At 63.5% G+C, this 57,039-nt stretch carries 52 protein-coding genes, 1 tRNA gene, 1 pseudogene and 2 riboswitches (2 of these 56 cut by a window edge); of the genes and pseudogenes, 27 read left to right on the forward strand and 27 right to left on the reverse strand.

The window, feature by feature from the left end:
* On the reverse strand, positions 1-568 hold the 5' portion of the coding sequence (locus JQ507_20495) for a DUF4239 domain-containing protein (GenBank protein ID QRI67360.1). It extends 173 nt beyond the left edge of the window; 568 of the gene's 741 nt are visible here — the first part of the coding sequence; it begins with the start codon at positions 566-568; its stop codon lies off the left edge, out of view.
* A 159-nt stretch (positions 569-727) separates the two neighbouring features.
* Between JQ507_20495 and JQ507_20500 the strand changes: the two genes are divergently transcribed.
* Positions 728-1,672 (forward strand): dehydrogenase, encoded by a 945-nt coding sequence (locus JQ507_20500; protein ID QRI67361.1) that lies wholly within the window; start codon positions 728-730, stop codon positions 1,670-1,672.
* 56 nt (positions 1,673-1,728) lie between these two features.
* On the opposite strand, the gene JQ507_20505 is transcribed toward JQ507_20500, so the two are convergent.
* The 4 genes from JQ507_20505 to JQ507_20520 form a co-directional block, all read right to left on the reverse strand.
* Positions 1,729-2,661, reverse strand: coding sequence for a type I pantothenate kinase (locus JQ507_20505; protein QRI67362.1), 933 nt, complete (start codon positions 2,659-2,661; stop codon positions 1,729-1,731).
* Positions 2,662-2,748: 87 nt separating this feature from the next.
* The gene (locus JQ507_20510) at positions 2,749-5,007 is read right to left on the reverse strand and encodes a xanthine dehydrogenase family protein molybdopterin-binding subunit (protein ID QRI67363.1); all 2,259 of its coding nucleotides are present in this window, start codon (positions 5,005-5,007) and stop codon (positions 2,749-2,751) included.
* Positions 5,004-5,486, reverse strand: coding sequence for a (2Fe-2S)-binding protein (locus JQ507_20515; GenBank protein QRI67364.1), 483 nt, complete (start codon positions 5,484-5,486; stop codon positions 5,004-5,006). Before JQ507_20515 ends, JQ507_20510 begins: the two co-directional genes overlap by 4 nt.
* A gap of 4 nt (positions 5,487-5,490) precedes the next feature.
* The gene (locus JQ507_20520; protein ID QRI73437.1) at positions 5,491-6,351 is read right to left on the reverse strand and encodes a xanthine dehydrogenase family protein subunit M; all 861 of its coding nucleotides are present in this window, start codon (positions 6,349-6,351) and stop codon (positions 5,491-5,493) included.
* A 364-nt stretch (positions 6,352-6,715) separates the two neighbouring features.
* Here JQ507_20520 and JQ507_20525 point away from each other — a divergent pair, with 364 nt between their 5' ends.
* Complete coding sequence (locus tag JQ507_20525; GenBank protein ID QRI67365.1) at positions 6,716-8,326, forward strand: ABC transporter substrate-binding protein; 1,611 nt, start codon at positions 6,716-6,718, stop codon at positions 8,324-8,326.
* 489 nt (positions 8,327-8,815) lie between these two features.
* Here the strand turns inward: JQ507_20525 and JQ507_20530 are convergent, their stop codons facing one another.
* Positions 8,816-9,787, reverse strand: coding sequence for an AraC family transcriptional regulator (locus JQ507_20530; protein ID QRI73438.1), 972 nt, complete (start codon positions 9,785-9,787; stop codon positions 8,816-8,818).
* Positions 9,788-10,300: 513 nt separating this feature from the next.
* On the opposite strand from JQ507_20530, the gene JQ507_20535 reads away from it, so the two are divergent.
* Together JQ507_20535 and JQ507_20540 are read left to right on the forward strand one after the other, a co-directional pair.
* Positions 10,301-10,513 carry a hypothetical protein gene (locus JQ507_20535; protein ID QRI67366.1) on the forward strand — a complete coding sequence of 71 codons (213 nt, stop codon included), beginning with the start codon at positions 10,301-10,303 and terminating at the stop codon, positions 10,511-10,513.
* 46 nt (positions 10,514-10,559) lie between these two features.
* Positions 10,560-12,233, forward strand: a complete 1,674-nt coding sequence (locus tag JQ507_20540) for a PAS domain-containing methyl-accepting chemotaxis protein (GenBank protein ID QRI67367.1) — start codon at positions 10,560-10,562, stop codon at positions 12,231-12,233.
* Here the strand turns inward: JQ507_20540 and JQ507_20545 are convergent.
* The 3 genes from JQ507_20545 to JQ507_20555 form a co-directional block, all read right to left on the reverse strand.
* Positions 12,230-12,490, reverse strand: coding sequence for a hypothetical protein (locus JQ507_20545; GenBank protein QRI67368.1), 261 nt, complete (start codon positions 12,488-12,490; stop codon positions 12,230-12,232). The two genes, JQ507_20540 and JQ507_20545, sit on opposite strands and share 4 nt — an antisense overlap.
* Before the next feature lie 405 nt (positions 12,491-12,895).
* Entirely contained in the window at positions 12,896-14,905 is a 2,010-nt protein-coding gene (locus tag JQ507_20550) for a flotillin family protein (protein QRI67369.1), read from the reverse strand.
* 215 nt (positions 14,906-15,120) lie between these two features.
* Positions 15,121-15,969, reverse strand: a complete 849-nt coding sequence (locus JQ507_20555) for an SDR family NAD(P)-dependent oxidoreductase (GenBank protein ID QRI67370.1) — start codon at positions 15,967-15,969, stop codon at positions 15,121-15,123.
* Positions 15,970-16,281: 312 nt separating this feature from the next.
* On the opposite strand from JQ507_20555, the gene JQ507_20560 reads away from it, so the two are divergent.
* Positions 16,282-17,994 carry an adenylate/guanylate cyclase domain-containing protein gene (locus JQ507_20560; GenBank protein QRI67371.1) on the forward strand — a complete coding sequence of 571 codons (1,713 nt, stop codon included), beginning with the start codon at positions 16,282-16,284 and terminating at the stop codon, positions 17,992-17,994.
* A gap of 880 nt (positions 17,995-18,874) precedes the next feature.
* On the opposite strand, the gene rpoH is transcribed toward JQ507_20560, so the two are convergent.
* From rpoH to JQ507_20595, 7 genes and pseudogenes are all read right to left on the reverse strand, one after another.
* Positions 18,875-19,780, reverse strand: coding sequence for an RNA polymerase sigma factor RpoH (gene rpoH / locus JQ507_20565; protein QRI67372.1), 906 nt, complete (start codon positions 19,778-19,780; stop codon positions 18,875-18,877).
* 75 nt (positions 19,781-19,855) lie between these two features.
* Positions 19,856-20,362 (reverse strand): hypothetical protein, encoded by a 507-nt coding sequence (locus JQ507_20570; GenBank protein ID QRI67373.1) that lies wholly within the window; start codon positions 20,360-20,362, stop codon positions 19,856-19,858.
* Between the two features lie 18 nt (positions 20,363-20,380).
* Positions 20,381-20,701: a hypothetical protein gene (locus tag JQ507_20575; protein ID QRI67374.1), complete on the reverse strand. Its 321-nt coding sequence runs from the start codon at positions 20,699-20,701 to the stop codon at positions 20,381-20,383.
* A gap of 70 nt (positions 20,702-20,771) precedes the next feature.
* Positions 20,772-21,224 (reverse strand): Hsp20 family protein, encoded by a 453-nt coding sequence (locus JQ507_20580; GenBank protein ID QRI67375.1) that lies wholly within the window; start codon positions 21,222-21,224, stop codon positions 20,772-20,774.
* A 307-nt stretch (positions 21,225-21,531) separates the two neighbouring features.
* Entirely contained in the window at positions 21,532-22,671 is a 1,140-nt protein-coding gene (locus JQ507_20585; GenBank protein ID QRI67376.1) for an amidohydrolase/deacetylase family metallohydrolase, read from the reverse strand.
* Between the two features lie 59 nt (positions 22,672-22,730).
* Positions 22,731-24,662, reverse strand: coding sequence for a patatin-like phospholipase family protein (locus JQ507_20590; GenBank protein QRI67377.1), 1,932 nt, complete (start codon positions 24,660-24,662; stop codon positions 22,731-22,733).
* 182 nt (positions 24,663-24,844) lie between these two features.
* Positions 24,845-25,288: pseudogene (locus JQ507_20595) on the reverse strand (alcohol dehydrogenase catalytic domain-containing protein).
* 145 nt (positions 25,289-25,433) lie between these two features.
* Here JQ507_20595 and JQ507_20600 point away from each other — a divergent pair.
* From JQ507_20600 to JQ507_20630, 7 genes are all read left to right on the forward strand, one after another.
* Positions 25,434-25,940, forward strand: coding sequence for a hypothetical protein (locus JQ507_20600; protein QRI67378.1), 507 nt, complete (start codon positions 25,434-25,436; stop codon positions 25,938-25,940).
* 176 nt (positions 25,941-26,116) lie between these two features.
* Positions 26,117-26,734, forward strand: coding sequence for a PilZ domain-containing protein (locus JQ507_20605; GenBank protein ID QRI67379.1), 618 nt, complete (start codon positions 26,117-26,119; stop codon positions 26,732-26,734).
* A gap of 333 nt (positions 26,735-27,067) precedes the next feature.
* A complete protein-coding gene (locus tag JQ507_20610; GenBank protein QRI67380.1) occupies positions 27,068-27,682 on the forward strand; it encodes a transglutaminase-like cysteine peptidase in 615 nt (204 codons plus the stop codon).
* A gap of 703 nt (positions 27,683-28,385) precedes the next feature.
* On the forward strand, positions 28,386-29,741 hold the full coding sequence (locus JQ507_20615) for an MBOAT family protein (GenBank protein QRI67381.1): 1,356 nt from the start codon (positions 28,386-28,388) through the stop codon (positions 29,739-29,741).
* A gap of 10 nt (positions 29,742-29,751) precedes the next feature.
* The gene (locus JQ507_20620) at positions 29,752-30,600 is read left to right on the forward strand and encodes a hypothetical protein (GenBank protein QRI67382.1); all 849 of its coding nucleotides are present in this window, start codon (positions 29,752-29,754) and stop codon (positions 30,598-30,600) included.
* A 319-nt stretch (positions 30,601-30,919) separates the two neighbouring features.
* Positions 30,920-31,126, forward strand: coding sequence for a hypothetical protein (locus JQ507_20625; protein QRI67383.1), 207 nt, complete (start codon positions 30,920-30,922; stop codon positions 31,124-31,126).
* Positions 31,127-31,390: 264 nt separating this feature from the next.
* Positions 31,391-31,882: a hypothetical protein gene (locus JQ507_20630; protein QRI67384.1), complete on the forward strand. Its 492-nt coding sequence runs from the start codon at positions 31,391-31,393 to the stop codon at positions 31,880-31,882.
* A 388-nt stretch (positions 31,883-32,270) separates the two neighbouring features.
* Here JQ507_20630 and JQ507_20635 read toward each other — a convergent pair whose 3' ends face one another.
* Together JQ507_20635 and JQ507_20640 are read right to left on the reverse strand one after the other, a co-directional pair.
* Complete coding sequence (locus tag JQ507_20635; protein QRI67385.1) at positions 32,271-32,426, reverse strand: hypothetical protein; 156 nt, start codon at positions 32,424-32,426, stop codon at positions 32,271-32,273.
* A gap of 215 nt (positions 32,427-32,641) precedes the next feature.
* On the reverse strand, positions 32,642-33,130 hold the full coding sequence (locus JQ507_20640) for a hypothetical protein (protein ID QRI67386.1): 489 nt from the start codon (positions 33,128-33,130) through the stop codon (positions 32,642-32,644).
* A 346-nt stretch (positions 33,131-33,476) separates the two neighbouring features.
* On the opposite strand from JQ507_20640, the gene JQ507_20645 reads away from it, so the two are divergent.
* Positions 33,477-33,713 (forward strand): hypothetical protein, encoded by a 237-nt coding sequence (locus JQ507_20645; GenBank protein QRI67387.1) that lies wholly within the window; start codon positions 33,477-33,479, stop codon positions 33,711-33,713.
* Positions 33,714-33,717: 4 nt separating this feature from the next.
* Here the strand turns inward: JQ507_20645 and JQ507_20650 are convergent, their stop codons facing one another.
* Both JQ507_20650 and JQ507_20655 read right to left on the reverse strand, forming a co-directional pair.
* Positions 33,718-34,248, reverse strand: coding sequence for a gamma carbonic anhydrase family protein (locus JQ507_20650; GenBank protein QRI67388.1), 531 nt, complete (start codon positions 34,246-34,248; stop codon positions 33,718-33,720).
* Positions 34,249-34,340: 92 nt separating this feature from the next.
* Positions 34,341-34,670, reverse strand: coding sequence for a hypothetical protein (locus JQ507_20655; protein ID QRI67389.1), 330 nt, complete (start codon positions 34,668-34,670; stop codon positions 34,341-34,343).
* A gap of 221 nt (positions 34,671-34,891) precedes the next feature.
* On the opposite strand from JQ507_20655, the gene JQ507_20660 reads away from it, so the two are divergent.
* On the forward strand, positions 34,892-35,602 hold the full coding sequence (locus tag JQ507_20660) for a hypothetical protein (protein QRI73439.1): 711 nt from the start codon (positions 34,892-34,894) through the stop codon (positions 35,600-35,602).
* Positions 35,603-35,659: 57 nt separating this feature from the next.
* On the opposite strand, the gene JQ507_20665 is transcribed toward JQ507_20660, so the two are convergent.
* From JQ507_20665 to JQ507_20680, 4 genes are all read right to left on the reverse strand, one after another.
* Complete coding sequence (locus tag JQ507_20665) at positions 35,660-35,872, reverse strand: DUF3126 family protein (GenBank protein QRI67390.1); 213 nt, start codon at positions 35,870-35,872, stop codon at positions 35,660-35,662.
* Positions 35,873-36,010: 138 nt separating this feature from the next.
* The gene (cysE, locus tag JQ507_20670; GenBank protein QRI67391.1) at positions 36,011-36,838 is read right to left on the reverse strand and encodes a serine O-acetyltransferase; all 828 of its coding nucleotides are present in this window, start codon (positions 36,836-36,838) and stop codon (positions 36,011-36,013) included.
* 477 nt (positions 36,839-37,315) lie between these two features.
* The gene (locus tag JQ507_20675; protein QRI73440.1) at positions 37,316-38,068 is read right to left on the reverse strand and encodes an alpha/beta fold hydrolase; all 753 of its coding nucleotides are present in this window, start codon (positions 38,066-38,068) and stop codon (positions 37,316-37,318) included.
* 64 nt (positions 38,069-38,132) lie between these two features.
* Positions 38,133-39,266, reverse strand: coding sequence for a hypothetical protein (locus tag JQ507_20680; GenBank protein QRI67392.1), 1,134 nt, complete (start codon positions 39,264-39,266; stop codon positions 38,133-38,135).
* A 234-nt stretch (positions 39,267-39,500) separates the two neighbouring features.
* On the opposite strand from JQ507_20680, the gene JQ507_20685 reads away from it, so the two are divergent.
* On the forward strand, positions 39,501-39,746 hold the full coding sequence (locus JQ507_20685) for a zinc-finger domain-containing protein (GenBank protein QRI67393.1): 246 nt from the start codon (positions 39,501-39,503) through the stop codon (positions 39,744-39,746).
* Positions 39,747-39,753: 7 nt separating this feature from the next.
* Positions 39,754-40,956 (forward strand): FAD-dependent monooxygenase, encoded by a 1,203-nt coding sequence (locus tag JQ507_20690; GenBank protein QRI67394.1) that lies wholly within the window; start codon positions 39,754-39,756, stop codon positions 40,954-40,956.
* A 45-nt stretch (positions 40,957-41,001) separates the two neighbouring features.
* Here JQ507_20690 and JQ507_20695 read toward each other — a convergent pair whose 3' ends face one another.
* Entirely contained in the window at positions 41,002-41,436 is a 435-nt protein-coding gene (locus JQ507_20695) for a twin-arginine translocation pathway signal (protein QRI67395.1), read from the reverse strand.
* 324 nt (positions 41,437-41,760) lie between these two features.
* Here JQ507_20695 and JQ507_20700 point away from each other — a divergent pair.
* Positions 41,761-41,847 (forward strand) — tRNA-Leu (locus tag JQ507_20700).
* A gap of 80 nt (positions 41,848-41,927) precedes the next feature.
* Here the strand turns inward: JQ507_20700 and JQ507_20705 are convergent.
* Entirely contained in the window at positions 41,928-43,859 is a 1,932-nt protein-coding gene (locus JQ507_20705) for a hypothetical protein (protein ID QRI67396.1), read from the reverse strand.
* A gap of 374 nt (positions 43,860-44,233) precedes the next feature.
* Between JQ507_20705 and JQ507_20710 the strand changes: the two genes are divergently transcribed.
* A complete protein-coding gene (locus JQ507_20710) occupies positions 44,234-44,551 on the forward strand; it encodes a hypothetical protein (GenBank protein QRI67397.1) in 318 nt (105 codons plus the stop codon).
* A gap of 135 nt (positions 44,552-44,686) precedes the next feature.
* Here the strand turns inward: JQ507_20710 and JQ507_20715 are convergent, their stop codons facing one another.
* Positions 44,687-46,306, reverse strand: a complete 1,620-nt coding sequence (locus JQ507_20715) for an ABC transporter substrate-binding protein (protein ID QRI67398.1) — start codon at positions 46,304-46,306, stop codon at positions 44,687-44,689.
* A 285-nt stretch (positions 46,307-46,591) separates the two neighbouring features.
* Here JQ507_20715 and JQ507_20720 point away from each other — a divergent pair, with 285 nt between their 5' ends.
* The 9 genes from JQ507_20720 to JQ507_20760 form a co-directional block, all read left to right on the forward strand.
* Positions 46,592-47,722, forward strand: a complete 1,131-nt coding sequence (locus tag JQ507_20720; protein ID QRI67399.1) for a M20/M25/M40 family metallo-hydrolase — start codon at positions 46,592-46,594, stop codon at positions 47,720-47,722.
* Positions 47,723-47,813: 91 nt separating this feature from the next.
* A riboswitch (glycine riboswitch) is annotated at positions 47,814-47,920 on the forward strand.
* 3 nt (positions 47,921-47,923) lie between these two features.
* A riboswitch (glycine riboswitch) is annotated at positions 47,924-48,039 on the forward strand.
* Positions 48,040-48,107: 68 nt separating this feature from the next.
* Positions 48,108-49,415 carry a D-amino acid dehydrogenase gene (locus JQ507_20725; protein QRI67400.1) on the forward strand — a complete coding sequence of 436 codons (1,308 nt, stop codon included), beginning with the start codon at positions 48,108-48,110 and terminating at the stop codon, positions 49,413-49,415.
* A 126-nt stretch (positions 49,416-49,541) separates the two neighbouring features.
* Positions 49,542-49,727, forward strand: coding sequence for a hypothetical protein (locus tag JQ507_20730; GenBank protein ID QRI67401.1), 186 nt, complete (start codon positions 49,542-49,544; stop codon positions 49,725-49,727).
* Positions 49,724-51,022 carry an ArgE/DapE family deacylase gene (locus JQ507_20735; protein ID QRI67402.1) on the forward strand — a complete coding sequence of 433 codons (1,299 nt, stop codon included), beginning with the start codon at positions 49,724-49,726 and terminating at the stop codon, positions 51,020-51,022. Before JQ507_20730 ends, JQ507_20735 begins: the two co-directional genes overlap by 4 nt.
* Before the next feature lie 263 nt (positions 51,023-51,285).
* Entirely contained in the window at positions 51,286-52,227 is a 942-nt protein-coding gene (locus tag JQ507_20740; protein QRI67403.1) for an ABC transporter permease, read from the forward strand.
* Between the two features lie 3 nt (positions 52,228-52,230).
* On the forward strand, positions 52,231-53,118 hold the full coding sequence (locus tag JQ507_20745; protein ID QRI67404.1) for an ABC transporter permease: 888 nt from the start codon (positions 52,231-52,233) through the stop codon (positions 53,116-53,118).
* Between the two features lie 138 nt (positions 53,119-53,256).
* Positions 53,257-54,906 (forward strand): ABC transporter ATP-binding protein, encoded by a 1,650-nt coding sequence (locus tag JQ507_20750; GenBank protein QRI67405.1) that lies wholly within the window; start codon positions 53,257-53,259, stop codon positions 54,904-54,906.
* Between the two features lie 216 nt (positions 54,907-55,122).
* Positions 55,123-56,643 carry a M81 family metallopeptidase gene (locus JQ507_20755; protein QRI67406.1) on the forward strand — a complete coding sequence of 507 codons (1,521 nt, stop codon included), beginning with the start codon at positions 55,123-55,125 and terminating at the stop codon, positions 56,641-56,643.
* A gap of 5 nt (positions 56,644-56,648) precedes the next feature.
* Positions 56,649-57,039, forward strand: the beginning of a protein-coding gene (locus JQ507_20760; GenBank protein QRI67407.1) for an amidohydrolase. The gene runs 782 nt beyond the window's last position; the window shows 391 of its 1,173 coding nt (coding positions 1-391); its start codon is at positions 56,649-56,651; its stop codon lies off the right edge, out of view.

The raw sequence follows: 57,039 nt of genomic DNA on the forward strand, positions 1-57,039 counted from the left end.
TCGCGAACATCAGCGTCAACCAGCCGACCAGGATGCAGATCAGCGGCGACGGAAACGAACCGTCGGACTGCTCGACAAAGGTCCAGCGCTGCTGCACTGCCTGCCGGTAGACCGACCGGGCCTCGTTCCACAGCGCGATCTTCTGCTCGTCGTTGAACTTGAGCTCGCGGAGACTGTTGCCGACCTGGTCGAGCAGATGTTCGGACACCTCGTTCGCGCGCGAGATCGGCGCATCCTTGAGCGCCTGCTCGACATAGGCGAGCAGCCGCTTGCGCGGCTCGTCGGCGCTGGGGCCGAGCGGCCGCATGCTGCGGTCGAGCAGGATGAGATCGGTGGCGAAGACATGCAGATTGCGGTCGACCGCCACATAGGTGTTGGCGGCATTGTTCATCATCAGGCCGAGCAGCAGCGACGGCATGGTGACGAACAGGGTCGCAACCAGGCGTACCGAGGTATTGGTCTCGTCGCTGCGGTGATGGTCCGCGAGCTGGGCATGGATCGCCATGGTCGCGAGCGCCGCACCGGTCAACAGTACGAAGATCAGGATGGCGACGACGACTGCAACCACGGCTTGCGGAGACCTGCGAGAGAATCAGGTGCACAGGATAGCAAGTGCCACGCGGCGGTGCATGTTGACTGCCCTTCCCCACGCGCTATCCAGTGCGGGCCAGATTGAGGGCGTCCGACGCGCCCCGGAGAGCGCAAGCGCGCTGTGGAGGAGACTGACGTGCATATTGTCGACGACAGCGAGGTCAACCGCGTCCTGAGCTTTCCGGTCCTGATCGAGGCGATCGAGGCCGCGCACCGGCGGCCGAAGATTGCGGTGCATGACAGCTATCTCGGCGACGACAAGGGCCAGCAGCTGGTGACCCGCAGCGCGGTCGATGCCGGTCGCTTCATGATGACCAAGCTGTACACCAGCTTCCCGGGCAACCTTGCCCACGGCAAGCTGCCGGCGGTGCAGGCGGTCTGCGTGCTGTTCGACGGCAATGACGGCCGGCCGCTCGCGGTGATGGACGCCGCCGAGATCACCCATTGGAAGACCGCGGCGGACTCTGCGCTCGGCGCCAAGCACCTGGCGCGGCCCGACGTCGAGACGCTGCTGGTGGTCGGCGCCGGCGAGATGGCGCACTGGCTGGTGCGCGGCCACCGCACGGTGCGGCCGTCGCTAAAGCGGGTCCGGATCTGGAATCGGACCATCGCGCGTGCCGAGGAACTCGCCGCGCAGCTCGAAGGCGAAGGGATTGCCGCCGAGGCCGTCACCGACCTCGACGCCGCGACCCGCGAGGCCGACATCATCACCACCTGCACCCGCTCGCGCGCGCCGCTGGTCAAGGGTGCCAATTTGAAGCCCGGCACCCATCTCGACCTGGTCGGCGGCTTCACCCCCGACACCCGCGAATCCGACGACGAGGCGGCGCAGCGCTCGCGCATCTTCGTCGACCGCCGCGAATCCGCCTTCGACGGCGTCGGCGACATCCTGCAGCCGATCGCCAGCGGCGCGATCAAGGAGAGCGACGTGCTCGGCGACCATTACGACCTCGCCGGCGGCAAGGTGAAGGGCCGCTTGTCGGATAGCGACATCACCTTCTTCAAGAACGCCGGCGGCGGGCATCTCGATCTGATGACCTGCGAGACGGTGCTTGCGCAGCTGGGGAAGGAGTTGCGGTAACGACAAGGACCGAGGGCAGGCTAGCGAAGCGTAACTCGCCCGACGCCGTGACGCGGCTACGTCTCCCGCAGCCAGACCTCGCCGATCGAGTGATCGGAGCGCTTGCGCAGCACGACGTCGGCGCGGGTCCGCGTCGGCAGGATGTTCTCCCTGAGATTGGCGCGATGATGCTCGCGCCACAGCCGCTCCGCCACCTCGCGCGCGTCGCTCGGCGGCAGGTCCCGGTAATGGTGAAAATAGGACGCCGGGTTTCGGAACGCGGTTGGCTGCAGCTTGAGGAAGCGCTCGACATACCAGGACTGGATGTCGGCCTCGTCGGCATCGAGATAGATCGAGAAGTCGAAGAAATCCGACACCACCACCGGCGCATTGCCGCGCGCCAGCAGCACGTTGAGGCCCTCGAACACCAGGATGTCCGGCAGCCGGATCAGCTGCCGCTCCGACGGCACGATATCGCCGATCAGATGCGAGTACACCGGCAATTCCAGCTCGCCCTCGCCCGCCTTGGCCGCCGCGAGGAAGCGCAGCATCCGCGGCAGGTCGTAGCTGTCGGGAAAGCCCTTGCGCCGCATCAGGCCGCGCTCTTCCAGGACGGCGTTGGCATGCAGGAAGCCGTCGGTCGTCACCAGCTCGACGCGCGGATGATCGGCCCAGCCGGCCAGCAGCGCGCACAGCACGCGGGCAAAGGTGCTCTTGCCGACGCCGACACTCCCGGCCAGTGCGATGATGTAGGGCGAACGCCGCGCCGGCCGGCCGAGAAATTCCGCCTTCACCTGCATCAGATTGCGCGCCGCCGAGAAATGCAGGTTCAGCAGCCGCGTGAGCGGCAAGTAGACGTCGGAGACTTCGGCCGTCGTGATCGGCCCATTCAAGCCGCGCAACGCCGCAAGATCGGCCTCCGAGAGCGTCAGCGATGTGCTGGCCCGCAATGCGGCCCAGTCGCTGCGGCTGAAGATCATGTAAGCCGAGAGTTCGTCGGGGTTGGTCATCCCGCGATCTTGCCGAGGCAAAGACTGCCGCGTCAATGGCACAGAACCGTGGAGCGGGTTAGCGAACCCTAACCCGCCCGACGCTCCCTACTCCGCGGCCTGCTGCGTCGGCGCATCGAGCGCTGCCGAGACCTTCGGCGGCGACATCGGCAGGCTGTAGAAGCGCTTGCCGAGCGCATTGTGGACGGCGTTGGCGACTGCGGCCATGACGGGGACCAGCGGCACCTCGCCGACGCCCTTGACGCCCTGCGGATGCTTCGGGTTCGGCACCTCGACCAGCGCGCAGTCGAGCATCGGCAGGTCGGAGCAAACCGGCATGCGATAATCGAGGAAGCCCGGATTATCGACCTTGCCGTCCTTGTTGTAGATGTACTCCTCGTTCAGCGCCCAGCCGATGCCCTGCGCGACGCCGCCCTGCAGCTGGCCCTCGACATAGCTCGGATGCACGGCGCGGCCGACATCCTGCACGGCGGTGTAGCGGATCACCCTGACGATGCCGAGATCGACATCGACCTCGACGTCGCAGATATGGGTGCCGAAGCCGCCTTCGGCGCCTTGGGTGTTGAGCTGCACGCTGGCGCCGATCGGTCCGCCCTGCGACGGCGCCTTCTCGGCGAGGTCCGCGAGCGTCAGCGGCTCGAACTGGCCGGCATTCGGACTGACCGGATGCGCGGCGCCGTTCTCCCACTTCACCGCTTCAGGATCGATCTCCCAGATCTTCGCAGCCCGCTCGCGCAAGGTCGCGATCACCTTGTCGGCGGCCTGCGTCACCACCATCGAGGAGGCGAACAGCACGCGGCTACCACCGGTCAGGTTGGAGAAACCGACGGTCTGGGTATCGCCGATGATGACGGAGACGCGCTTGTAGTCGATGCCGAGCAGCTCGGCGCAGATGTTGGCGATGCCGGCGCGCGAGCCGCCGATATCGGGATGCCCCGTCGTGACGACGACGTTGCCGTCCTCGGTGATGTTCACCTGCGCTGAGGATTCACCGCCGGCATTGAACCAGAAGCCGCTAGCGACGCCCCTGCCCTGCAATTTGCCGAGCGGCGCGGCATAATGCGGATGGTTCTTCGCAGCCTCCAGCGTCTCGATATAGCCGATGCGCGGGAACACCGGGCCGTGCGCGGCCTTGGTGCCCTCCTTCGCTGCGTTCTTCAGCCGCAGCGCCAGCGGATCCATCTTGAGCGCCTCGGCGAGCTCGTCGAGCACGCATTCGACCGCATAGGCGCCGATCGGCGCGCCGGGCGCGCGATAGGCCGCGACCTTGGAGCGGTTGGAGCAGACGTCGAAGCCTTCCGACAGCACATGCGGAATGTCGTAGGGCGCGAAGCTGCAGCCGACCGCGCCGCGGATCGGCGAGCCAGGAAAGGCGCCGGCCTGCAGATAGAAGCTGCCATGCGCGGCGACGATGGTGCCGTCCTTCTTCGCACCGATCCTCACCGTGCTCTTCGAGCCCGAGGTCGGCCCGGTGGCGCGCATCACCTCCTCGCGGGTCATCACCATCTTGACCGGGCGTCCGGACTTCTTGGCGAGCAAGGTCGCTAGCGGCTCGAGATAGACGATGGTCTTGCCGCCGAAGCCGCCGCCGATCTCGGCGGGGATGGCGCGGATGTCGCTCTGCGGGATTCCCGTCAGCATCGAGGTCATCGCCCGCACCATGAACTGGCCCTGGCTCGACGACCAGATCGTGGTCTTGCCGTCGGCCGCGACCGAGATCAGGCAGGCATGCGGCTCGATATAGCCCTGGTGCACCGGGCGCGTGGTGAAGGAGCGCTCGATCACGATCTCGGCGTCCTTGAATCCTGTCGCGATGTCGCCCTTCCTGGATTCGATGCGGCCCATGATGTTCGAGGGCTTGCCGTCGAATTTGTTGAACTCGTGCAGGATCGGCGCGTCAGGCTTGAGCGCGTCGTCGATCTCGATCGCCCAGGGCAAAACCTCGTAGTCGACCTCGATCAGCTTGCAGGCTTCCGCCGCGATCGCCTCCGTGGTCGCGGCGACAGCGGCGACGGGGTGGCCGGGGAACAGCGCCTTGTCGCGCGCCATCACGTTGCGGCACATCCAGCGCATGTCCTGGATGCCGAGCATCACGGCGCCCTTCTCGATCGTGAAGTCGACGATGTCGCGCGAGGTGACCACCGCTTTCACGCCGGGCAGCGCCTCGGCCTTGGCGGTGTTGATCGCCTTGATGCGGGCATGCGGATGCGGGCTGCGCAGCACCTTGCCCCAGATCATACCGGGCATCGTGGTGTCGGCGGCAAACGCCGCGCGGCCGGTGACCTTGTCGACGCCATCCGGCCGGATGGTGCGCTGGCCGATCCATTTGTTGTTGACGACGTTCATCGCGCAGTCTCCCGCATTTCAGCCGCGGTCTCCATCACCGCGCGGACGATCTTGTCGTAACCGGTGCACCGGCAGAGATTGCCGGCGAGCCAGAAGCGGACTTCCTCTTCGGTCGGATTGGAATTCCTGGCGAGCAGCGCCTCGGAGGCGACCAGCATGCCCGAGGTGCAGATGCCGCACTGGAGCGCTGCGTGCTCCAGGAACTTCTGCTGCAACGGGTGCAGCCTGTCGCCCTTGGCCATGCCCTCGATGGTCCCGATCTCGTGGCCTTCGGCTTCGGCCGCGAGCATCAGGCAGGAGCAGACGAGGCGGCCATCGAGCGTGATCGAGCAGGCGCCGCAATCGCCGGACGAGCAGCCTTCCTTGGAGCCGGTGAGCCCCAATTGCCCGCGCAGTGCGTCGAGCATGGTCTCATAGGGCTCGCACAGGAATTCGACCGGCTCACCGTTGACCGAGGTGGTGACGTGCAGTTTCGCCATGGTGCTAATGTCCTCCCGCGCGCTGGGCGGCGATCGCGGCGGTGCGCTTGAGCAGCACGCCGGCGGTTTTGATCCGGTAAGCGATGGTGCCGCGCTTGTCGTCGATCGGACGGCAGGCGGCGCGGCACGCGGCAGCAGCAGCTTCGAGCGCCGCATCGTCGAGCTTCGAGCCAACAAGCGCTTGCGCTGCGGGTGCGACCAAGAGCGCCGTCGGCGCCACCGCGCCGAGGCCGACACGGGCCGCGGTGCAGGCGCCGTCCTTTAACGTCAGGCTGACGCCGATGCCGACCACCGCGATGTCCATCTCGGTGCGCGGAATCATCCGCAGGTACGCATCACCCGAGCCCTTGGGCCGTGGCGGCAGCGCAAAACTGACGAGAATCTCGCCGGGCTTGAGGTTGGTGCGGCCCGGTCCGGCCGGCACGTCCTCGACCTTGATCTCGCGGCGGCCGTTCGGGCCCTGCACGGTGACGATGGCACCCGCCGCGATCATCGCCGGTACGCTGTCGCCGGCCGGCGAGCCGTTGCAGAGATTGCCGCCGGCGGAGGCCCGGCCCTGCACCTGCTTGGAGCCGATCAGGTTGACGGCCTCGAGCACGCCCGGCCACACCTTGCCGAAACGCGGATGCTCGGCGAGCGCCATGCCGGAGACGGCGGCGCCGACGCGGAAACCGCCATCGGCGGTCTCGGTGATTTCGGTCATCTCGCCGATCTTCTTGATGTCGACGATCAATCCCGGCCGCACCAGGCCGGAGCGCATTTGCACCAATAAGTCGGTACCCCCAGCCATAATGCGGGCGGCACTCCCGGCGGCAGCAAATGCGCCAATCGCTTCATCAAGCGTGCGCGGTGCTACGTATCGGATATCGGTCATGACGGTTCTTCTGGTCTCCCTCGGCTGCTTGTCAGCGCTGCTTGTTCCCGTTGGGGGATATGGCCTTATTGCTGGCCGGCAGACCGCAAGCCTACACGCCTGATCGGCGTCCGAACAGCCGTCGAGGTGCGGCAGGAAGCACAGGCTCCCATGCAGGATGTGCCCTTGCGCGGTGCCGAAGGGCCCGTCGACGGTTGCAGTCGTCGAACATTCGCGCGTCACCAATCCATGCGAAGGCGCGCCGAAGTGCGGTAATCGGCGGCGCGGCCCTTGCTTGCTTTCAACCACGAATTCGTGAAGCATGCCGGTCGCTGCGGCAGGGATGCCCGCGCAACGACAGATCGGGAGATGGTGGATGGCGGATGTTTCGCGCAGAACACTCCTCAAGCTCGCGGCCAGCCTGCCGCCTGCGATGGCGACCCCGGCCATCCTGTCATCGCGCGCCGTCGCCGCGGCCAGGGGCAAGACCATCACTGCGGTGATGCATTCGGACCTGCGCATCATCGATCCCGGCTTCACCTCCGCCTACATCACCCGCGACCACGGCTACATGGTCTACGACACGCTGCTCGGCATCGATTCCAGCTTCAAGGTCCGGCCGCAGATGGCAGACTGGACGATCTCCGACGACAGACTGACCTACACCTTCACGCTGCGCGACGGCCTGAAATGGCATGACGGCGCGCCCGTCACGGCCGAGGACTGCATCGCCTCGCTGAAGCGCTGGACCGCCGTCGACGGCATGGCGCAGAAGCTCGCCGAATTCACCGCTTCGCTCGAGGCGAACGGCCCGAAGGCCATCGTGCTCAAGCTCAAGGAGCCCTATGGCCTGGTGCTGGAGTCGCTGGCAAAGCCCTCCTCCTATGTCGCGTTCATGATGCCGAAGCGGCTCGCCGAGACACCGCCCGGCAAGCAGATCCCCGAGCAGGTCGGCTGCGGGCCGTTCAAGTTCGTGGCCGGCGAATTCCAGCCGGGCGTCAAGGCGGTCTATGAGCGCAACGCCGACTACGTGCCGCGCAAGGAAAAGCCGGATTGGCTGGCGGGCGGCAAGGTCGCCAAGGTCGATCGCATCGAATGGATCACGATGCCCGACGCGCAGACCGCGATCAACGCGCTGCAATCCGGCGACATCGATTTCCTGGAACAGCCCTCGATCGACCTGCTGCCGGTGCTCGAGGCCAATTCCGATCTGACCGTGGCCGTGCTGAACAAGTTCGGCTTCCAGATCGAGGGCCGGATGAACTTCCTGCATCCGCCGTTCGACAATCCCAAGATCCGCCGCGCCGCCTTCCTGGCGATGAACCAGAAGGACGTGCTCGACGCCACCGTCGGCAACGCGAAGTTTTACGAGATCTGCGGCTCCTATTTCGCCTGTGACACGCCGCTCGCCAGCGACGTCGGCGCGGAGACGCTGATCAAGGGCAACGGCATGGCCGAGGCCAAGAAGGCGCTCGCCGGCTCGGGCTATGACGGCACGCCGGTCGTGATCATGATCCCCGGCGACGTGCAGACGCTGAAGGGGCCGCCGACGGTCGCGGCGCAACTGTTGCGCGCGGCCGGCTTCACCGTCGACGCGCAGGTGACGGACTGGCAGACCGTGGTGAGCCGCCGCGCCAGCCAGAAGCCGCCCAAGGAAGGCGGCTGGAACCTGTTCTTCACCTTCACCGGCGCCACCGAAGTGATGAACCCGATCGTCAACAACCAGATCGCCGCGACCGGCAAGAAAGCCTGGTTCGGCTGGCCCGAAGACGCCAAACTCGAGCAGATGCGCGATGCCTATGCGCGCGCAACCTCGCCCGAGGAGCAGAAGAAGTTCGCGGTCGAGATCCAGAAGGAAGCCTACGAGCAGGTGATCTACCTCCCGCTCGGCCAGTTCCGCTTGCCGAGCGCCTGGCGCAAATCGCTGACCGGCGTGCTCGAAGGCCCGGCGCCGCCGGTGTTCTGGAACGTCGACAAGACCGAGTAATCGCGCGCGACCAAAAAACGCGAAAACAACCCCATGCAAAGGAGCCGGCGGCTCGACAAGGCCGCTTGACATGTCGGGCAACTCAGGGATAAATTTCTAATATTCCGAAATCGTGTAAATCTCGGCCGCGCCGGCAATCGCATCCGCGCTGCTCTTGCAGGCGAAGGACTCGCGAGATGAATGCCCGTGGACTCTCGAAGTCTAGCTTTCGGGTGAGCTGATGTCAGGTGGACCGCCACGGGCGGTTTGTGACCAACGCGGACGAAGCGTAGTTCACAGTTCCCTGCTTGTTCTCACCCGATCATGGGTCTGTCCGCACTTGACCCCGTGTGTCCTGGTTTGAATCTCGCAGTGTCCTAAATCACTTAGCGACACCGTTTAGGCTGTTATACTGACCGCAGTGCTCATGACGATTTTTATGGGGTGGCAAACTCGTTCCCTACGGGGTTCTCCGTAAGGAAAAGCCCGGATTCTCCGCGGCGGACGGTATCACAATCGTCCCCTAGCCTGTCTCAAGGTTTCGGAGGGCAGTTCTCCAATGAGCCGAGCGTATTCGAAGGAAAAGCGGCCAAGGTTCTGGAATCCGCACCTTAACGCCACGCCGGTTACAGTCGTCAGTTCATCCGGCTGCCTCAAACATTCCGCGGCGCGCTGGAGTCGTATGCGCTTGGCGAATTGCGCCGGCGAGCCATGACCTGCAAGCGCAAATTCTCTAAACATTGTCCGTGCACTGACGTTGGCAACGCTGGCAAGTTTCACGGCGTCGATAGGCTTGTCCCAATTCGTCTCAATGAATGTTTCGACGATATTGACCACCGAGCGATTCGCGCGAGGAGGCGTGCCCTGCAGCCGATCCGTGAAGTTGTGCCGGTGCGCCAGCAAGAACCTTAAGATCAGGCTTCGCTCCAACTCGGCCAGAAGCATGGGCGAACATTCTGGACCAAATGTTTCCAGATCCTGGGCCAGCTGAAAAACACCCTGGCGAACGAACGACATCTGCCTCGAATCAGGGGCGTCGCCGGAGAATGTCAATTTCCGGTCGCTGGCATCTCCTAGCAGGCTCTTCAACGAGCGTTCGAGAGCTTTCGCATCTACCCTGACCACCAACTGCCGGTAGCCAGCTTCAAAATCGAGCCGAAGCCTGGACTCAGCCGATACAAATGGACTCCAAGCTCCGATCGGCTCGCTCCTGTTCGCAGTGCTGAATTTCGCGTCCCCCTGAATTGAAAAAAACTGCCGGACAAAATCCGCCTCCGGAAAGGACAGGGAAACAGCGCTGTTATAAGAGCAGAACGCCAACCCGATCGACGTCAGCTGTGCAAAATTAGCGCGGATACCAAAGCCGTCGTTCCGTGCTTCGAAACCGGTTGCGCCGTAAGCAGAATAAAGCTTGTCGCGTGCAAACTCGCTGTCGCGCGAGTGCACCACGGGGTAACGCTCGAGATATGCGAGGCCGCGCAAGTCGAATCCTGCTCCGCCCCGAATATTACGTCGTCGGACGAGTTTTTCCAGCAATCTCAAATTGCACAGCGGAAGATGGATCGCTGGCCATCCTGTGCCACGTGCTGGCCGGAAACTGCCAATTCCGGCTGATCCGCTGACATGCGACAGACTCACCCGCGAACTGCGCTTGCTGAACGCGATGGGCGCAGTCGGATTGGCAGGAAATGTACAAATCCCGGTTTAACCGAATGCATCTAACGTTTGGAATGCATTCGTCACCAGCGCCGTACGTTGGAAAACCTGCGCGCCCACACTGCGCGACAATCCGTGTCGACGGCCGCGAGTGGCACGATGACCGACTTTTGACGGTGTTGAGTTGATCGGTCTCGCTCAAATTGAGCGCGATCGGCGCAACGCCATAACTGAGGTGAGAAATAGGCCTTGGCTCAAGTGGTTCAATTCCCCCGAATTCGCCAATCGCTGCAGCCCGGACGCAGGCCCCGGCCGCAGATGACGGATGCTCTCGGGAGCATGTCGGTTGCGCTGTCCGTTGTCCGCGATGCGCCAATGGAAACGAAGGAAGATGTTCGCAAGGCAATACTCCTTCTCGATCTCGTAAATACGCAGGCCCGGCTGCTCGCTCGTGATCTCGGCGACACTGCCGCCCGCGAACTGATTCTGGCCAACGCCGCACTCGTTGCAGAATGGCTTGAGGTCGCCCGCAGCGCGACATCGAAAACGTGAAGCGCCTTCCCATCAATGACGAAACTCACGGAATCGGAGACAAACCATGTTTAGCCGTAACCTAGGCGCTGACCGCCTTGCTCTCCTCGCGGCCAAAACAATCGGCGCCAGCATCATGGTGGCGGACCAGAACCTCAACATCGTCTACATGAACGACGCCGTCGTTGAGCTTCTGCGCGAAGCGGAATCTGATCTTAAGAAGGAGCTGCCGCAGTTCAGCGTCGACACGCTGATCGGAAGCAATATCGATATCTTTCACAAGAACCCGAGCCATCAGCGACGCATGCTGGAGGGTCTCAGCGCCAAGCATCGCGCGACCATCAAAGTAGGTCAGAGGACGTTCGACCTGTTGGCATCGCCGCTGTTGCAGGCTGACGGACGCCGGGTCGGCTTCGTCGTTGAATGGGCCGACGCGACGGTACGCCTGCAAAACCTGAATTATGCGGCCCAAGCCTCGGCTGCCGGCCGAGCGCAGGCGGTGATCGAATTCAATCTCGACGGCACCATCGTGACCGCTAACGAAAACTTCCTAAATGCCTTGAGCTATTCTCTGGGCGAAATTCGGGGCAAACACCACAGCATGTTCATGCCGATTGAGGAGCGGGATAGCGCAGCCTACCGCGAATTCTGGGCCTCGCTCAATCGTGGTGAATACCAGGCCGCCGAATACAAGCGGATCGGAAAGGGAGGCAAGGAGGTATGGATCCTTGCGTCCTACAATCCGGTTCTTGATGAAAAGGGCAAGCCCTTTAAGGTTGTCAAGTTCGCGACCGATGTCACGAACCAAAAACTGCGGAATGCCGACCTGTCCGGCCAGATCGACGCGATCAGGAAGTCTCAGGCCGTCATCGAGTTTAAATTGGACGGAACCATCGTTGAAGCCAACGACAATTTCCTGCAGGCCCTCGGTTACTCCCTTGGCGAGATCAAGGGGCAACACCACAGCATGTTTGTGGAGCACGTGGAGCGCACCAGCGCCGAGTATCGCGAATTCTGGACGTCGCTCAATCGGGGCCAGTTCCAAGCCGGAGAGTACAAGCGCATCGGCAAGGGAGGCAAAGAAGTTTGGATTCAAGCTTCTTACAATCCAATCTTTGATCTCAACGGCAAGCCGTTCAAGGTCGTTAAATACGCCAGCGATGTTACGAGCCAGGTCCTGACGCGCATAGGAAACGAACGCGTCCGTAACATGATGGAGTCGGTTGCAGCAGGATCAGAAGAGCTCAATGCTTCAGTGCGGGAAATCTCCGAAGCGATGACCAAATCGCGGGAGACCGCTTTGGGGGCCGTCGAGCAGGTCGCCACGGCAGATGCACAAGCACAGCGTCTTTCCAACGCCGCGCAGGCGATGAGCGGCATCGTCGAGATGATCAACAACATTACTGGCCAGATCAATCTCCTTGCACTGAATGCGACTATCGAGTCTGCCCGTGCAGGTGAGGCTGGCCGTGGCTTTGCGGTGGTGGCGTCCGAGGTCAAGAGTCTCGCCAATCAAGCCAAGCAAGCGACCGACAAGATCGCTCAAGAGATCGGCAGCCTCAATGGCATTTCGGCGGATGTGGTGAACGCGCTGAATTCGATCAAGCAAGCAATCAACAGCGTCAGCGAGTACGTTACCTCGACGGCGGCTGCTGTCGAGGAGCAATCTACGGTGACCAACGAGATGTCTAGCAGCATGCAGCGCGCCGCCGCCGAGGCAGCAGCGATTGCGCGTGGCTAGACAGGCTGCTGCACGTCGAACGAAGATGCCGGGCCGTTGCCGCTGGAAATAGCCAATTCTGCTTCCACGCAATGGTCCTCCGGCTCTGGCTTCCCACATTCGTCGAGTCGGAACTGGATCGGCCGAGTCTGCATCTCGAAGCTAATCTCGTCCCAACCTTCTGCTTCGTTGATCCAAAACGAGGCGTCTTCATTTTCAAATACTGCGCGCTGGCGGCAAAAGCTGGCCATTGCTTGGCAATAAGCAAGCATATCCATTACGCATGCTCCCACCTGTCAATCACTCTGGGCGAATTGCGCGACCTACCTATCTTGGCGCGACTGTCGTGACAACGGCTTCTGTCGAACTTGGCACGAACCGAACAACATTGGCACCAACCGGACTAGATGTTAGCTTTCAGGAGGTGTCCATCGAGCAGTATCTCGCGCTGCCCGAACGGGTGGATGCTGCTAAGTTCGCTATCCGGGAATACGGCGAGCACCTCGTGCCGAGGCTCGGATGCCGCATTTTGAGATCAAGCAACCGCAGAACCGGTCCACCTCTCCCCGTAGTGGAGAGGTGGATTTGCGCAGCAAATTTGGTGAGGGGTCGCAGCTCCAGCGAGGGACCGTAACCCCACCGGCGCTTCGCGTCGACCTCTCCCTTGGGAGAGGTGCCTCGCCTTACTGCCCGTTGGTCCGGCGTGCGGCCTTCGGCGCTTCGTCCTTCAGCTTCTCCAATGCGCCGGGCATCATCTGGCCGAACATCGAGCTCAGCATCGCGGTCGGGATCAGGCCGGCGCTGCTGCCTTCCTGCCCCTGCCCGCCCGACATCAGGAATTGCGGCACCAGGGGCTGGTTGATCCGCGTCAGCGCCTCGGCGAATTTTGCAAAATTCTGCTCGGCAAGCCGGTATTCCGGCCCGCCATAGGCATCGACCGCGAGCTTGGTCGCCTGCGCGTTGGCGGTGCCGACCGCCAGCACGCGGTCGGCCTCGCCCTGGCCTTCGAGCCGCGACTGCTCGCCGACCGCGGCCGCGGTCACCTTGCGCGTCTCGGCATCCTTTTGCGCGCGGGCCAGCGCCGCCGCACCCTCGTTCTCGTTGACCTTGACCTGGATCAGCGATTGCGTCAGCGCCGACTGCGCCGCCGCCGTCGCCTTGGCTTCGTTCAACGCGCGTTCCTGCACCGCGGCCTTCTCCTGCTCCTGATAGGTCTCGATCTGCTCGCGCGCGATCTGGCGCGAACGCAGCTGGATCAGGATGTTCTCGATGGTGTGGTCGCCGGGAGCTGCGCGCGGCGTGCCGATCAACACCTCCTGAAGGTCGAGCGAATAGCTCTCGAACCTCGCCTTCATGTCGTGCGCCGCCTCCTCCTGGATCGCGGCGCGGTTCTGCAACAGCTCGATCAAGGTCATCTTCTGCGCGATGTTCTTGAAGAACGCAGAGACCATCGGGTCGAGCGTCTGCTCGACCAGCTTCTTCACGTCGCCGAAGCGCTGGATGATCATCGGCGCCTTCTTGTAGTCGATATGCATCACCACCGAGAGCGGCAGCGTCGGCTCGAACGCATCCTTCGTGATCAGCGAGATCTCCGACAGGTTCTCGTCGAGCTTCATCGCGCCGACCTCGCCGCGCATCCATTTCAGGATGAAGTTGACGGTCGGGATCACCTCGATCTTGCCGGCGTAGGTGTTGAAGGCGTATTTGCCCGGCAACAGCGGCTCCTTCCAGACGCCGCGGCTGCCGTTCAGCACCAGTTCGCCATGGCGATATTGCTCGCCCGAGACGTCGTCGGTGCGCGGACCAGTGTAGAAGATGACGACGCCGACATTACCGACCGGGATCACCGTCTTCGGCACCGCCTCGACGGTCGCGAACAGGCGGTTGATGTACCAGGTGCCCTCGACGATGACCTGGAGCTGACGGCCGCGATAGCCGCCGGCGCTCAGGAATTTCTCCGGCTCCTGGAAATTGTTGTGGAAGGTCGCAGCATCCCGCAGCGCGATGCCGACCTCGGGCGCGATGATCTCGCCCGGAGGCAGCGACGGGCCGTCATGCACGGTGACGATGCCGACCAGATCGTGATCGGCCGCCAGCACGACCGGAGCAAAGCCCCAGCGCTCGGTGATGGTGAGCTGCATGCTCTCGAGCACGCCGCGCTCACGCTCGCTCAGGGCGTGACCGTAGACGCGCTCGTCGGTGATGACGGCGAACTGCGTGGTGTTGATCGCATAGGTACCCTCGCGCAGGATCTTGCGCTGCGGGCCCTTCTGGCCGCCGCCGAGCAGGAAGCGGCGTGCGTCCTGGAAGTCCGACTTGTCCTCGGTGTCGTTGGCACCGAGCACCTGCGACGGCTCCAGCGGCGCGCCGTCGCGCGCGAACACATAGGCGATCTTGCCCTGGCCGACGGTCACGAGGTCCGAGCGGTGGATCCGGTACATGAAGGGAAACATCACGTGCAGGCCGCCGCGCAGCACCTCCGGCTCATAACCGGCCTCGCCGTTCAGCGCGATGAAGCCGCCGCCGATCGAGCCCTTGATCGCCCACAGCTTCTCGACGATGCCGACCTGATTGTTGGGAATGTAGCGAAATACGTTCGATATCCGCAGCAGGATCACAAACGCGATCGCGACTGCGGTCCAAATGGCCGGTTGGGTTAAACCTGAGCCATTAAGAAAACCGAGGAAGTCCATAGTCCGTCTCCACAATTCGCAACTGGGCGGTTTGGGGACCCAAACCTGACCCAAGAATTGCGATGCGGACATGTGGAGCGGCCATGGCGGTGCAAGGCGTGAACATTATTCGCGCAGCCGATCTTTTTTTGATGACAGGATGAACCGCCTGACGACTCGCGCGACATCGACGCGCGCTGCAATTGCACATCATTCGCAGCGCGGACACCTTACGCTTAACGTTTCGGGTCACGCCCGCGGATATGGTCGAAGCCTTGCTTGATCGCGGCGAAGCGCGCGTCGACCACCGGTTCGAATTCGAGGTCGGTGAAGATATAGGGCCAATCGCTTTCGATGCCTTCGCGGACGAGTTCACCGACGTACATCGGATCGATACCATCGGAGATGCGTTGGCGGACCAGATTGATCCGCTCGGCAAGCGGGCCCGACGTCGGCAAAGGACGGGTCGCCCCCTCGAAGCGCTTGGGGAGATTGCGCGTGGAGTCCATGATGTGAGTGCGGATAAACCCGGGACACAGCACCGATACGCCGATCCCGCGCGGCGCGAGTTCGGGCCGCAGCCCCTCGGACAACGCGACGACGCCATACTTCGACACGTTGTAGGCCGTGCTTCCCCCTGAAATGATGCCGGCGAGCGAGGCCGTGTTGACGATGTGTCCACCCTCGCCGTGCTGCTCGATCAACGGCCCGAAAATCTCGATCCCCCAGATGGTCGCCATCAGGTTGACGCCCAGGGTCCAATTCCACGACGCGTCGGTCCAGGTGCCATAAGGCCCACCGCCGCCGACGCCCGCGTTGTTGACGAGGATATGCACCTTGCCGTAGCGAGCCGTCGTGGCTTCGGCGGCGGCGTGGAGTTCGGCTTTCAGTGAAACGTCCGCTTTCACGCCGTCGACATCGGCGTTGGTGCGCCTCAGTTGCTCGAGCGCCGTGGACAGGGCTGCTTCCTCAATATCGCAAAGCATGACCTTCGCGCCGGCCTGGGCGAGAGCGGTCGCGATCCCCAATCCAATGCCCGACGCTGCACCGGTCACGAACGCCGTCTTTCCAGCGAGGTCCTTCACGTGCATTCCCCCATGCAAGCGGACATCTTGTCCGCAACATGCCAAGCATCAGCGGGCGCCATATGACCGCACTTTCATGTGATTGGGAAGTATGCGGGACGTCCGCTCTTGGCCCCAAAGCCGACATCCGACCGGCCGGAGCTGACGTCAGCTTTTGACCCTGACCGGACATTGGCCCTAGCCGGACAACAGCCTGCCATGCTTTGATGCAGCGGGTCATTTTCCGATTTCGGAGGCCTTTTGACAGGCGGGCGCGTTGAACGGCGGTTAGCGGCAGTGCTTGCGGCGGATGTCGCTGGCTATAGCCGCCTCATGGGTGCCGATGAGGAGGGCACACTGGCCCGGCTAAAGGTTGTCAGAAATGCCGTGGTCGACCCCACCATCGCCGCTCATCGCGGCCGCATCGTCAAGACCACCGGTGACGGGTTGCTGGTGGAGTTCGCCAGCGCGGTGGATGCCGCTCGCTGCTCGGTTGAGATTCAGCGCGGCATGTCCAGTCAGAATGTGAATTTCCCAGAGCACCGCATCGATTTCCGGATCGGCATCCACGTCGGTGACATCATTTTTGACGACAACGATATTTTCGGCGACGGCGTCAATATCGCCGCGCGGCTGGAGAGTATTGCTGAGCCGGGCGGAGTTTGTATCTCCGATGACGCCTATCGGCAAATACGGGGCAAGGTCGAAATCGTCAGTGATGATCTTGGGCCTCAAAACCTGAAGAACATTGTGGAGCCGATGCGGGCGTGGCGGCTTCAGCTTGCTGATCAACACGTGGCGAGACCGCAACCGGGCTTGCATTCAGGCCAATCGCAAGCGCTCGCGATTCCCGACAAGCCGTCCATCGCCGTGTTGCCATTTCAAAACATGTCCGGCGATCCTGAGCAGGAGTATTTCGCGGACGGAATCGTCGAGGACATCATCACTGCACTGTCGCGCTTCAAGTCGCTGTTCGTCATCGCGCGCAATTCGAGCTTCACTTTCAAGGGTAAGGCGGTCGACATCAAGAAGGTCGGCCAGGAGCTGGGCGTTCGTTATGTGCTCGAAGGCAGCATCCGCAAGGCGGGAGCAAGGGTCAGAATAACCGGGCAGTTGGTCGATGCCGCGAGCAGCTCGCATCTGTGGGCAGACAAGTTCGATGGATCACTTGAAGATGTGTTCGGACTTCAGGACCGGATCACCACGAGCGTGGTTGCCGCGATTGCACCGAAGCTCGACCAGGCCGAGATTGAACGCTCTAAGCGAAAGCCGACCGAAAAGCTGGATGCCTATGATTACTATCTTCGCGGGCTTGCGGTTGTCGAAGGCGCAACCAAGGACGAGAACGAGGAAGCTCTTCGGCACTTCTACAAAGCCATCGAGATCGATCCCAATTTTGCACTAGCGCATGCGATGGTGGCGCGGTGCTTCACCCTACGCAAAGCAAACGGCTGGATGACAGATGTTGCAAAGGAATCAGCCGAGACCGCCAAAGTGGCCCGACGCGCGGCGGAGCTGGGAAGAGAAGACGCGGCAGTTCTGTCACGGGCCGGTTACGCTCTCGCGCGGGTTGCGTTCGAACCGGAGGAAGGCGCTGACCTTATCGAACGGGCGCTTGCGCTCAATCCGCATCTTTCCTCTGCATGGCAATACGGTGGCCTGCTCAAGGCATTTCGCGGAGAGCCGGAAACGGCGATTGAACATTTGGCTCACGCTATGCGACTGAGCCCGCTCGATCCCAGTCTCTACTCGATGCAGACGGCTATGGCGCTCGCCCATTTCGTTGCCGGCCGATATGACGAGTCGGTTTTTTGGGCTGAAAAAGCCTCGCGGGAGGATCCGAACTTCTTGCCCGCCATTAGAATTATCGCGACTAGCGCCGGAAATTCCGGTCAACTGGAGCAAGCCCAGAAAGCGGCAAAGCGAGTGCTGGAAATAGATCCTGCATTTAGAGTATCTAGTGTGGCCGATCACGTACCGCTGCGCCGTCCCGACGATCTTGCTAGATATGCGGAAGGTCTACGACGCGCCGGATTGCCAGAATAGTCACGCGCCGCCTACGTTTTGCGTGTCCCGGCATCGTTGTGACGGTAGGCGCCACTTCCGCTCTTGGCCCCAAGCGGCCGACCCGGCATGTCCGCTGGATGTCGGCTCTTTGGGGTGAAGCCGACTTGATATACTCAGCCTGAGTTCTTCCGGTTTTGACCCATGGCGGACGATCCGCCGGTTCGTCAAATCCCGGACCCATTGTTGATCTGCCTGTGGCTCCCCACTTCCGTCAATTTTGGTCGTCATGTCAGATCCGGCATTTTCGCCAACGCGTAGCCGTGGAAGGTCACGCGATCATTTTTTAGTAATTTGCAGGACGGAAAAAATGAAAAGCGCAACGCTGTTTGCCCTTGGTCTGTTTGCGGCGGCAATCTGGTCACACGACAGTGCGAGATGTCAGACGTCGCCTTTCCCTCCGCTTTCGCTTGCGCCGCCGGCGTCGAATGAAGAGGCCGCATCTCCGGACGCAACCAACGCTCGGCCGCCGACGGCGACCGCCAAGGGTTCGGTGCCGCCCCGAGCCGCCCAAGATGTGCCACCACGCGCCGCTTCACGATCTGCGGCTGTCGAACACACACCGTCGCAGTCCGACCGCGCTTCGCCCGCACAAGCGATCAACAGGCCGTCGCCGTCTGCCGGGGCGGCCCCCGATTACGATGGCTTTAGCGTCGGCATCGACGATGCCCCCCCAAGCCGGACGACACGACCCGTCAGGTCGCACGAGGCAAGGCAGCCCAAGCTCAATCAAGCAGCAGATCATGTCTCGAGGCAACAGACGGCCAATCCCGGGAACGATGACGAGCTAAAGGGCAAGCTTACGATTTGCCGGGGCTGCAAGTAACAGCTGCCACTCGGGGCGGATGTTGGAATTGGCACGTTATTTTTTGCGGGAGGCTTCTTGCGATGCAAGAGTCCGGTGATGGCCTCCTGCCAGCATCGCGGACTGTACCTTTTCAAATGACCGTTGCTCGATCTGGCGGACGCGCTCGCGCGATATTCCGTACTCCGAGGCCAGCGCCTCGAGCTTCGGGGGATCTTCGCTCAAATAGCGTGCGGTGAAGATATGCCTTTCACGGGGGCTCAGCTTTTGAATGGCTGCAGACAAAGCCTGGCGCCGTTGAGCCAGCTCCTGGTCCTCGGCCAACGTCACGTCATGGGGAGGCGACGGATCAACCAGCCGTTCGAGGGCATCGCCGACGTCACCGGCATGGTTGTGGCGCAAATTCAGGGACAAGTCGCCACGCAAGCGTCGGTCCATGTTCACGACGTCACGTTCGGATACCCTGAGGTGCGCGGCGATCGTCTTGACCTGTTCTGGCCTCAGATCCCCCTCCTCCAAGGCGGAGATCGCACTCTTCGATTGCCTCAGTTTGAAGAATAACTTCTTCTGGGCAGCGTCCGCCGTGATCTTCACCAGCGACCAGGAGCGAAGAACAAAATCCTGGATCGTCGCCTTGATCCACCACATGGCATAGGTGGACAGGCGGACACCCCGCTCCGGATCGAATCGTCGCACGGCCTGCATCAGGCCGACATTGCCCTCGGAAATGACATCGGCAATGGGTAGCCCATACCCTCGATATCTCATGGCGATTTTCGCAACGAGACGCAGGTGGCTCGTCACCAAGCGATAAGCCGCTTCACGATCGCCGCGGTCTCGCCATCGCCGACCGAGGGTGGCCTCTTCGTCCTGAGAGAGGATCGGAAATTTTCGAATTTCCGTCAGATAGGTCGTCAGATCGGTGCCGAGCGACGGCAATCTCTGAGAAACAGCTCGAGACATTTCTCCCTCGCAGTGCTCAAAAATCTTCTCACATCTGCCGCGCTCTCGTAGCGGCAGAGCAACAGGATGCATCGTCTACAAAGCAGGATTACCGTCTGCCTCATGACGGCCAGAACGTCGGCCCTTTCGGTTGGAGCCATCGGTCTTTCGATCCGAACCGGACTCCAGAAGACGCAGGGCATCCACGATGTCGTCGAAGCTCCCAGCTCCATCGATCGTCTGGTTCGAGTCCCGATCGTCTTTCACGGCGCAGGCATCCACGGCCCAAGACGATAGAATGGCCCGTTTCTCGTACGATGTCAGGTCGCAATCATCGACAACGTCCATTGGATGGGCGAACGCCTCGGCTGGATGCAATAGCCCGGCCATCTCCAAGTCCGTCGTTCGTCGGCGATCCATCTGCAGCGAGAGGCGATCGGGAAACGTCTCGTGCAAAAGTGCCTCGACGGAGCGCTGCTCCTCCCTCATCCGGCGCGCGATATACGCTCGCTCCAGGTCCGACAGACGCGTCGCGAGCAGCCTGCGGTAGCGCCGAATATTGGTGCGATGGGTACGCAGGCGTTCAAGGTGTCCCTCGATCATCACTCGCCCCCTTTCATCTCAGGCAGCCAGGGCACGTTCGGTCGAGCGCAACCGGCAAGGCTTTCCACCCGGAGGATTTCGGGGTCCCCCGTCGAGTTCGCACAGGGCCTCGAGAATTTCATCGATCGATACGGGCTTCTTCAATCCGGCGGGCGAGCGAAGCGACGGGCATGATGCGATCGCGGATGCGTCAGACGCCCAGGATGCCAGAATCGCCCGCTTCTCGGCCGTCGTCAGGCCGGTGTGGCACACGACATCCCGGGGATGGTCGAAAGCGGTGCCGGGATGCAGGAGCGCGTTGAAGTCAAACACGTTGTCGTCAGCGGTCGTCGGCCGCATGATATCCTCCTTTGCATTGACGACGAGTGGCAGCCGCGCGAAGTCTCGCGCGGCGCCGGTCGGAGACGGCTCAGGCCGCCTTGGCTTCCAGCTTCTGGACGTTGTCACTCGGCACGCCGATTGCGATACGGCGCGGCTTCATGGCCTCAGGGATTTCCCGGACCAGCTCGATCTTGAGCAAGCCATTGTCGAACGCGGCGCTCTTGACCTGAACATAGTCGGCCAGATTGAACTGGCGCTTGAAGTTGCGGGTCGAGATGCCGCGATAGAGAAAATCGCGCTCGGCCTTGTCCGACTTGCTGCCCTCAATGGTGACCACGTTCTGCTCGGCCGTGATCGAGATCTCGTGGGGCGCAAAACCTGCAACCGCCAGCGAAATCTGGTAGCGGTCCTCGGAGAGCCTCTCGATATTGTAGGGCGGATAATTGTCCTCGCCGGCCCGCTGGGCCATTTCCGCGAGGTCAAAAAGGCGGTCGAAGCCAACGGTCGAACGCCAAAGGGGCGAGAAGTCATAAGTGCGCATAGCCAAATCCTCCAAAGAGCAAGATGGTTACGAGCGGCACCGGACACGACCGGTGCCCGTCTCAACGGTCCGGACCCACGAGGCTTCCGGACACCACCGTTCGGTGGCGACAAAAAAACTAGCAAAGTCGTTTTTGGTTTCAAGAGGGGGACCAAAAATTTTTATGGCTTTGGTCGGCCGAAACCGAAAGCACGCGGGCCAGGGTAACAAATGCCGGCTATCGCGGCCCTTAGCCGACACCACTTCAATCCGCCTTCGGTGCCGGCCTTTCGGGGAGAAGCCGATGCGGATTCCTTGAGCGTGCCCCCTACCTCGGATGCCACCAGCGTCCGCCGATCACGACGCCTTCGGATGCGATCCTGCGATCACCGGTCAGGTGCTCGCCGACGACGTCGACATAGTCGAATTGCCCTTGCCGGATCGAGAGCAGCGTGGCGTCGCCGACGCTGCCCGGCTTGAGGCTGCCGAGCTCCGGCCGCCGCAACGCCATCGCGGCATTGACGGTGGAGGCCGCGATCACGTCCGGCAGCGACATCCCCATGCAGAGGAATTTCGACATCGTCGTCACCTGGTCGAAGGCCGGGCCGTCGATGCAGAGCTGATGGATGTCGGACGAGATGGTGTCCGGATAAAAGCCGTTGGCGAGCATCGCGCGCGCGGTCTTGAAGGCGAACGAGCCCTTGCCATGGCCGATGTCGAACAGCACGCCGCGCTCGCGCGCTTCCAGCACCACCTTCTTCACGGTGCCCTGCGCGGTTGCCGGCGTATTGGGGAACGGGCGGAAGGCATGGGTCAGCACATCGCCCGGGCGCAGCCGCGCCAGCACCTCCTCATAGCTCGGCGGCGGATGGTCGATATGCGCCATCAGGGGCATGCCGACCTGCTCCGCCACTTCGAGCGCGATCTCGAGCGGCACCAGCCCCGAGGTGCCCGAGGCGAACAGACCGACCCGGACCTTGATGCCGACGATGAGGTCGCGATTCTCGTCCGCGACGCGCGCGGCATCGACCGGATTCATCAGGCGCAACTCCTCGCTTTCGCCGACCATCACCCGGTCGGAGAAGCCGAAGATGCCGGCATGCGAGACATGCAGATAGGCCAGGATGCGAACCTGGCTCGGCTCGATCACATGCTTGCGGAAACCCGCAAAGTTGCCCGGGCCGGCGCTGCCGGTATCGACCGAGGTTGTGACGCCCGAGGTCCGGCAGAATTCCTCCGCGTCGATGCCGAGCGAGGTGCCGCCCCAGTACACGTGAGTGTGCAGGTCGATGATCCCCGGCGAGACGATCTGCCCGGAGACGTCGCGCACGTCGGTCGCACCGTCGGCGGCCAGTCCCTGCCCGATCGCCGCGACCTTGCCGCCGGCAAAGGCGACGTCCGTCACCGCATCGAGCTTTTGCGACGGGTCGACCACCCGCCCGCCGCGCAGAATCAAATCGAAAGCCATCGTCATCTCCTGATTTCAGTCCGGGACGATGGTCGACTTCGGCGGTGCCTGCAAGCGGCTCAACCGACACGGGCCTGTTGGGAAACCGGCGCGGTCACTGTTGCATGATCCGCGCTACGGTCCGCATCCTTATCAACATCCTTGGCGGATGCGAAGATCGCCGCAATGGCCGGGTTGTGCGCAGCCTCGGAGACGGCAATGGTCTCGCGTGCCCAACGGTATGACGACTGGAATATCTCCTGATGGCGGTCGAAATCGGTGACATCGATGCCATCGGGCGTCGGCGGGCGCATCACCATGTCGAGCGGCGTGGTCGGCAGCGTATCGTAGCGCTGATGCGCGACGAGGCTTCGCCACAGCACGTTGACGGCGCTCGGCGCAGCCGGAAGCGCCTTGCGCCGGAACGGCATCAGCAGCGACGCGAGCAACTCGAACCTGCCCGGCAGCGCCGCGTAGTCGACATCGAACATCTCGGTCGCCGGCTCGCCGAAATGGACCACCAGATTGGGGCCGCTCTTCATCTGGTGCATCTGCGCCAGCGGAACGTTGTCGACGAGGCATCCGTCGACCAGCATCGAGCCGTCGTGGGTGTAGAACGGTGGCAGCAGGCCGGGAATGGCGCTGGATGCGCGCACCGCCTGCCACAGCAGGCCGGTCCGGATCAGTTCGAGGCTGTGCGTCGACAGATTGGTGGCGACTGCCGCGAACGGCCGCCAGCAATCCTCGATCCGGCAATTGTGGCCGTACTGATCGGCCAGCGCCGCATCGAAGGCCTTATGGTCGAGCAGCGCGTAGCGCGGCCAGGTCGGGCGGCGGAAGCTGCGGCTGGAGACGAAGATCTCATGCGTGCCGCGCTCGAGATGCTCGGCGTCGTAGTTCTTGGCAAAGCCTGCCGCCATCGCCGAACCGACGCTGGTGCCGACGAAGATGTCGAACATCGCGCCGCGCTCGCGAAACGCCTTGTAGACGCCGACATGCGCGGTGCCGAGGCTGCCGCCGCCGCCGGCGACGAACCCGACGGCGCGGCCGCACAGGAAGCGAACCAGGCTGTCGATATCGATCTGGTCCTCGAGCGCGACATGGTGGTGCATGAAGCACGGCAGCCGCGCGAGCCAGGCCGCGGTGCCGCTGACCTCGTTTTGCCTGATATCATGAACGCGCACGAGGCGCCGCGCCGGCGCCGGATGCACCCCGCAAGCAAAGCTTTCGAGCTGGGTGAGATCAGGCGCCGGCGCCTGGCCGCGGCAGGCGAACACGACGAGATCGGCCTGGCGGATGGTCTTTCGCGCCCATTCCGACGCTTCGGCGCCACCGAAATAGGCCACCAGCGGCACGTCATACTCGATCCGGTTGAGCCAGTCGGCGACTTCGGAGGCATCCAGCGCACGGCCGGGAAACATCGCCTGGACGCGCGCGAGGTCGACGATCTCGGCGCCGGCGGCGGCAAGGCCCTCGCGCAACCTTTGCTCGAAGGCGGCAGGGACCGGTTCGCGTCCGCCCGAAATCAGCGCGACGGTGCGTGCCTTCGGTGAGGCCCGGACCGGCAACAGCCGCGCGGTCTGGATCGCAAAGCGCTGTGCAAGCGCGGCCAGCAGCGCCTCGACGATCCCGGGCGTCTCCTCGACCAGCCGCGCATAGGCCGCCCGCGTCAGCACCAGCACGCTGCTGTCGCGGATCGCGATCACATTGGCGGTGCGCGGGATGTTGGCGAAGAAGCCGATCTCGCCGACCAGTTCGCCGGCGCGCAGCTCCGCAATCGGCTCGGGATGATCGGTCCGGTGCACCGCGAGCGCGCCGTGCAGCACCAGGAATAATGCATCCGAAGCACCGCCCTGCTCGACCAGCAGCTCGCCGCGAACCAGGTCGCGCCGGGTCATCGCGCCAAAGGCGATCAGCCGCTGCTCGGCGCTGAGTGTCCTGAACAGCGCGAAGTCCTCGGACAGGTTTCCCCACGCAAATGTTGCACGCGGCGGCACACGGTTCGATTGCATGATTAGATGTTAGCGCCGGGGCGCCGCCCCTGCGAGCGATATCACAGCATGATCGGCAGCACCCGGCCGCTATTCCCTTGGGGGCACTGCAACAGGAATAGCGACCTCACCCGACCAATTCGGGCCATGGCACGATGGTCGACTTCACCGTCTTCATCGCCATCGCGTCCGCCACCGCCATCGAGATCGACATAGACATAGACATATTCAGCCCAGCCGCCCCACATGTGCGGCGCCTTGTCGAAGCCGGGATCGCGGCCGCAATAGACCGGCGTCAGGCATTTGTTGGCGCTCTGCGGATAGTGGATGCAGTAATAGCAGCGGCTGCACGGCATCAAGGGCGGGATCATCACCTTCGATCCCACCTTGAGCGGCTTGCTCATGAAGTCCTCGGTGAACTCCGGGCAGCATTCGACGATCACGCCGCCGAGCTCATGGCCGAGCGTGAACGGCCAGGGCAGCGGCTTCGGCCAATGCCCTTTCAGGATGTGCAGGTCGGTTCCGCAAACGCCGCAGGCGCCGACCTTGATCAAGGCCGCCTTTTTGCCGACTTCCGGCCATGGCACGGTCCGGATTACGGGCTTGGCTCCAGGTCTGTCATGCGTGCAGACGCGGATCTGCTCCATCGGTTCGCCCTCCCTGTCCGTGTCGTTGGGCCGGGTTCGGCCGCACCGGCCTTAGGTCAGGACGATCGGGATGTCATGAAGGCCTGTCATGAAGACTTTCCTGACAGGCTTTGGCGGACGAGGCGCTTCAGCGGGGAACGACAGCATGAATCCTGGTATCGAAGGCATCGTCGGCATGTACGTCAAGCTGGGCGAGCTCGACACGCTGCAACGCATGAAGGAGCACCGGCAGAGCCTGCTCGACCAATGCGTCGACACTGCGAATTTCAACTTCGACGTGACGCGATCGATCTACCGGAGTGATCTCGAAGTGATCAAAGCCGGCATCGAGAAGCTCTCAGGCGAGATCACCGGCCATGTCGACGTGTTCAACGAGAACAGGATCGCCGGCTGGGCCTTGTACGACCAGCACCCCGACAAGCGGGTGACGATCGATATCTATTTCAACGGCGAGCTCGTCGCCGAGATCGTCGCCGATCAGTTCCGCAAGGACCTGCTCAAGCTCAACAAGGGCGACGGGCACCATGGCTTCATGTTCGAGCCGCCGAGCGGGTCCTATCAGCCGCCCTTGCAGCTCGAGATCCGCGCGGCGAAGCAAAAAGTGCTCAAGGCGGTGACGGTCGAGCCGGCGATCGACGCCGAGACCAAATAGGATGTGCGAGTAGACCGCAAGCTTCGGCCTCGCCTTGTTCGGGTACGGCGCATGTGAACTTCGCTGATCGCTCTAGCGCCGCGTCCGGGTTCCCTCCCACAACCGTAACGCCCCGTTAACCCTATCAGCTTTAGGGTCATCGGGGCTCCGAATGGACGGTGGCCGGGTTTGTCGTGATGTCGTTTGCACAGAAGAAAACTAACGTCGTCCCCGTAGCCGAGGAGCGGCGCCGCTTCCAGCGCGTCAAGGTGCACCTGCTCGGCCGCTACATGCTGCCCGACCGGCGCGAGTTTCCCTGCCAGATTATCAACATGTCGCCGGGCGGCCTCGCGCTGCTGGCGCCCGGTATCGGCAATGTCGGCGATCGCGTGATCGCCTATCTCGACCATATCGGCCGCGTCGAGGGCCGCATCACCCGCATCATCGACAACGGCTTTGCCATGACGATCGGCGCCACCGCGCGCAAGCGCGACAAGCTCGCCGCCCAGCTCACCTGGCTTGCCAACCGCGACATCCTCAACCTGCCCGAGGATCGCCGCCACGACCGTATCGTGCCGCGCAACCCGATCGCCCTGCTCACCCAGGAAGACGGTACGCGGATGACCTGCCGTATCATCGACCTTTCCTTGTCCGGTGCAGCCATTGCCGCCGAGAACCGCCCGCCGCTGAAGTCGCTGGTGATGCTCGGCCGGGTGCAGGCCCGCGTGGTGCGAAATCTCGAGGAAGGCTTCGCGCTCGAGTTCGTCCACGAGCAGTCCGCGGAAACCCTCGAAGAGAGCGTTACCGCGAGGTAAAGCGAAAAGCCGCTTCAGACCCCCGTTTTCAGCCTGCGAAGGCGGCCTCCGGTGCACCGGTGGCCGCCTTCGCCGCGTTTGGCACGGTGCAATCGGCGGTTAACGGCCGCGCGGTTTGGCGCAACAAACCGCGCTGGCGCAACACTTGCCGCGTTAATGCATAAAATTTGAATCAATTGCAGTTGTTTCAAATTTTACGCGAATTCGATTCAAGTACAGATCGAATTCGCCGCAGCTTTTACCAGTATTCGCGTCAAATCTACTTTGCGCACTTAGCGGCGGCGAAAAAACTTTGTGCGAAACGTGGTCCCAACAAGAAGAACGGGGGCCACAATGTTTGGGTTCAGGGGACAGGGGAAAGGTTTGGCGGTTGCCGCCATCCTGTTTGCGACGTGCGTGTCGGCCAAGGCCGGCGACGTGGTCTATGCCAGCCTGGGTGACGTCGCGCGTTCGCCGATCGGCTGGGTCGAATTCTGCGCCGACAATCCGGCCGAATGCCGCGGCGGCGCGACGCAACCACGCGACATCGTGATGTCGCAGACCGCCTGGCGTGACCTCGTGCGGGTCAACAAGTGGGTCAACGAATCCATCAAGCCGATGACCGACATGGATCATTGGGGCGTGATCGAGAAATGGTCGTTGCCGACCGACGGCTACGGCGACTGCGAGGACTACGTGCTCCTGAAGCGCAAGATGCTGATGGATGCCGGCTGGCCCCGCGAGGCGCTGCTGATCACGGTGGTCCGCGACAAGAAGGGCGAAGGCCACGCGGTGCTGACGGTGAAGACCGACAAGGGCGAGTTCGTTCTCGACAATCAGAACGAGAGCATCGTCGCCTGGACGGAGACCGGCTACCGCTTCGTCAAGCGGCAATCGCAGAGCGATCCCAATGTGTGGGTCTCGCTCGGTGACAACCGCCCCGCAGTTTCAACGGCCAGCTCGCGCTGAGCGGCAACAAGGAATCGAGTTCGCGACCCGGTCACATCCCCACCCCTCCCCGTCCCAGACCGGTTCGCGCGCGGCCAGGCTTCCCCCAAAGCCTGGCCGCAACCTTTTGCTGCATGCGAAAACACCGAAAATCCTTATGGATCATAGGTGTTTAGCGATCCACTCCGAAACGATTGGAGACGCAAAACCCAGGAACAGGCCGTAAACTTCCGACAGGACCGGGAAAAATCCGGGCAACACCGGCCGGCCGTTCAAATAGAACGGCCACACCACGTCCGCCCGTAGCGGCTCGGCTCGGTAATGACGGTATCACCCGGCACATCGATCCATTGCCCCTCGAGCCGCGCCCGGTAGCGCCCGTCGGGGGTGTCCCAGTCGACGTCAGACAGCGCGGTGCCGTCGGCGTCGCTGCAGCACCGCCCGCCGCCCGTGCTGGCGAGGCCCTCGAAACATCCCCTCAGCGGCGAGTTGGCGTAGCGGCCGTCAGAATCCCGCGCGGACGCCGGCGCGCCAGGTGAACAATGGCGACGAGCGCAGCGATGCCGATCGCAAAGCGCGACATAGTCTCATCCTTTGGTGGTTCCCGGCGCCTGTTGAAGGGCTTCAACTTCCAGTTGGCATGGTCCCTATACAGACCTAAAAGCGTCTCTTCTAAGAACTAGATCGATCCACTCGCGGTTCGGACGGCCGCAACCGGAGCGCGATGACCTTCACATCCTGGCAGTTTGGAATTTTCGTCAGCGCCGTTTTTGCAGTCTTTTACTTGCCGCCCCTGCGGCGCGCGCAGGTCCATATTCTGATCGCTGCGAGCGTCTTCTTTTACGGATACGGCCAGCCGGAACTGTTACCGCTGCTGTTAGTCGCCGTGGTCGGCACTTGGGCTTTCTTGGCTCTGTCGTTCCGGCGGCCCGCCTATACCGCGCTCGGCATTATCTTCAATCTCGGCCTGCTGGCGTTTTTCAAATACAAATTCCTGTTCTTTGCGCCGCCGGTCCAGACCGGCCAGGCCATCGGGGATTTCCTGCTCAACCTGCCGCTCCCGATCGGGATCTCGTTTTTCGTTTTCCACAATATCAGCCTGCTGGTCGACCTGCCGAAGCAAAAACGCGAAAGGAGCCTGTGGGAAGTGTTCCTCTATGTGATCTTCTTTCCGCAGCTGGTCTCCGGGCCGATCACGCAGGCCAAGAACTTCTTCCCGCAGATCAAGCCCAAGTCGATTGCCGAAGTGCCGTTCGTTGAGGCGGTACAGTGGCTGGTGCTGGGCTACTTTTTCAAGCTGTACGTCGCCAATAATCTGAATGAGATGACGTCCTACATGGCCTATCCGCTCTTTGAGACGGTGAAGGCCACTGATAAATGGCTGCTGTTGTTCCTCTACAGCTTCCAGATCTACGCCGACTTTTCCGGCTATTCGGCGATTGCGCTGGGCCTTGCATTGCTATTCGGGTACCGCCTGCCGGAGAATTTCAACCGGCCATACATCGCGACCTCGATCGCCGACTTCTGGCGCCGCTGGCATATCTCGCTGTCGAGCTGGCTACGGAACTACCTCTACATCCCGCTCGGCGGCAACAAGCACGGCAAGGCCCGCACCTACTTCAACCTGATGGCGACGATGGCTCTCGGAGGCCTCTGGCACGGTGCGGCCGTCAGCTATCTGGTGTGGGGCTTCATGCACGGCCTCCTGCTCGCAATCGAGCGGCGGTTCGTAGACCGGCTGGATGGCGCCAAGTCCCCCCTGCTGAACGCCGCCAGGGCTTTCGTCGTGTTCTTCGCCGTGTCGCTGTTGTGGATCCTGTTCAAGCTGCCGGACTTCGCGCACGCCGCAGCCTATTTTGTGGGACTATTCAGCAGCGACGAGGTACCGAACCCACCGAAGATCTATCGGAGCTTGGCGCTGGCCTATGCGCTGCCGGTGATCCTGCAACACTTCATCGTCCCCGGCCGGCCAAAGGGCTCGTGGGCGCGACGGCTCGAGCCGGTTTTCTACGGCGCGCTTGTCGCCCTGACCTTCGCCGAAGCCGGACCGGATTCCGCGTTCATCTATTTCCAGTTCTGAGGCCGGATCGATGTCGTGGCTGCTGAAGTTTTTCGTTACCGCCATCATCGGCATTCTGGCCTTGAAGGCCCTGGGCGGATCGGACGACCCGCTGTTGCCGGTCACGACGGATGATCGCAACTATCATGTTGCCGTCAGATACGTCGACCAGCCGTCGCACCGCATGGTGATCGTCGGCAGTTCGCTGTCGGTCAGGCTGTCCGAGGATTACTTCACCTCGCCCAACATCGAGAATTTAGCTCTGGCCGGCGGGTCGCCGGAAACCGGCCTTCAGATCATTGCAGCCAACGAGCCGCTCCCGCAGCTGGTGCTTGTCGAAGCCAACATCCTGACCCGGCCGGTTGACGCCCGCCTGATCGAACGGCTCAAAGCAAGATTGACGACCGCGACGCCGGCGGCGTTCCAGCCGATCAGATCGGCTGCGGCTGGTTATGAGGTCCTGTTACACCCCACGAAGTCGAAAGACCAGGTCAGGCGCGGCGCCGACTGGCGTGTGGCGCAGCCGGCTGCTGAGATCGTCGGTCCGCCATTCCAGCTTCAGGCGCAGCCAGCTCCGCCACCAGAAACGATCGAGCGAACTCTCTCGAGGATCGAGCAACTTGTCCGGAGCCTGCGATCGCGAGGCACCAAGGTGCTGTTCTTCGAAATGCCTTATCCCGCCGAGGTCGAGCGGAGCGCCGCTGTCATCAGCAGCGCCGCGATGGCGCGGAAGACCTTTCCCGACAGCGCTTCGTGGCTTGCGCTTCAGGTCGACCGGTCGGAGCTCAGATGGACGGATGGCGCTCACCTGGATGAACGCTCAGCGATCTTCGTGGCAAGAGCAATAGAGACGGCCGCGGCAGAGCAAATCAGCCCATAGCGCGGAAAAGCCCGCGCGGCGGGAAATCCCCACCGCGCGGGCCACCTCCCAGCCACTCCGCCGAGGAACAGCCGGCCGGGACATCTCATCAGCCGACGGCATCACTCGCCGGCGCGCGAACGGTACTTGCCGAATTTGGTCTGGATACCGAGCCAGATGGCCGCACAGGCCGGTGACAATAACGGTCGCGATTGCCTTCCAGCCGGCGCGCTCGACCTGATCGCTGGCCTTGCACCACGCGACAATGGCAGCCTGCGGACCCGAATGTCCGAAGCGCCGGCCGACCGGATGGAAGAAGCCGAAGTTCAGGCTAGCATTCGTGACCTTCCACGTCTTCCGCCACACATGGGCGACGTGGCTCCGCTACTACGGCGGCGCCGATGTGCAGGGCCTGGTTGCGACGAAGAACTGGCGCGACGAGCACAGCGCGAGCCGCTATTCGCACGTGGTGCTGCGTGATGAATGGAAGCAGGTCGAGGATCTGCCGATGATGGGGAAAACCCGGGGGAAGCGACGTCGCGCGTGAAATTCGCGAGTGCGATCAACGCGCAGCCCTTTTTCCCCCAAAGCTTGGCCGCAACCTTTTTCGAGAGACGCGAAGACTCTGACTTCCGCATCAGTCGGCCTGATCGCCCCGGCGGACTGAGACGTCAGTCCCGTCTTGGGGCAGAAGCCTCGGAATTTGCGGCGAATTTTATGGACCCCGAGCCATCGGCTTGAGGCCACGGGTTTTGCCCGAGCCGAGGTTGTGCTATTTCCAACCTTTCAATTGATGTCCGGTTCTGGTCGCATGGTCGAACTTGCCCCCCGGAATGCACAAGCCAGCAGCCTGATCGGCGTGCAGCCGATCGCGATCGGCGCTGTGGCGCTGGTGCTCGTGCTGTTCGGGATCGGCTCGATCGCGCTGTGGCGCAGCTTCGGCGGCACCGTGCCCGAGACCGACCGGATGGCCGCCGCCCGCCTGCTGCAGGCGCGAACTGCGCAGGTCTCCGAGGCCCTGGTGGAGAAGACCAAGGGGATGGAGCTGACCCAGCAGGAATCCATCGACCAGTTGCAGGAGGTGCAGGACCAGCTGCAAACCATGCGCAAGCAGTTCACCGCGCAGCAGGCCGACACCAAGAAGCTGTCCGACCAGGTCACCGCGCTGACCGAGCAGGTCGAGGGCCTGCGCCAGTCGCTGGCGAGCGCGCAGGCCAATGAGCCAGCAGCCGAACCCGAGCCGCGCAAGCGCTCGAAGGCAGCCCGTAGCGCCAACCGGAAGCGCCACAGGTCGCGCGGCTGACGGCCCCCGGGGCGGCCAGCGCCGAGCGGCGGGATCAGCCACAAAATGCACCAAATCCCATGCAAGATCAGTCACTAACGTGGAACCTTGCGAACTCGGACCGTCCGGCAGCGGCCTCGCAGGAGTGCCTGTTACAGTGAATTAATCCTGACTTTGTGAACTGCTTCACATATCCGACTTCGAATCCGAGTCATCCTTAAATGACCGGATGGCGTGAGCCGATTTCAATATCCGGGGCTGGCAAGGTCGTTGACGGTATACTGCGTCGACGGCCTTGTTTTTTGGCCCGCTGAATCCCGGTCTCCGGACTGCACCCCGCACCCGACACCGAGCGCGCCGCGCCAGCGACCGCAAGCAAGCGGCCGACGGCCCTGCAGGCGCGACATCGCTACGGCTGCTTCGTGGGATCGTGCGACACGCGATTGCCCCTCAGCCGCAGCCGCGCCAGCTTCGGCTCGAGTTCGTGGAGCATGTAGACCAGCGCAACCGCAAGGCTCGAAACAATCACCATGAACAGCAATGTCAGATCGGGAATGGTCAGCATCTCGGATGTCCTCTGAGACCGGCTCCAACCGCAGCCGGACCATATGTTTTCGTGATGCGCTCACGCGCTAACCGCTGTCACGCAAAGCAAGCTGCATACCAATGCGCGACGGCCCCGGCATCAAGACACCGAGGCCGCGCCTGTATTCCAAGACCTGTATTCCAAGACTCATCAGCATGGCGATCCAATGGATCGTCCATGCGTCGGCGGATGGCTCAGTTGCAAACCTGCACGGGCCGGATCTGCCAGCCATACGGTGTCAGCATGCGACGGCGCACGACGTAACAGCCGCCGTCACCGTAGCCATAACCATCGTCGTAGCCGTAGCCGGCATAGTACGGATTGCCGTAATAGCCGTCATAGTAATCGTAGGCGCCGTAGCCGAGCCCGAAGCCGATCGCTGCTGCAGCGAACGGATAGCCCCAGCCGCGCCGATAGTAGCCGCCGTGCCAGCCACCGCCATGCCAGCCACCACCGTGCCAGCCACCACCGTGCCAGCCACCACCGTGCCAGCCGCCGCCGTGCCAACCGCCACCGCCGCCCATGGCGTGGAAGGCGCCGCCGTGGAAGCCGCCACCGCCGTGGAAGCCACCACCACCGTGGAAGCCGCCGCCGCCAAATCCGCCGCGCGCCGACGCGGTGTCGACCGTGAACAGGCCGACCGATACCGTCGCCAGCAAGGCGATCATCGTTTTACGCAACATCACCCGTCACTCCTCTTTCCAGGCTTTTCCTTTCAAGCCTCCTCCGCCGCGTCCCGCGCATGCTAACCCAATCTAGGACCGCAGCTTCCAACGCGCGCCTGTGTCGCGCTCACTTCTGCGCGACCCGCGTTCATCAAGGCACGGCCTTCAAAAGTTAACAACCGCGGCTGCTGCTCCCCGTGCCTTGGGCGACGATCGCTCCGGGCGCGAGCAGAATCGCGATTGTCGCTGACGCGACGGTGACGGATAATTTGCGCATGGCAACTCTCCCTTGCGGACATCAACGGGTCCGCAAAACGCCGGTTCCCACAGGCGTTGGAGCAATAAGGTTTGGGAGCAATGCAATTTGCGCAAGCTGATCGAATTTGACGACGACACGTTCGGCAAGCTGAAGCAGCTTGGGCGCGACCGGATGGCGACCCTGCAGGAGCTCGCGGACGAGGCGTTCGCCGACCTGCTCAGGAAGCACGGTATTCCGATCGACCTGAAGGACGCGCTGCGCAAGAGCGCAAGACTTCAGGAGGCAGCAAAGCCCGGCCCCGCAGCACCGAAGGCTGCGCGCAAGCAGGGCCGGAAGCGCTGAGGGTTCAGCCGATCTTCTTCAGTCCCGCCTTGTACTGCGGTCCCCTGATCGCATAGGACTTCGCCGGCCGCGACAACGCTTCCGCCTGCGCGGCGTCGAGCGTGCGCACCACGCGCGCGGGCGCTCCGATGATCAGGGAATTTTCCGGAAACTCCTTGCCCTCGGTGATCACGGAGCCGGCGCCGACCACACTGCCGCGCCTGATGCGCGCGCCATTCATCACGATCGATCCCATCCCGATCAGCACGCCGTCTTCCAGCGTGCAGCCGTGCACGATCGCGTTGTGGCCGATCGTGACGTTGTTGCCGATGGTCAGGGGGAAGCCGGGATCGACATGCAGGGTCGAATTGTCCTGGACGTTGGAGCCCTCGCCGATCTCGATCCACTCATTGTCGCCGCGCAGCACGGCGCCGAACCAGACGCTCGCTCCCGGCTTGAGGCGCACCTTGCCGATCACGACGGCATTATCGGCGATGAAGTAGCTGCCGTCGGCGGGAAGATCGGGCCCCTGCCCGTCGAGTTCGTAGATCGCCATTGAGGTCTCCTTGGATCGGAAGAGACCTTGGCACAGCGGCGGACATGGTTTCAAGCAAGCGCCGTGACGATCCGGCGCGGATCACGATCGGCTCAGCCGAGCACGCCCGTAGCGCGTAGCGTCATCATGAAGAAAGTGCCCGACATCAGGCTCCAGAAGCCGGAGATGACGGTTGCCATCATCACGAACTCGAAGCGGCGGCGCTCGATGCGCGCGCCGCGCAGCGTGTTGCGCATGATGATGAAGGGTGCGGCGAACACCAGGAACGGGACAGCGGCGAAGGTCTTCGGCGCCACGCCCTCCTGCAGCAGGCCGAAACCGGCCGGGCGCTCTGCCATCGCCTGATAGCCGCTGGCCAGTGCGCCCGCGAACGCAAAGCCGATGAAGAGCGAGAACAGGGAATTAAGGGTATCGGGCGACATCGGGAACTTCCGCTACGCAACAGGCTACTCACCCCTGCTTCGCAGAATTGGCTGCCGGCCGCCACATCATCCTTAAGGAAAGGTTAATCCGGTCCGCCCGGCTTGGCGTTTGCGCATGGCCGTTCGCTCAGGGATTCCGTTGGAATCGTACGGAAATTCCTCGCCTCATGGCATATTCGGCAGGTGATTCGACCACCCCCGACCCGGCCTTTGCCTCGTTCATGACGCTTCTGTCGACCGCCCAGCATCTCGCCCGCGACACCCGCCGCAATCCACGCGCGCATCTCGTCCCGATCATCGCCTCGGCGGTCATCGCGGCCGGCGCGATTGCGCTCGTCGCCTATCTGTTGTGGCCGACCTATACGACCATCCCGGTGAGCGATCCGTCGCGGCTGCCGGTCAGCGTCGGCGGCACGCTGTTCAACGTGCCGACGATGGCGGTGCGCATGAAGATCCAGCGCCACTCCGGGCCGCAGGAGCGCGTCGATCTGAGCTTCCTCTATCCCTCGCTGGAGGCGCCCTCAGCGCCCAAGCACTACAGCGCCGAAACGGTCGAGGACAAGGTGCAGCCGATCGACCGGATCTTCGTGTCGATCGCGGCCCACCACGATTCACTGGCGCCCGACATGCGCCTGCGCACGATCTACCCGCGCTATCTCGACGATCGTGCAAATACCGATGACGGCCTGACGGCGCGCGCGTTCCGCGACGGCACGCCCTATGGCGGCGAGGACCTGTACACCGCGGCCGAGCCGCAGCTCGTGGCGCGCTGCACGCGCGATACCTCGACACCCGGCATGTGCCTGAGCGAGCAGCGCATCGAGGGCGCCGACCTGACCTTCCGCTTTCCGCGCAGCTGGCTTGCGCAGTGGCGCGACATCGCCACCGCGATGAACCGCCTCTCCGCGCAGATGCACAGCGCGAAGGGATAACTTGTTCGTCACTGCGAGCATCGCAGTGACGATTCAACAAGCAGAGGCTGTTCAGCCTTACTCGGCCAGATCTTCTTCCAGGATGGCCATCTGGAACTGGAACGAGCGATCATCGTCCTCGTCGTCGACGAACAGCACGCCGATGAACTCCTCGCCGATATAGACCTCAGCGGAGTCGTCCTTCTTGGGCCGCGGCACCACGCGGATCTTGGGATTGCTGAACACGCGCTTCAGATACGCGTCGAGCTTCCTGACTTCCTGAACGTCCACGGCCGTCTCCAATCGGGTCGATGATTTTCGGGGAGGTTTTAGGACGAGATGGCAAAGATCGCCAGCGCCTTTTCAGGCTTTGGCGACGTGATGTTGCGCACACGCAAAAACGCGCTGCCGATCAGAAAGCGAATGAAATCAAAGACCGATCGCGTTGAGCATCTGGTCCATGGTGCGCGAAGGTTCGGCACAGCCGGCTTCGCCGACGATTTTCGCCGGCACGCCCGCGACGGTGACGTTGTGCGGCACGGGCTTGACCACGACGGAGCCCGCCGCGATGCGCGCGCAATGGCCGATCTCGATATTGCCGAGGATCTTGGCGCCGGCGCCGATCAACACGCCGTGGCGGATCTTCGGATGGCGGTCCTCGTTCTCCTTGCCGGTGCCGCCGAGCGTGACGCCATGCAGGATCGAGACGTCGTCGTCGATGACGGCGGTCTCGCCGCAGACGAAACCGGTGGCATGATCGAGGAAGATGCCGCGGCCGATCCTGGCCGCCGGATTGATGTCGGTCTGGAACACCGCCGAGGAGCGGCTCTGCAGATAGAAGGCAAAATCCTTGCGGCCCTTCTGGTACAGCCAGTGCGCGAGACGATGGGTCTGCAGCGCATGAAAGCCCTTGAAGTAGAGCAAGGGATCGATGAAGCGCGAGGTCGCGGGATCGCGGTCATAGACGGCGACGAGATCAGCGCGAAACGCATTGCCGATATCGGGCTCGTCGCGCAGCGCCTCGCCATAGGTCTGGCGGATCAGGTCGCCCGACAGCGCGGCGTGGTCGAGCCGCTCGGCAATGCGATGGACCACCGAGTCTTCCAGGCGCTCATGATGCAGCACGGTCGCATAGATGAAGCTTGCGAGCTCGGGCTCGCGCCGCAGGATGTCTTCCGCCTCGCCGCGGATCCGATCCCAGATCGGATCGAGCGCCGCGAGCTTGCTCCCCTGCGGATTGACCTGATGAACTGCCATAGCTGGTCTCGCAATTCGGTTGTTCTGGAGTGCGTTATAGCACGGTAGACCCAGCGCGTCCCGGGAAGGCTCGGTACGGTAAACCCCAGCCGAACGACCCTGGGGCCGACGTCTAGAGGAATTGGTCGGGATTTCGCCGAAATCAAGCCGTGCTTCTGCAACTATTGGCGGATTTCGGCCCAAGTGTGGTTTTGGGCATGGTCGGCCCCTCTGACGGGGGAAGCATCATCAACAGCCAGACGTTACGCGCCCGCCTGACCGATGCCCGGTCGGTCTGGATCGCCACCATCGCCATTCCCCTCCTCCTGCTCGCGCCTGCCTTCTGGAACGGCTATCCGCTGCTCCAATGGGATACCGGCGGCTACCTGGCGCGCTGCGCGCATGGTGTGGGTCGCGACCTTCGTGGTGCTGATCGCAGCGGCGCGCGCCTTCGCAAAAGACGATACCGAAGACGATGCCGAGAACAATACCGACGAGCTATTTGCGCTGCGCCAGGAAGTCGATGACGCCGGTCTTGTAGACCTTGTCCCCGACCGCCCGCATGTGGTCGCGGTTCGGAATGTCGAGCACCTGCGCGCCCGGAATGATCCGGCCGAGCGCTGACGCCGAGCCCGCGATCTCGTCCTTGCTGCCGACTGCGATCAGGACCGGCACGCCGATGCCGGCGGCTTCCTCGTGCGTCATCAATCGGCGCGAGCCGCGCAGGCAGGCGGCGAGCGCGCGGCGGTCGGAGCGGGTCTGGTCGGCGAAGGCACGGAAGGTGCGGCCGACCGGATCGGTGACATCGTCGAGCGACGGCGCCTCCAGCGCCAGCGCGACGGTCTCGCCGGGCCCGCCGCCCTCGATCAGCCCGATGCCGATGCCGCCCAGGATCGCCGAGCGCACCCGATCGGAATGCTGGTGCGCCAGGATCGCGGTCATCCGCGAGCCCAGCGAATAGCCCATGATGTCGGCGCGCGCGATGCCGAGATGATCCATCAGCGCGATCACGTCGCTTGCCATGATCGCGATCTCGTACTGCGCGGCATCGTAGAGCTTGGCGGATTCACCGTGGCCGCGATCGTCGAGCGCGATGACGCGACGGCCGGCCTTGACGAGCTCCGACACCCAGGTCGGATAGATCCAGTTGACGTTCTTGCTCGAGGCAAAGCCGTGCACCAGCACGATCGGTTCGCCCGCGCCCTCGTCGAGATAGGCAATTTCAACATCGCCGTGATGGAAGCTCGGCATCATCGATTCCGTTTCTTCTTGCGATTTGCGATTTGGGATTTGCGATCGACCGGCGACCGCAAGCTTAGCCCTGGACTGGCATACTCGCCAGCGCGGCCTGGGCGGCCATCTGCCGCTTCAGGCGCAGGGCCTTGCTTCGTCGGAGCCACCACGCCGTGGTTCGCTCGGTGGTGGCCTTGATCGACGACAGGAAACCGAACAGCGCAAGCAGCGCGCCGAACAGCCACATGGTGAGGTTGAACGTGCCGGCCACCAGCAGCAGCGCGCCGCGCCCGAGCAGCTTCATGATGGCGCGGGTCTGGCCGCCCTTCACCTCGGCGATGCGGGCCGCACGCGCGATCTCCTGCGGGTTCTCCGCGACCTTCAGCGTGTCCCGCGCGGCGCGAACGCCGGCCGCCTCGCCGATGCGCCCGACGTCCTTGGCGACGCGCACCAGCCCGCCGGCCTTCTCGGCGCGGAATGCCGCGCGAATGGCCGTTGCGGTTTCCGCCGGCCGAAGCACCGAGCCGGAGGCGACCGCCTCGCGCAGCGCCGCCTGATCGACCACTTCGCGGGTCGAGCGTCCGGCCCATTCGATCATGCCCTCGCTCAGCCGTCCCGCCTTGCGCGTGTCCTTGACCAGCGTCAGCCCGGCGCGCAGCGGCCCGGCGCCACCGACCGACACGTAGGTCGCCGCGGTCACGGCAAGCCCGGCGGCCGCAAGGCCGAGCACCAGCTGGTCGGTGTCCTCGCCCATCACCAGGTGCTTGCCCTCACGCACGACGTCCCTGACATCGCCGAACACGAACAGGTCGCCCGCGACCGTGCCGGACAGGCTCGCCACATCGTCGGCATTGCCGGTCACGAGGCCGGTGGCGAAGCCCTTGGCGAAATGCGTAGTCGACGACTGCTCGGCGCGCGCATCGTCGACTCGCTTTGTGAGCTCCGCGCTGAGCGCGATGTTCTTCTCGCCCGCGAGCGCGACGAAGCTGGCCGCAAGATCGGCGTCTCCGGTAGCGAGTGCCGCCTCGATATGGTCCGATATCAACCCCGGGTTGTTGCGCAGCACGGAATTGACCCTGAGGTCGGCGAGATCAGCGGGATCGTCCCGCGCCGACAGCAGCGCGCCCGCGTCACGGGCATGCGGCCAAATAGCAGCGCCGACGGCAGCACTTACCGCCAGGCCAGCCACCGCAACGCCGAGGCGCACCCCGTTCATTCCGCTAAAACCTCTAGTTTTATTCGCCTTGGAAATAGTGTGCCGTTTTTGCGACACAACGGCTCCGACCAAAGAAGGGCTTCTCTGGGACGACAAGATTGTGTCGAATTTGCATGAGCAAATGAGCCATCGGGGCTCTAGGAATCAACTGTTCCCGCCAGTATGGTGCGCGGCATTTCGCGATGCCGCATGCTGTTGATTGCGTCTGCCCATCGTTGCCACCAAGGTGAGAATATGTCCGACCACGTCGTCCCGCACTTCCATAACGATGCCGGTGTCTCGGTGATCGAGATCGGATCGCAGGAGTTCATGTGCGTGGGCGCCAACCCGCCGTTCGACCATCCGCACGTGTTCCTCGACCTCGGCAACGACAACGAGATCATCTGCCCGTATTGCTCGACGCTCTATCGCTTCGCGCCCGACCTCGCCGCCGGCGAAGCGCGGCCGCCGGAATGCGTGCTGAAAGACAAGGTCGCCTGACCGCCCCGTGGCGCTGACGCGAACCGTCATCGTTGCCGGCGCCGGGATCGGGGGACTGACGGCGTCGCTGACCCTTGCGGCACAAGGCTTTCGCGTCGTGGTGCTGGAAAAGGCCGAACGGCTCGAGGAAGCCGGCGCCGGCATCCAGCTCTCTCCCAACGCCAGCCGCATCCTGGTCGAGCTCGGGCTCAAAGAGCCGCTTGCGCGGCGCGCGGTCACGCCTGAATCCGTCAACATCCTGAGCGCGCGGGCCGGCGGCGAAATCGCCCGGATGCCGCTCGGCCAGGCCGCCGAATTCCGCGCCGGCGCTCCCTACTGGGTGATCCATCGCGCCGATCTGCAGGCCGCGCTGCAGGCCGCCGTCAACGATCACCCCGATATCGACCTGCGGCTCGGCTGTCAGTTCGAGGACGTGACAAAGCACGCCAAGGGCCTGACCGTCGTGCAGCGCCGCGGCAATGCACGGCAGCAGGAATTGGCGGTTGCGCTGATCGGCGCCGACGGCATCTGGTCGTCCGTCCGCGGACATTTGTTTCCGGATGTACAGCCGCAATTCTCCGGCCTGATCGCCTGGCGCGGCACGCTGGACGCAACTGCCCTGCCGCGTGAATACACCGCGCCGCGCGTGCAGCTCTGGATGGGACCGGACGCGCATCTCGTGGCCTACCCGATCTCGGCCGGACGCCAGATCAACGTGGTCGCGATCGTGTCGGGCACCTGGAACAGGCCGGGCTGGAGCGCGCCGGGCGACAGCAACGAGATCAAGGGCGCGTTCGCCTCGGCTCGCTGGCCCGGCACCGCGCGGATGCTGATCGGCGCGGTCGACGGCTGGCGCAAATGGGCGCTGTTCACGCTGCCCGACGTCGGCCACTGGAGCGAAGGCGCGGTGACGCTGATGGGCGACGCTGCGCACGCCATGTTGCCGTTTGCCGCGCAAGGCGCCGGCATGGCGATCGAGGATGCCGCCGTGCTCGCCAAGGCCCTGGCCGACTGCACCGGCGAAAACACCGCCGGGATTCCCGCCGCATTGAAACTCTATGCGCGAATGCGCCGCGAGCGTGTGCTGAAGGTGCAGCGTTTGGCGCGGCAGCAGGGCCGCATCTATCATCTGAGCGGACCGCTGGCGATCGCACGCGATCTCGCGATTCGCGCCATCGGCCCGCAGCGCATGCTGGCGCGGCAGGATTGGATCTACGACTGGCGCGCCTGAAGCATCTGCGGCTCGCGCCCGATCACCTCGGCCGAAAGCGCTTGTTCAGTGAACCACGCCCCGCGGGGCGCGCGGCCCCCTCGCCGCCGGCGCGGGCGTTGCGGGTGCGGCCGCCGCAGGGGTGTCCGGCGGGCTTTCATGGCACTTGTTGGCCCGCCATGCCTGATCCGCCAGCCTCTGCTGTGAGTGGATCGAAATTAGCTCGTTGCGATACACCACCTCGGAGACCACGGTACCGCCGACGCCGGTTTCCGCCTTGGCCATCAGCTTTTCCTGATCCGTCGCGCGGGACGCGAGGTTCTTGCGCTCGGTGTCGAGCTGCTTGCAATCATAAAGGTCGTATTTGGCGGGATCGGCGAATGCCGACGGCACGCTGTCGCCGATCTGCGCACAGCCGGAAACGCCCGCGGCCGAGGCGAGCAGCACAACGATGGCTGCCGCGCGCAACAGATTCGGGCGGCATGGGAAACGAACGGGCATTCGGCTTTCTTATTCGGACAGTGTTGAGATTGCCTAAAGCAGCCGCCGGTGTCCGGATTGAGGCTCAATCGCGGCGGCGCGCTGCTTATCCCAATGCCCGGCCGCCAACGCAAATGGAATTGCGGGCCGCAGCTTAAGCCCTTGAAAGCGCATCTGTTAGCAGCGGATAATGGCAATTCCACTCCGCCACCAAACGCGCTAGATATCGGCACGCCCTGGAGCATGATCCGGAAAAGTGGAAACCGGTTTTCCGACAAGATCATGCTCAAACAAAGAGATGAGATCGTGACGCGTTTCCGTGGAAACGCATCACGATCTGGCAATGCGGACGTGGCGGAACTGGTAGACGCAAGGGACTTAAAATCCCTCGACGGCAACGTCATGTGGGTTCGAGTCCCACCGCCCGCACCACATCTCCAGCGCTTGGGCGCCTGCGAGTCTGCGCACCCTACCCTGCGCTACCGCTTCAATTTGCTGGCCTTCGATTTCTTCTATTTCTTGGCCTTCGCTTTTTTGGCCTTGGCCTTCTTTGTTGTCTTGGCCTTCGCCTTCACCGGCTTCTTGGCCTTGGCCTTCTTCGGCGATTTCTTGACTGACTTCTTGGTTGACGCCTTGGCGGCAGCCCTCTTGGTCGGCTTCTTGGCTGCCTTCTTGGGGGTCTTCTTGACGGCCCTCTTCTTCGCGGCCCGACCAGCGGTGTTGGGCTGTTGCGCCGCGCCGCCACTGCCAGCACCCCCGACGCGTGCCGGGCGCGGCGGCACCGGCTCCTCCATCCAGAAGTCGAGCTCCTGCTCCTTGCCGCCGCCCGGCTTCCAGCCATCGAGCGAATAGATCTGATCCGCATTGCCGCCGCTGCCGAGATAGCCGCGCCAGGAATAGTGGTCGTAGACGCCGTTGATGTGCAGCGCATAGGCCTGGGCAAGCTTCTTGTTGCCGCGGATGATCACGAGATTCTCGTCATTCTTCTCCGAGGCGGCGACCGAGAAATTGTGCGATCCGGTGATGACCGCGCAATCGTCGGAGAACGGATCGATCACGATGGTCTTGGAATGCACGATCGCGATCATCCCCGCATTGCGGATCTGCGACACGCTGAACTCGACATCGGCCCACGACGGTTCGTTCGTGGCGTTGACGCCATGCGGCAACTGCACGTCGTCATGGAAGGATTGCGCCGGCGCGCCCGATTTCACGACCTGGCCGCCGACCGAGACGATGTTGCCGTTCTTGCTGGGCATCATCGTCGACACCACGCCGCGGACGTACATGTCGTTCTGCTGCGCGCGGTCGAGCAGTGCGCTCAGCAGCGGCGACTGGCCCGGCATGAACATCAGGAAGAGCGCGCCGTCCTTGGCGTTCTTGATCAGGTCCAGCACCGGCTTGAACTCCGCCTCGCCGTTGGTCGCGGCGAAGTAGACCGAGATGTTGCTGTCGTTGGTCGGAGAGGAATTCGACGCCTTCAGCGCCGCCGGCATGGCGTTGCCCGCGGCGACCAGCTTGCCCCACTGATCGAGGTAGCGCTTGGCGATCACCGCATTCTCGATGATCAGCACATTGTTGAGCTGCGTGCACAGCCCGGTGGTGGTCCAGTTCGTGCTTCCGGTCAGCACACGGATGGCGTTGCCATGCGCGTCGCTTTCGACCACGAACTTGTTGTGAACGCTGGGCGACGACCTGCCCGCATTCGACAGGTCGCGATGCTTGACCGTCAGGCCGGCGCTACTGAGCTCGCCCGCGATGTTCGGTTTGGTCGCACTGCCATTGCCGAGCAGGACGTTGCCGCGGCTGCCGAACGGCTTCAGCGCGCCGACCAGTTCCTCGTCATTCATCTCGTAGATGGCGGCATGCACCTGGCTGCCGCGCAGGTCGGCATCATGCAGAAAGCCCAGGATCTCGTGCAGGGCGTCGCCGGACAAATAGCGCCGCGCCTGGTTGGCCGGATCGGACAGGCCCTTGACGAAATTGCGCAGCGCGTCGTCGGTCGTATTGCCCTTCACGAAGCGGCTGACGATCTGGGACATCAACGTGCCCCGGTTGAAATAGGCCGACAGGCCGCCGCCCGCATCGCCGGAAGCGACCGTCGGCGCCGTCCATGCCGACACCGAGGCGGGATCGGGCGTGAAGGTGCCGTTCGCACCATTGTTCATCGCGGTGACGCGGTAGGAGACGTTGTCGGTGTCGACGACGCTGTGATCGGTCCAGATGCAGCGCCGGAACGGCGATTGAGTCGAGGAGATGCCGGCGTCCGCCACCGGCTTCTCGCCGGGCTTCGGCGGAATGCGGTTGGACAGCACGGTCGTCTGCTGCGTGATGTTGTTGCGCCGCTCGAGCTGGAAACCGACCCAGTCGTTGGACCAGGTGCCCGGCTGCCAGGCGATCAGGATATCGTCGGCGTTCGCATAGGCCTTGACATTGATTGTCATGATAATTTCCCCGAAGCTGGGTGAATCCATCGGTGCGAAACAATGGACGCCGCCGTGCACGGCTGGTGATGCATCCCGGGCGGCGCCGACACCAGCCCGTAGAACAATACCTCGATAACCCAAGGTAGATTGTGAAATAGACGACAACTTGCCAGGCAAAATCGGCGCGGCGCGACCGCCGTCAAACCCTTTGCGAGCGCCCATTGGCATGCCAGGGCGCGCGGCCGGCCCGCATCACCTCATCGTGTCCACCGGCTGTGGCGAGGTTCACACGCCGTGCTCGCCGACTGTGGTATTGTCGAGGCGTTGGAAAATTCCTGCCGCGCATTTCGCGGCTCTCGCATTCCGAGATCAAATGTCTTTGGAGCTGGGCGATGACGATTGCTGATCGCAATCGGATTGCCGGTCGCAATCAGATTGACAACACCGCGCCGGACCATGGCGCTTCCCTGCTCGAGCACGGCGACGACGCCGCTCATTGCAGCAACGGGCTCAATGCGCAGAGATTCCGCGAAGCACCGCCCGACGAACGCGCGATCTACCAACGATGGATCCGCGGCGCGATCGTGTCGTGCGTGCTGCTGGCGCTGGCCGCTGGCGCGGCGGTCTGGATGAGCGGCGGCAACGCCGGACAGACGCAGCTCACGAGCCTGTCGAGCACGAGCAGCGCGAGATCGGGCCACATGCCCTAGCGGCCATCGGTTCGGTCCGATCACTGCTTCATTGTCGTCGTGCTGCAGGCGGGCGCATGCCTCGCCGCACGCGGCGACGCAAACGAAAATGGCCGGGGACGAGCCCCGGCCATTCCATTCTGAATCAAGGCGCGCTTACTCGGACTTGTCGATGTTCCAGAAGATCGGCGTCGCCGGGCCGTCGAGCACACCGGTCAGCGACTTCCGCCATGCGCTCGGTCCCTGATACTGGCCCAGCGGGATGTAGATGACCTGCTCGTAGGCTTCCTTCTGGATATCGGATGCGATCTTCTTCTGCTCGTCGAGCGACGGCGCGCGGACGAAGGCATCCTTCAGCTGTTCGATTTTCGGATCATCGGCCCAGCCGAACCAGCCGCCATTCTTGCCCTGGCCGCCGATCGAGAGGTTGGCGATCGGGTTGGAGACGTCGGCGCTCACCCAGTTGGTGAAGAACATGTTCCAGCCACCGTCCTTCGGCGCCTTCTGGCTGGCGCGGCGAGTCACCACGGTCTGCCAGTCGGTCGCCTGCAGATCGACCTTGAAGCCGGCGTCGCGCAGCTGCTGGGCAACGACGACCGGCTGCGCCTTCAGCGTGGTGACGTCGCCGGGCGCCATGATGACGACCGGCGTGCCGTCGTAACCCGACTCGGCGAGTGCCTTCTTGGCCGCCGCCATGTCGCCTCCCTTCGCCAGCGTCTCGCCACCGATCTCCGACGCGAATGGCGTGTCGCAGATGAAGAACGCGACACAGGTCTTGTAATACTTGGGATTGCCGACCAGCGCGTCGAGCACCTGTTTCTGGTTGATCGCCAGCAGCGCCGCCTGGCGAACCTTGATGTTGTCGAAGGGCGGATAGAGGAAGTTCATGCGGCCAAGCGTCTGGAAGCCGAACTTGTTCAGCGTCTCGACCTTGATGTCCTTGTCGGCCTCGAGGATCGACAACGTGTCGAACGACGGGTTCTCCACGAAATCGATATCGCCGGACTGCAGCGCGTTCATCGCCGTCTGCGCGTCGGCCATCGTGACCCACTCGACGCGGTCGACCTTGACGACCTTGCCGCCCGCGGTCCAGCTCGCCGGCTCCTTGCGCGGCACGTAGTCCTTGTTCTTGACGTAGACCGCCTTGACGCCCGGCTGGAATTCCGCCTGGACGAATTTGAAGGGGCCCGAACCGATCTGTTCCGGGATCGGCTTGTCCGGCGGCGTTTCGGCGAGCCGCTTCGGCATCATGAAGGCGACGCGCGACGACGGCTTGCCGATCGAATCCAGCACCAGGCCGTAGGGCTCCTTCAGCTTCAGCGTGATCGTCTTGGCATCGGTGGCCTCAAGGCTCGCCGTGAAGTCCATCAGCTTCTGGCCCATGCCGTCGACCTTGGCCCAGCGCTTCAGCGACGCGACGCAGTCTTCGGCGGTCACCGGCGTGCCGTCATGCCACTTCAGGCCGTCGCGCAGCGTGAACGTGTAGGTCAGCTTGTCGTCGGAGACCTTCCAGTCCGCCATCTGCGGCTCGATCTTGAAGTTGGAGTCGGTCGCCACCAGCGTGTCGTAGACCATGTAGCCATGGTCGCGCGTGATGTAGGCCGTGGTCAGGATCGGATCGATGACGCGCAGATCCGAATGCATTACCGCGGTGATGGTCTTGTCCGCGGCCACGGCGTGTTGCGTAAACGACAATTCCTGCGGCGCGAACGACAGCGCGACCGCCGTCAACGCAGCCGCTAGCGTGCGGCGCTTCCAACGCGAGATAGGGAACATGAAATCTCTCCTGACGTGTAACTGGTCAAAGCCGGCTTATTCGTTATGCATGCGGTTCGTTATTTGGCGAACTAACATGCTGTATGGCTTGTGAAATCGAGACTTGCATCAAGCGCAATGCGCGTCAATCGGTTTCGGGCGAGATCAAACGTATACGAACGAATGAACGAGAAGCCTGGTGCATTTTGACTTTACAAAATCGTCGCCTGAGCCTTTCGTGCGATAAGCATGCGCGCAGGTACGGATATGCGTAGTCATGCAATCAAACAACTAGAGAGAAACGACATGAACCCAGCCAATCTTCCGTTTGATTCCGAAGCGATGCTGCAGGGCCTGCGCAGCTGGGTGGAATGCGAAAGCCCGACATGGGATGCGGCTGCGGTCGAACGCATGCTCGGTCTCGCCGCGCGCGAGATGGCGATCATGGGCGCGACGATCGAACGCATCGCGGGACGCCAGGGCTTTGCCGGCTGCGTCCGCGCCCGTTTCCCCCATCCGAAGCAAGGCCAGCCCGGCATCCTGATTGCCGGCCATCTCGACACCGTGCACCCGGTCGGCACCATCGAGAAGCTGCAATGGCGGCGCGAAGGCAACAAGTGCTTCGGGCCCGGCATCTTCGACATGAAGGGCGGCAACTATCTGTCGATCGAAGCGATCCGGCAATTGGCTCGCGCGTCCTTCACGACGCCGCTGCCGATCACGGTGCTGTTCACGCCCGATGAAGAGGTCGGCACGCCCTCGACGCGCGACATCATCGAGGCCGAGGCCGCACGCAACAAATATGTGCTGGTGCCGGAGCCCGGCCGGCCGAACAACGGTGTCGTCACCGGCCGCTACGCGATCGCGCGCTTCAACCTCGAAGCCACCGGCAAGCCGAGCCATGCCGGCGCGACGCTGTCCTCCGGCCGTTCCGCGATCCGGGAAATGGCCCGGCAGATCATCGCTATCGACGGCATGACCACCGAGGACTGTACCTTCTCGGTCGGCGTCGTGCATGGCGGCCAATGGGTCAATTGCGTCGCGACCACCTGCACCGGCGAAGCGCTCAGCATGGCCAAGCGCCAGGCCGATCTCGACCGCGGCGTCGAGCGCATGCTGGCGCTGTCAGGCACGGCCAACGACGTCACTTTCAAGGTGACGCGCGGCGTCACCCGCCCGGTATGGGAGCCGGATGCCGGCACCATGGCGCTGTATGAAAAGGCAAAAGGCCTCGCAGCGGCGATGGGCCTCGACCTGCCGCATGGCAGCGCCGGCGGCGGATCGGACGGCAACTTCACCGGCGCAATGGGCATCCCGACGCTCGACGGCCTCGGCGTTCGCGGCGCCGATGCGCATACGCTCAACGAACACATTGAGGTCGACAGCCTTGCCGAGCGCGGCCGCCTGATGGCGGCACTGCTGGCGACGCTCGACTGACGTCGATTGCACTGCACAACACGTTGGCACTGCCAGATCGAAATTTAGCCTTGTCCATTTTTGAGGCTTCGCCTACGGTCCGGCCGTCCAACTCGACGATGCGGGAGAGATCGAAGCGACAACATTCGTGTTGTCAGCTTCGGCGCCGACGGAGCAACCGCCCCGGAAACTCTCAGGCAAAAGGACTGTATCGTCAGGACGATCTGGAGAGAGACGGACACGACCGCACATCAAGGGCCGTGACGTCCACCGAAGGGGATAGTTCGCGATCGGGCACAGGTCCGATGCGGATCAAGCTCTCAGGTACCGTGACAGATGGGGCGCTGAAACAGCCGGTTGCACCGGCGGTTCGGCGACTCTAATCCACGGGAGCCTGAAGACCACCATGCCACACATTGCGATCATCGGCGCCGGCATCACCGGCGTGACGACGGCCTATGCCCTGCTCGAGCGCGGCTACCGGGTGACTGTCCTCGACAGGCATCGCTACGCCGCGATGGAGACCTCGTTCGCCAACGGCGGACAGCTTTCCGCCAGCAATGCCGAAGTCTGGAACAGCGCCGCGACCATTCTCAAGGGGCTGCGCTGGATGCTGCGAAGCGACGCTCCGCTGTTGATGAATCCGAAGCCGAGCTGGCACAAATATTCCTGGATCGGCGAATTCGTCGGCAGCATCACCCGTTATCGCGCCAACACCATCGAGACCACACGGCTCGCAATCGAAGCGCGCAAGTATCTGTTCTCAATCGCGCAGCGCGAGAACATCGCCTTCGATCTCGAGCGCCGCGGCATCCTGCACGTCTATCACGACAAGGCCGGCTTCGACGCGGGCCTGCGCGTCAACACGCTGCTGCAACAAGGCGGCCTCGACCGACGTCCGGTGACGGCGGACGAAATCCGCACCCTCGAACCCGCGCTGCAGACGAGCTGCTATGGCGGCTTCTTTACGCCGTCGGATGCGACCGGCGATATCCACAAGTTCACGCGCGGTCTCGCCGAGGCCTGCATCCGTCGCGGCGCGAGCTTTGTCCATGAAGCCGATGTCGACACCATCGCGCGCGGCGATGACGGTTTCCGCATCGGCTGGAACGACGTCGCTTCGCATGACGCCGAGGTCGCGCAACGGCACGAGCTGCAGGCCGACGGCATCGTCATCTGCGCCGGCGTGGCAAGCCGCCACTTCGCAAGCCTGCTCAACGACCGCGTCAACGTCTATCCGGTGAAGGGCTACTCGATCACGGTGCAGCTCGATGCGCCGCAAAGCCGCGACGCTGCGCCGACCGTCAGCCTGCTCGATGAAGCGGCAAAAATCGTCACCAGCCGGCTCGGCGCCGACCGCTTCCGCGTCGCCGGCACCGCCGAGTTCAACGGCTTCAACCGCGATATCCGCGCCGACCGCATCCAGCCGCTGGTGGATTGGGTGCGGCATCATTTTCCGGGGATCGATACATCGAAGGTCGTGCCGTGGGCGGGCCTGCGCCCGATGATGCCGAACATGATGCCGGTGGTGCGCTCGGGACGGATTCCTGGCGTGTTCTACAACACCGGCCACGGTCATCTCGGCTGGACACTCTCGGCCGCGACGGCACAGATGATCGCGGGTGCGATCGATGACTGGCGCGACCTCGACACGCCTTCAATGGTGCCATCGCAGGCCGATGCGATCGAGCCTGCCCGCGCAGCTTTCCCCTAATCATCCGACCGGAGAGGAAGAATATGTGCGTATTTGCGTGTGTCCAAGTCGGGATTCGCTGGGAATCGCCGCGTGACAACGATTAGCGTCGTAATGGGGAAAAGCGCTTCAGCGCGGGAGGGGACAATGCGCATTGGGGTCACGGGCACGCATGGCATTGCGGCCCGGAGCGGCATTCCGGCCGGCACGCGTGTCGTTGGCAATCGCTTCGGCGGACCGATACGCAATCTCGCCATCGGCACGCGCATCGGTTGCGCGCGCCATCTTTCCGAAACGCTCATTGCTCAAGGCTCCACGAAAGGCGCGACATGACAACCGGGACGTTGACCAAGGCGGATCAGATTGCCGCCGAGTTGTGCGCGGCCGTCGATCGAAACTTCGACGATCAGATCGCGTTCCTGTCGCGCATGGTGCAATTCCGCAGCCTGCGTGGACAGGAGGCGCCACAGCAACATTGGCTGGCCGAGCAATTCGCCAAGCGCCGCTACGACGTCGATGCATTCAGCCTTGCGGACGTCAACCTGATGAGCCATCCGAAAGCAGCACCGATGGACGGCATCGATCTTGCCGGATCGCAGCAGGTCGTTGCGACGCTCAACAGCAAGGGCAGCGGGCGCAGCCTGATCCTGCAAGGTCATATCGACGTGGTGCCTGAAGGGCCTGCTGACCTTTGGGACCAGCCGCCGTTCTCGGGCGCCGTGCAGGACGGCTGGATGTTCGGGCGTGGCGCGCAAGACATGAAGGCCGGCGTCTCGGCAATGATCTTCGCGCTCGATGCGATCCGCGACGCCGGCTATGTTCCGGGCGGACGCATCCATCTGCAGACCGTGACCGAGGAAGAGAGCACCGGCAACGGCGCATTGTCGACGTTGATCCGCGGCTATCGCGCCGACGCCTGCCTCATTCCCGAACCAACCGGACACACGCTGACGCGTGCCCAGGTCGGCGCCGTCTGGTTCCGCCTGCGCGTCCGCGGCACGCCGGTGCATGTCGCCTATTCGGAAACCGGGACAAGCGCCATCCTGTCGGCGATGCATCTGGTGCGCGCGTTTCAGGATTACACCAAGGCGCTCAATGCCCGGGCGCTCGACAACAGCTGGTTCCGCAGCGTCAAGAACCCGATCAAGTTCAACGTCGGGATCATCAAGGGCGGCGATTGGGCCAGTTCGACCGCGGCCTGGTGCGAACTGGATTGCCGTCTCGGCCTGCTGCCGGGCGAAACGCCGCAGCAGGCGATGCAGGGCATCGAGGAGTGCCTGGCCGACGCGCACAAGGCCGACGAGTTCCTGTCCGGCAATCCGGCTGAACTGGTGTGGAGCGGCTTTCAGGCCGACGCAGCGGTCTGCGAGCCCGGCAGCGAAGCGGAAGCAGCCCTGTCGGCTGCCCATCATTGCGTCTTCCAGGCTCCGATGCAGGAGCGCCTGTCGACGGCCGTCAACGACACCCGCTACTATTGTGTCGATTACGGCATCCCTGCACTTTGCTATGGTCCTTACGGTGTCGGCCCACATGCGTTCAACGAACGTGTCGAGCTCGACAGCCTTCGCAAGACAACGCAGAGCATCGCACTGTTCGCCGCCAACTGGTGCGGCGTGATGAGAGCGTGAATGAACGTGTCGCTTCAGCTCGGTGGCACACGACGACAAGTGCAATTCGAAATAGCAGCATCAGACCAGGGAAGGCCGCCAACGGCACGACCCTCGCCTTGATATAACGTCGCCATTGGCACAGTATTTGCCTGCAAATTCATCACGTTCGCGCTGGCTTTGACACAAGACGCAGAAGCGCATGAGACACATCACGGGGACACCATGAGTATGATGCGGCCCAGCCTTCGCTTCACACCATCTGACGGCAGGAGATAGCAGCGATGATCGGATATCTGCTTCGCCGCATCCTCGCTGCCATTCCCGTGATGGGCGTGGTGGCCCTGTTCGTGTTCCTGTTGCTGCGGCTGACGCCGGGCGACCCCGCCGCAATCCTCGCCGGCGACAATGCGACGCCGGAACAGCTCGAGCGCATCCGTACCTCGCTTGGTCTGAACGAGCCGATCTACATCCAGTTCTACACCTGGGTCGCGAAGCTCCTGCACGGCGACCTCGGCGTCTCCCTGATCTCGAACAAGCCGATCCTCGAGATGATCGGCCCGCGCCTCGAGCCGTCGATCTCGGTCGCGCTCGCCACCATCGTCCTCTCGATCCTGGTCGCGGTGCCGCTCGGCGTCATCGCGGCGTGGAAGCACGGCACCTGGATCGACCGCTGCGTGATGGGGCTGTCGGTGCTCGGCTTCTCGGTGCCGGTGTTCGTGATCGGCTATGTGCTGATCCAGGTGTTCGCGATCGATCTGCGCTGGGTGCCGGTGCAGGGCTTCAAGAGCATCTCGGCCGGCTTCGGTCCGTTCTTCGAGCGCATCATCCTGCCGACCTGCACCCTCTCCTTCATCTATGTGGCACTGATCGCGCGCATGACCCGGGCCTCGATGCTCGATGTGCTGGGTGAAGATTACGTCCGCACCGCGCGCGCCAAGGGCATCGGCGAGACCGGCGTGCTGCTGCGCCACGCACTGCGCAACGCCGCGGTGCCGGTGATCACCGTGATCGGCTCCGGCTTCGCACTGCTGATCTCCGGCGTCGTCGTCACCGAAAGCGTGTTCAACCTGCCCGGCATCGGCCGCCTCACCGTCGATGCGGTGCTGGCGCGCGACTATCCGGTGATCCAGGCCATGATCCTTCTGACGTCGGGCATCTATGTCGGCGTCAATCTGTTGATCGACGTGGCGTACACCCTGCTCGATCCTCGTATCCGGTACTGAGCAATGGCGATCGAAACCCTTCCCGAAGCCTCTCTCCCCGTCACCCGGCCGTTCCGCGTCAAGTTCGGCTTCCTGACCTCGACGCCGATCATCGCGGTCGCAACGATCTGTCTCGTCCTCATCATCCTGATGGCGATCTTCGCGCCGCTCCTTGCGCCTCGTGATCCACTCTTGCTGACGCCGTCGCTGCGGCTGAAGCCGTCGAGCGCGCAATATTTGCTCGGCACCGACGCCTATGGACGCGACCTGTTGTCGCGCATCATCTACGGCGCGCGGATCTCGCTGGTAATCGGGCTCGGCGCCGCCGTCTGCTCGATCGCCATCGGGCTCCTGATCGGCCTCGTCGCCGGCTTCTTCCGCTGGGTCGATGCGGTGATGATGCGCGTGATGGACGGCTTGATGGCGATCCCGGCCATTCTGCTCGCAATCGCCGTGGTCTCGCTGTCTGGCGCCAGCATCTGGACCGTGATGGTCGCGATCACCATCCCCGAGATCCCGCGCGTAGCACGCCTGGTGCGCTCGGTGGTGCTGACCGCGCGCGAGGAGCCCTATGTCGAGGCCGCGATCTCGCTCGGCTCGAGCCTGCCGAAGATCATGTGGCGGCATTTGATGCCGAACACGATCGCGCCGCTGATCGTGCAAGGCACTTATGTCTGCGCGTCCGCGATCCTGACCGAGGCGATCCTGTCGTTCCTCGGCGCCGGCATCTCGCCGGAGACGCCGACCTGGGGCAACATCATGGCCGAGGGCCGCGCGTTCTTCCAGGTCAAGCCGTCGCTGATCTTCTGGCCGGGACTTCTGCTCTCGATCGCCATTCTCAGCATCAACCTGATCGGCGACGCCGCGCGCGATGCGCTCGATCCCCGCATGAAGCAGCGTGAGGGCAAGTGACGGCTTCGATGCAATCGAAGCCGTCATCCCGGGGCGCGCAGCGAACCCGGGATCTCGAGATTCCGGGTCTGGTCCTGGCGCACCATCCCGGAATGACAGTGGGTAAATTCCTTCGCAGCCGCGCCAAGAGAGCCTGACATGACCAACGTCGTCCTCGACATCAACAACCTCGTCGTCGGCCTCGGCCGCAAGGCGGACGCGCATCGCATCATCGACGACCTCTCCCTCCAGGTGCATGAGGGCGAGACGCTGTGCCTGGTCGGCGAAAGCGGCTCGGGCAAGTCGGTGACCTCGCTAACCACGATGGGCCTGTTGCAGAAGGGCACGCTGGTGCCGTCGGGCGGCAGCGTCAAGCTGGTCGGCGAGGAGCTGCTCACTGCCACTGACCGCCGGCTGCGCCAGCTGCGCGCCACGCGAATGGCGATGATCTTCCAGGAGCCGATGACCGCGCTCAATCCGGTGGTCCCGGTCGGCCGCCAGATCGACGAGGTGCTGCGCGCCCATACCGATCTCGACTCCCGCGCGCGGCGCCAGAAGATCCTGGCGATGATGGAGCATGTGCGGCTGCCGGACGTGCAGCGCATCTTCTCTTCCTACCCGCACCGCCTCTCCGGCGGACAGCGCCAGCGCATCATGATCGCGATGGCTCTGGTGCTGGAGCCGAAGCTCCTGATCGCGGACGAGCCGACCACGGCGCTCGACGTCACCACCCAGAAGCAGATCCTCGCCCTGATCCGTGATCTGCAACGCGATCACGGCACCGCCGTCCTCTTCATCACCCACGACATGGGCGTGGTGGCCGAGATCGCCGACCGCGTCGCGGTGATGCGGCACGGCCGGCTGGTCGAAACCGGCCCGCTGCAGGATGTGCTGCGCAATCCGAAGATGGAGTACACCCGCAACCTGCTGTCCTCGGTCCCCAGCCTCGTGCCGCGCGCGCCGCGCCCGGAGACGAAAGAGCCGGTGGTGCTGGAAGCCAACGAGCTCAGCAAGGTCTACCGGGAGCGGTCGCTGTACGGCAAAGCCCGCGAGGTCGCCGCCGCCAGCAACGTCACGCTCACCTTGCGCAAGGGCCGCACGCTCGGCATCGTCGGCGAAAGCGGCTCCGGCAAATCGACGGTGGCGCGCTGCATCGTCCGGCTGATCGATCCGACCTCGGGCGGGGTGCGCCTCGCCGGCCGCGAGATCTCCGATTTGTCGCGCCGGCTGTTGCAGCCGCATCGCCAGAAGATCCAGATCATCTTCCAGGACCCCTACCGCTCGCTCAATCCGCGCGTCACGGTCGGCGAGAGCATCGCGGAGGGCCCGATCAATTACGGCATGCCGCGCAAGGACGCGCTGGCGCGGGCCCGCGAGTTGCTCGAGCTGGTGCATTTGCCGCCCGACGCGATCTCGCGCTATCCGCACCAGTTCTCCGGCGGCCAGCGTCAGCGCATCGCGATCGCGCGCGCGCTGGCGCTCGATCCCGACGTGCTGGTGGCGGACGAGGCGGTATCCGCGCTCGACGTCTCGGTGCAGGCGCAGGTTCTGCAGCTGCTTGACGAAATCCAGCGGCGGCTCGGCATCGCGCTGCTGTTCATCACGCATGATTTGCGCGTCGCCGCCCAGATCTGCGACGACGTCGCCGTGATGCAGCGTGGACGGGTCGTGGAACAGGGACCGGCGGCGGAGGTGCTGACCAATCCGCAGCAGGCCTATACCCGCGCACTGCTCGAGGCGGCGCCCGGGCGCGGCTGGGACTTCGCCAACTTCCGCCCCGTTTCGGAAGGCATTGTGGCGACGGCCTAGGTCTTTAGCCTCAAGCCTTTACGCCCACAGGGCATGCAAATCCGGTGGTGCTCCCCGGCTTGCGCTTGGCGCGACGACACGCTTAACGTCGCCCGCCAGAGCGCGATCCGGAGAGGCGAACCGGCCTTCGAAGATCATGCTGATATTGAAAAGGCGAGATGATGCGATTGCTTCCAAATCGCATCACAAGCGAAGAAACGTGTCGAGACCTACTTGATGACCCGTATTGCCGTTGGCGGCTTCCTGCACGAGACCAACACCTTCGCACCGACGAAGGCAACTTACGACGACTTCGTGCATGGCGGCGGCTGGCCGTCGATGACGCGCGGCGCCGAGGTGCTCAAGGTCATGCGCAAGATCAATGCCGGCCTTGCCGGTTTTGTCGAGGCGGCGGAAGCCAATGGTTGGGAGCTGGTGCCGACGATCGCGACCGGGGCGACCCCGTCGGCACATGTGACGAAGGACGCCTTCGAGCGGATCGTCAAGGACATGGTCGACGGCATCGCCGCGGCCGGGCCGATCGATGGCGTCTATCTCGACCTGCACGGCGCCATGGTGACCGAGCATTATGACGACGGCGAAGGCGAAATCCTCGCCCGCGTGCGCAAGGCGATCGGCAAGGACATTCCGCTGGTAGCGAGCCTCGATCTGCATGCGAACGTCTCACCCGAGATGATCGAACATGCCGACGCGCTGATCGCCTACCGCACCTATCCGCATGTCGACATGGCCGACACCGGCCGCGCCTGCGCGAGGCATCTGGCCTTGCTGCTCAAATCCAGACAACGTCTCGCAAAAGCGTTCCGGCAGCTGCCGTTCCTGATCGCGATCAGTTGGCAATGCACCAACGACCAGCCGGCCAAGGGCATCTATCAGAAACTTGCGGCGCTGGAGAGCGACGCGGTTCCGACGCTGTCGTTTGCGTTCGGCTTCCCGGCCGCCGATATCAGGGACTGCGGCCCGAGCGTATTCGCCTATGGCCGGACCCAGGCCGACGCCGACGCTGCCGCCGACAGCATCGCCGCGCTGGTCGAACGCCACGAGAACGATTTCGACGGCCCGATCCATACGCCCGACGAGGGCGTGCTGCTTGCGATGAAGCTCGCGGCGACGGCGTCGAAGCCGATCGTGATCGCCGACACCCAGGACAATCCCGGTGCCGGCGGCAATTCCGACACCACGGGCATGCTGCGTGCGCTGGTACGCAACGGAGCAAGCGCGGCCACCGGCGTGATCTGCGACCCGCAATCCGCGCGCGCTGCGCACGCGGCCGGCGTCGGTGCGACCGTCACGCTCGATCTCGGCGGCAAGTCCGGCATTCCCGGTGATGCGCCCTACAGGGAAACGTTCGTCGTCGAGCAGCTCTCGGACGGCCGGTTCGTCGCGCCGGGACCATTTTACGGCGGCCGCGATATGGATATGGGACCCTCGGCCTGCCTGCGGATCGGCGACGTCCGCGTCGTCGTCGGCTCCTACAAGGCGCAGCTCGCGGACCAGGCGATGTACCGCTATGTCGGCATCGAGCCGACCGCGCAGAAGATCCTGGTCAACAAGAGCTCGGTGCATTTCCGCGCCGATTTCGAGCCGATTGCCGAGAAACTGCTGATCTGCGCCGCGCCCGGGCCGATGCCCGCCGATCCCGCCACGCTGCCGTGGAAACATTTGCGGCCGGGCATTCGTATCAAGCCCAACGGCCCGACTTTCACCCCCTCCTCCCCATCACGCACAGACGGATAGAGACCATGCCGACCATCGAGCGCATCGACAGTTTTGCCGACGAACTCACCGCCATCAGACGGGATCTGCATGCGCATCCCGAAATCGGCTTCGAGGAGGTGCGGACATCGGGCATCGTGGCCGAGAAGCTGACGAGCTGGGGCATCGAGGTGCATCGCGGCCTCGGCGGCACCGGCGTGGTCGGCGTGCTCAAGGGCAAGGGCAGCGGCACCAGGAAGATCGGCCTGCGCGCCGACATGGACGCGCTGCCGATGGAGGAGAACACCAATCTGAAATGGCGTTCGACCATTCCCGGCCGGTTCCACGGCTGCGGCCATGACGGCCACACCACGATGCTGCTCGGCTCGGCGCGCTATCTCGCCGAGACCCGCAATTTCGACGGCACCGTGCACTTCA

Source organism: Bradyrhizobium sp. PSBB068 (assembly GCA_016839165.1).
Classification (GTDB): domain Bacteria; phylum Pseudomonadota; class Alphaproteobacteria; order Rhizobiales; family Xanthobacteraceae; genus Bradyrhizobium.

What these genes read in the sequence shown, in the direction of transcription:
- JQ507_20505 (QRI67362.1), bottom strand. Translation starts at nt 2,661, where the DNA reads ATGACCAACCCCGACGAACTCTCGGCTTACATGATCTTCAGCCGCAGC.
- JQ507_20510 (QRI67363.1), bottom strand. Translation starts at nt 5,007, where the DNA reads ATGAACGTCGTCAACAACAAATGGATCGGCCAGCGCACCATCCGGCCG.
- JQ507_20515 (QRI67364.1), bottom strand. Translation starts at nt 5,486, where the DNA reads ATGGCGAAACTGCACGTCACCACCTCGGTCAACGGTGAGCCGGTCGAA.
- JQ507_20525 (QRI67365.1), top strand. Translation starts at nt 6,716, where the DNA reads ATGGCGGATGTTTCGCGCAGAACACTCCTCAAGCTCGCGGCCAGCCTG.
- JQ507_20535 (QRI67366.1), top strand. Translation starts at nt 10,301, where the DNA reads ATGTCGGTTGCGCTGTCCGTTGTCCGCGATGCGCCAATGGAAACGAAG.
- JQ507_20540 (QRI67367.1), top strand. Translation starts at nt 10,560, where the DNA reads ATGTTTAGCCGTAACCTAGGCGCTGACCGCCTTGCTCTCCTCGCGGCC.
- JQ507_20545 (QRI67368.1), bottom strand. Translation starts at nt 12,490, where the DNA reads ATGGATATGCTTGCTTATTGCCAAGCAATGGCCAGCTTTTGCCGCCAG.
- JQ507_20550 (QRI67369.1), bottom strand. Translation starts at nt 14,905, where the DNA reads ATGGACTTCCTCGGTTTTCTTAATGGCTCAGGTTTAACCCAACCGGCC.
- JQ507_20560 (QRI67371.1), top strand. Translation starts at nt 16,282, where the DNA reads ATGGGTGCCGATGAGGAGGGCACACTGGCCCGGCTAAAGGTTGTCAGA.
- rpoH (QRI67372.1), bottom strand. Translation starts at nt 19,780, where the DNA reads ATGTCTCGAGCTGTTTCTCAGAGATTGCCGTCGCTCGGCACCGATCTG.
- JQ507_20570 (QRI67373.1), bottom strand. Translation starts at nt 20,362, where the DNA reads ATGATCGAGGGACACCTTGAACGCCTGCGTACCCATCGCACCAATATT.
- JQ507_20575 (QRI67374.1), bottom strand. Translation starts at nt 20,701, where the DNA reads ATGCGGCCGACGACCGCTGACGACAACGTGTTTGACTTCAACGCGCTC.
- JQ507_20580 (QRI67375.1), bottom strand. Translation starts at nt 21,224, where the DNA reads ATGCGCACTTATGACTTCTCGCCCCTTTGGCGTTCGACCGTTGGCTTC.
- JQ507_20585 (QRI67376.1), bottom strand. Translation starts at nt 22,671, where the DNA reads ATGGCTTTCGATTTGATTCTGCGCGGCGGGCGGGTGGTCGACCCGTCG.
- JQ507_20590 (QRI67377.1), bottom strand. Translation starts at nt 24,662, where the DNA reads ATGCAATCGAACCGTGTGCCGCCGCGTGCAACATTTGCGTGGGGAAAC.
- JQ507_20600 (QRI67378.1), top strand. Translation starts at nt 25,434, where the DNA reads ATGAATCCTGGTATCGAAGGCATCGTCGGCATGTACGTCAAGCTGGGC.
- JQ507_20605 (QRI67379.1), top strand. Translation starts at nt 26,117, where the DNA reads ATGTCGTTTGCACAGAAGAAAACTAACGTCGTCCCCGTAGCCGAGGAG.
- JQ507_20610 (QRI67380.1), top strand. Translation starts at nt 27,068, where the DNA reads ATGTTTGGGTTCAGGGGACAGGGGAAAGGTTTGGCGGTTGCCGCCATC.
- JQ507_20615 (QRI67381.1), top strand. Translation starts at nt 28,386, where the DNA reads ATGACCTTCACATCCTGGCAGTTTGGAATTTTCGTCAGCGCCGTTTTT.
- JQ507_20620 (QRI67382.1), top strand. Translation starts at nt 29,752, where the DNA reads ATGTCGTGGCTGCTGAAGTTTTTCGTTACCGCCATCATCGGCATTCTG.
- JQ507_20630 (QRI67384.1), top strand. Translation starts at nt 31,391, where the DNA reads ATGGTCGAACTTGCCCCCCGGAATGCACAAGCCAGCAGCCTGATCGGC.
- JQ507_20635 (QRI67385.1), bottom strand. Translation starts at nt 32,426, where the DNA reads ATGCTGACCATTCCCGATCTGACATTGCTGTTCATGGTGATTGTTTCG.
- JQ507_20640 (QRI67386.1), bottom strand. Translation starts at nt 33,130, where the DNA reads ATGTTGCGTAAAACGATGATCGCCTTGCTGGCGACGGTATCGGTCGGC.
- JQ507_20650 (QRI67388.1), bottom strand. Translation starts at nt 34,248, where the DNA reads ATGGCGATCTACGAACTCGACGGGCAGGGGCCCGATCTTCCCGCCGAC.
- JQ507_20655 (QRI67389.1), bottom strand. Translation starts at nt 34,670, where the DNA reads ATGTCGCCCGATACCCTTAATTCCCTGTTCTCGCTCTTCATCGGCTTT.
- JQ507_20660 (QRI73439.1), top strand. Translation starts at nt 34,892, where the DNA reads ATGACGCTTCTGTCGACCGCCCAGCATCTCGCCCGCGACACCCGCCGC.
- cysE (QRI67391.1), bottom strand. Translation starts at nt 36,838, where the DNA reads ATGGCAGTTCATCAGGTCAATCCGCAGGGGAGCAAGCTCGCGGCGCTC.
- JQ507_20675 (QRI73440.1), bottom strand. Translation starts at nt 38,068, where the DNA reads ATGCCGAGCTTCCATCACGGCGATGTTGAAATTGCCTATCTCGACGAG.
- JQ507_20680 (QRI67392.1), bottom strand. Translation starts at nt 39,266, where the DNA reads ATGAACGGGGTGCGCCTCGGCGTTGCGGTGGCTGGCCTGGCGGTAAGT.
- JQ507_20685 (QRI67393.1), top strand. Translation starts at nt 39,501, where the DNA reads ATGTCCGACCACGTCGTCCCGCACTTCCATAACGATGCCGGTGTCTCG.
- JQ507_20695 (QRI67395.1), bottom strand. Translation starts at nt 41,436, where the DNA reads ATGCCCGTTCGTTTCCCATGCCGCCCGAATCTGTTGCGCGCGGCAGCC.
- JQ507_20705 (QRI67396.1), bottom strand. Translation starts at nt 43,859, where the DNA reads ATGACAATCAATGTCAAGGCCTATGCGAACGCCGACGATATCCTGATC.
- JQ507_20710 (QRI67397.1), top strand. Translation starts at nt 44,234, where the DNA reads ATGACGATTGCTGATCGCAATCGGATTGCCGGTCGCAATCAGATTGAC.
- JQ507_20715 (QRI67398.1), bottom strand. Translation starts at nt 46,306, where the DNA reads ATGTTCCCTATCTCGCGTTGGAAGCGCCGCACGCTAGCGGCTGCGTTG.
- JQ507_20720 (QRI67399.1), top strand. Translation starts at nt 46,592, where the DNA reads ATGAACCCAGCCAATCTTCCGTTTGATTCCGAAGCGATGCTGCAGGGC.
- JQ507_20725 (QRI67400.1), top strand. Translation starts at nt 48,108, where the DNA reads ATGCCACACATTGCGATCATCGGCGCCGGCATCACCGGCGTGACGACG.
- JQ507_20730 (QRI67401.1), top strand. Translation starts at nt 49,542, where the DNA reads ATGCGCATTGGGGTCACGGGCACGCATGGCATTGCGGCCCGGAGCGGC.
- JQ507_20735 (QRI67402.1), top strand. Translation starts at nt 49,724, where the DNA reads ATGACAACCGGGACGTTGACCAAGGCGGATCAGATTGCCGCCGAGTTG.
- JQ507_20740 (QRI67403.1), top strand. Translation starts at nt 51,286, where the DNA reads ATGATCGGATATCTGCTTCGCCGCATCCTCGCTGCCATTCCCGTGATG.
- JQ507_20745 (QRI67404.1), top strand. Translation starts at nt 52,231, where the DNA reads ATGGCGATCGAAACCCTTCCCGAAGCCTCTCTCCCCGTCACCCGGCCG.
- JQ507_20750 (QRI67405.1), top strand. Translation starts at nt 53,257, where the DNA reads ATGACCAACGTCGTCCTCGACATCAACAACCTCGTCGTCGGCCTCGGC.
- JQ507_20755 (QRI67406.1), top strand. Translation starts at nt 55,123, where the DNA reads ATGACCCGTATTGCCGTTGGCGGCTTCCTGCACGAGACCAACACCTTC.